A 57671-nucleotide genomic window follows, 5' to 3' on the forward strand; every position below is an offset into this window, starting at 1 on the left:
AGAGAGTCCTGATTTAGAGCAATTGTCGAACAATCTGGAAACGCAGAAAAGCGTACTTGAGGAGAAGTCGAAGCGTTTAAATGAGCATGACTTTAAGTTGCAATTAAATGCGAGTCATTTCACTGAAATCCAGGAACATATAGATGTTTTAGCAAAAGAATTAGCAGAACAACAAGAAATCTTCGATCTGGCTGAAGTACTATCAGGAAAGAATATTCAAAAGCTAACGTTAGAGAATTACGTTTTAGTTTACTATTTAGAAATGATACTGGAGTATGCTAATAAACGTTTTATGAGAATGACCAATAACAGGTATATCTTAAAGCGTAGTGAAGAAGTGACACAAGGTTACAGCGGTTTAGAAATCGTAGTCTTTGATTCACATTCGAATAAAACGCGCCATATCTCTACGCTGTCAGGAGGAGAATCATTCCAAGCTTCTCTAGCATTAGCGCTTGGTTTAAGCGAGGTTGTACAACAGGAATCTGGAGGTATTACTTTAGAATCGATGTTTATAGACGAAGGGTTCGGTACACTAGATCAAGAAACGTTAGAAACAGCCTTAGATACTCTTTTAAATATTAAATCGACAGGAAGAATGGTAGGTATTATTTCACATGTGAGTGAGTTGAAACAACGTATTCCTACAATTCTAGAAGTGAAAACAGACGCTTACCAAAGTACGACACAATTTAAGTTTTAACCTACAAAAAAACGACTTGCCACTATTGCAAGTCGTTTTTGTATTTAAGAAATCTATTAAAATTTCTTACTGTTTGTATCATCGGATTCAGTGATGATTTCAGTCGCTTCATTTTTAACTGTACCATTTTGTTGTTGCAATAAATCTCTGATTTCAGTAAGAAGTACAATATTTTCTTCTGGAGCTTCTTCGACTTCTTCTTTTTTCATTAAAGTATTAGCAAGTTTAACAAAAATGAATAGAGCAAAGGCAACAATTAAAAAGTCAATAATGGATTGGACAAATAAGCCGTATTTAATACCCATAAATGTCCAGTTTTTAGCGAAATCAACAGTTCCAAAAATTAAACCGATAAGGGGCATAATAATGTAAGTTACTAAAGAAGTAACAATTTTGTTGAAAGCAGCTCCCATTACTACAGCTACTGCTAAATCTAATACATTTCCTTTGAAGGCAAATTCTTTGAATTCCTTAAACATGAATACATATCCTCCTAAATTTACTAAAGTGTATTATACAATAATTCTTTTAAGAAAAACATAGGTTTTTGTGTTGTTTTAACACTTTTCACTGAAAATTATTAATTTATAGTAAATTACAGCGTTTTCATCTTTATTCCTTTCTAAAGAGGGTAAAGGAAAATATAATGTCGTCTTATTTAAAACGCATTAAATCAAATCAAGCCAAAATTGATTATTAAGATAGACATTAAAAAGATTATTGTATAATTAATTTTAGAAAGTTTGATAATGTGCTAAGCGTTTGTTATGCTAGTAAATGGTTTTTCGCGAAAATGATTTTTTCTTATAAAATCAGTTTTATATTTTTTGGACAATAAAATAAATAGAAAGGGAGTAATTGATTATGAATTCTTCTCAGCATGGTAATAATGGCAAGAAGTTATCGCCGGTATTTATCTATGGATCGATTCTAGTTTTAATCGTTGTTTTAGCCGGTGCTATCTTTCCAAGCCAGTTTGACAAAATAACGAACAGTGTCAAACTTTGGATTACCAATGATTTGGGTTGGTATTACTTAATTCTAACTACAGTAATCGTATTCTTCTGTGTATTCTTGATTTTCAGCCCGATTGGTAAACTTAAACTAGGTAAACCAAATGATAAACCAGAATTTAACACTATTTCTTGGTTTGCAATGTTATTCAGCGCTGGAATGGGTATCGGATTAGTATTCTATGGCGCAGCGGAACCAATGGGAGATTTTGCTGCACCGCCGAATGCCAAACCGGAAACAGCACAAGCTTATACAGAAGCATTACGTTCTTCTTTCTTCCACTGGGGCTTCCACGCTTGGGCAGTTTACGGTGTTGTTGCTTTAGCACTTGCTTATGCTCAATTTAGAAAAGGGGAAGCTGGTCTACTATCTAAAACTTTACGTCCTATTTTAGGAGACAAAGTAGATGGACCGATTGGAACAATTGTTGACGTCTTAGCAGTATTCGCAACAGTTGTCGGCGTTGCCGTATCACTTGGTATGGGTGCGTTGCAAATTAACGGTGGATTAAATTACTTATTCGGAATCCCGAATAACGTTTGGGTTCAAGGTATCATTATCATTATCGTAACTATTCTCTTTATCGCATCAGCTTGGTCTGGCCTAAGTAAAGGTATTCAATATTTAAGTAACCTTAATATTGGATTAGGGGCTATTTTAATGATTATCGCTTTAATTGTCGGACCAACAGTTCTTATTTTGGATATGATGACAAGTTCAACAGGTAGCTTATTCAATACATTCTTATTCAACAGTTTTGATACTGCTGCTTTAAATCCGCAAAAACGTGAGTGGATGTCATCATGGACATTATACTATTGGGGCTGGTGGTTAAGTTGGAGTCCATTCGTAGGTGTATTTATCGCCCGTGTTTCTAAAGGACGTTCCATCAGAGAATTTATGTCAGGCGTATTGCTAGTGCCAGCAATTGTCAGCTTTATTTGGTTCAGTGTGTTTGGTGTACTAGGTATTGAAACTGGTAAGAAACATCATGAACTATTCAAAATGGCTCCTGAGACACAATTATTTGGTGTATTCCACCACTTGCCTATGGGATTCTTATTATCTATTATCGCATTATTGTTGATTGCATCATTCTTTATTACATCAGCAGACTCAGCAACATTCGTATTAGGTATGCAAACTTCATTTGGTTCTCTAGAGCCTTCATCTTACATTAAAGTATCATGGGGAATTGCACAATCACTTATCGCATTCGTTCTGTTATTCTCAGGTGGAGATACAGGATTGAACTCACTGCAAAGTGCGGCGATTATCAGTGCCTTGCCATTCTCGATTATCGTGATACTCATGATGATCAGCTTCTACAAAGATGCTAACCAAGAACGTAAATTCTTAGGCTTGACTTTAACGCCTAACAAACATCGTTTAGAAGAGTATGTGAAATATTCTCAACAAGATTATGAAGAAGATATTCTGGACAAACGTAAAGCACGTCAACAATAAGAACAAACTAAATCATAATCAGGATTAAATTTAACCTGTCTCGCTATTTTAAGCGGGGCAGGTTTTTTCTTTTTTATGAAAAATCCTTTCTGCGTTTTAATTGAAAATAATTCTCAATCAATAAAAGATACTTATTACACAAACCTAATATGATAACTATTACTTATATATACTGATTAAAAAACAAAAACGAATACAGGTTGTTTTCTACCGTTTAATAGTTGTAATCCCTTACTTATACCTATACAATTTAATTAAAGGCATAATATTGAATCAGGGGGGATTATACATGTCTTCTAACTTAAAAGAGCAGGCAAAGAAAACGTTTTCTCTTAATGGAAAAACGTACACTTATTATGATTTGCAAGCATTAGAAGAACAAGGTTTAACAAACATCAACAAACTGCCATACTCAATTCGAGTATTATTAGAATCAGTTTTACGTCAAGAAGATGGTTTTGTTATAACTGACGAGCATATCGAAGGGTTATCTAAATTTGGTAATGGCGGAGAAGGCGAAGTACCATTCAAACCTTCACGCGTAATTTTACAAGACTTCACTGGTGTTCCAGCTGTTGTAGACTTAGCTTCACTACGTAAAGCAATGAATGATGTTGGTGGGGATATCGACAAAATCAATCCGGAAGTTCCAGTTGATTTAGTAATTGACCACTCTGTACAAGTTGACAGCTATGCTAATCCAGAAGCTTTACAACGTAACATGAAATTAGAATTTCACCGTAACTATGAACGTTATCAATTCTTGAACTGGGCTACTAAAGCATTTGATAACTATAATGCAGTACCACCAGCAACTGGTATCGTTCACCAAGTAAACTTAGAGTATTTAGCAAATGTTGTACACGCTAGAGACGTAGACGGCGAAACAGTAGCTTTCCCTGATACATTAGTAGGTACAGACTCTCATACAACAATGATCAACGGTCTTGGCGTTCTAGGCTGGGGTGTTGGCGGTATCGAAGCTGAAGCAGGAATGCTTGGACAACCTTCATACTTCCCAATTCCAGAAGTTATCGGCGTGCGCTTGACAAATGCATTGCCACAAGGTGCAACAGCAACTGACTTAGCGTTACGTGTAACAGAAGAATTACGTAAAAAAGGCGTTGTAGGTAAATTTGTTGAATTCTTTGGCCCTGGTGTACAACACCTTCCATTAGCAGACCGTGCTACAATTGCTAACATGGCGCCTGAATACGGTGCAACATGTGGTTTCTTCCCAGTAGACGAAGAATCTCTTAAATATTTACGTTTAACTGGCCGTTCTGAAGAACAAATTGAACTTGTTGAAGAATACTTGAAACAAAATCATATGTTCTTTGATGTATCAAAAGAAGATCCATCATACACAGACGTTGTTGAATTAGATTTATCTACAGTTGAACCTTCTTTATCAGGTCCTAAACGTCCACAAGACTTAATTAAATTAGGCGACATGAAAGAATCATTCGAAAAATCTGTAACTGCTCCAGCAGGTAACCAAGGCTTCGGGTTTGATGAATCAGAATTCGATAAAAAAGCGAAAATTGAATTTGAAGACGGCAGAACTGCTGAAATGACTACTGGTGACATTGCAATCGCTGCAATTACATCATGTACTAATACATCTAACCCATACGTTATGTTAGGTGCAGGTTTAGTAGCTAAAAATGCTGTTGAAAAAGGCTTGAAAGTTCCTGAGTTCGTTAAAACTTCATTAGCGCCAGGTTCAAAAGTTGTAACAGGTTACTTAGCTGATTCTGGTTTACAAGAATATCTTGATGAATTAGGATTCAACCTAGTAGGTTATGGTTGTACAACTTGTATCGGTAACTCTGGTCCACTTTTACCAGAAATCGAGAAAGCTATTTCAGGCGAAGATTTATTAGTGACATCTGTATTATCAGGTAACCGTAACTTTGAAGGACGTATCCATCCTTTAGTAAAAGGTAACTACTTAGCATCACCACCATTAGTTGTGGCTTATGCATTAGCAGGTACTGTGGATATCGATCTTCAACATGATTCTTTAGGTAAAGATAAAGATGGTAACGATGTTTACTTAAAAGATATCTGGCCTTCAATTAAAGAAGTTGCGGATGCAGTTGATAGTGCTGTTACACCTGACTTATTCCGTGAAGAATACGCAGATGTATACACTAACAATGAAATGTGGAATGAAATTGATGTTACAGACGAGCCATTATATGACTTTGATCCTAAATCAACTTACATTCAAAACCCAACATTCTTCCAAGGTCTATCTAAAGAACCTGGTACAATTGAACCATTGAAAAACTTACGTGTGATGGGTAAATTCGGTGATTCAGTAACTACTGACCATATCTCACCAGCTGGTGCAATTGGTAAAGATACACCTGCAGGTAAATACTTGCAAGATAACGATGTACCAATCAGAGAGTTCAACTCTTACGGTTCAAGACGTGGTAACCATGAAGTAATGGTTCGTGGTACATTCGCGAATATCCGTATTAAAAACCAATTAGCTCCTGGTACAGAAGGTGGCTTCACGACTTATTGGCCAACTGATGAAGTAATGCCGATATATGACGCTGCAATGAAATACAAAGAAGACGGTACTGGCTTAGTTGTATTAGCAGGCAATGACTACGGTATGGGATCTTCACGTGACTGGGCAGCTAAAGGTACAAACCTTTTAGGTGTTAAAACAGTTATCGCTCAAAGTTACGAACGTATCCACCGTTCAAACTTAGTTATGATGGGTGTACTTCCGTTACAATTCCTAGACGGCGAATCAGCTGACAGCTTAGGATTAGATGGCAGAGAAGAAATTTCTGTTGATATTGATGAAGATGTAAAACCACATGACAAAGTTAAAGTGACAGCGAAAAAAGAATCAGGCGAAGTTGTAGAATTTGAAGCTATTGCTCGTTTCGACTCACTTGTTGAATTAGATTACTATCGCCACGGTGGTATCTTACAATTAGTATTACGTAAAAAATTACAAAATGCTTAAGTTAACAAATATGAGTTTTGAATAAATTGAAGGGGTGGGACATTAAGTTGTTCCATCCCTTTTTCTATTCTAGATAGTTGTGTCGGTGGGATATAATGAAATAACTGCAACTCATGTTATTTCATTCCCGCTCACTCTTTCATTTGTGATATGATATTTTATGCAAAGGAAAAAAGAAAGCGTGGTAAAAATATGATATACAGTATCACTGAAATTGATTCAAGATATCAAGAAACTGATAAGATGGGCTTTATTTATCATGGCAACTATGTGACATGGTTTGAAGTTGCACGTACAGATTATATTTATAAATTAGGCTTTAATTATGCAGGTATGGAAGAACGCGGTATTATTTCTCCTGTAACTGATTTGAATATCAAATATATTAAACCTGTTACTTATCCAGAAAAAGTAAGAGTTAAAACGTGGGTAGAGCGCTATTCACGTATTCGTTCATTATATTGTTATGAGATACTAAATGAACAAGATGAGATTGTAACTAAAGGTTCGACTGAAATTATTTGTATGACTAGAGATACACGTACTCCGATTCGTTTAGATCGCCGCTTCCCAGATTGGCATGAAACTTATCAAGAAGTCGAAAAAAGAAATAGAGCCGGAGAAACATTTGAGGTTACTAACGGCATTTAATAGTATGAAAAAAACGCGCAGCTGAGAAGCAACTGCGCGTTCATGCTGTCTTTATATTAAGATGCTTGAGAAGCATTATTGTGTACAAATTCAATTTCATCATGCTGGCCAACATCAATAACTAAATCTTCACCAGCGAAGTACCATAAGTCTTTTTCGGCAATAATGACATCAACGCCATCGAAGTCTTGTTCAAATCCAATTTCTACGGCTTGATCTGATTTATTATCAATATTAAATGCTGGGCTGAAACCTTGTTTTAATTGGTTTTCTCCACCGTAGCGTACAAAAAATTGGATAGCTTTGTCGGATTGCGGTAATTCAAATTCATCTTTGAACCATTTCACTGCATTGTCTGTAAGTTTGAATTCCATGGTAAAAAACTCCTCTCATTATTACCGGATATTTATAAATCACTTACATCAAGTGATTTATATTATGAGTTATAACCGTTTTAGGGTGTAATTTAACATGAAATCTCGATTTTTTTGAAAAAAATTTACTTAGAACTCAAATTTTCTTCACATTTTGTTAAAGAGAGCGGATTAGCATTATGATTCTGCTGTATCATAAAAAACATACTAAGATTAGCTATGAAGCATTCCATGACGATGGATTTCTTCATAGCTATTTTTTTATAGTTAGAGAGAGAAGTAGACTGTGCAGCCTCTTGGGTTTTAAATCCGTATTAAAAACGAGTCAGCTTTACTCTCACCTTTTGAAATTCGTTTGTAGTATGTTGGGTTCTTGAAACCGTGTATAGGAAAGAGAAATGAAAAAGGTTAAGTAAAGTTTTCAACTTCTCAAAATTAACATAGGAGGTTTTATCTATTAATTATTTAGGCGTTGATATCAGTAAAAACACCAGTGTGGTGGCACATTACCAAAATGACAAATTCCAAAAGGAATTTACCATTCAAAACAATGAAAACGGTTATAATTTTCTTTTAAAGTATCTGAACCAGATGGATAGTCTGCAAATTGTATTCGAATCAACGGGAATTTATTCAAGAAGCATGAAAAAATTTTGTCGTCTGCATCAATTCGACTATTTTGAGTTGAATCCTTTAGAAGCCAAGTTCAAAACCAGTTCTTTAAGATCGTGGAAAACCGATAAATCCGATGCGCATAAACTCGCTCGAATGGTTCATGATTTACCAGCAACTGAGAGTCCGCAGGCATACGAAGAAATATATTTTGAGTTGCGAGAACGTGTACGCTTTCATCTTCAAATCGAAAGCCAGCAAAACAAGCTCAAAACTGGAATTATCGAGCAGCTGCACCAGACATTTCCTGGTTTGGAAAAACTGTTCAGTAACCGTTATTCAATGATTGCACTTAATATCGCTGAATTGTTTACTCACCCGGATATAGTAGTCGAATTAGACAAAGAGCGCCTTGTAGAAGAAATATTTAATTCTACAGACAAAGCCATGTCCAGAGATAAAGCAGAAAAGCATGCGGTTCAATTAATAAATATTGCTCATGAAAGCTTTCCCAATGTCGACAGACATTCTTTTCTAGTTGAAAAAGCCCGTATATTAATAAAGGATTTAAAATCATCCATGCAAAAACTCAAGGAATTGGATAAAGCTATGATCGAATTAGCTAAACAAATGGATTGTTTTGAAAGTATTTATTCAATACCTGGTATCGGTGAACTGACAGCGGCTATGATTGTCGGTGAGTTAGGAGATATTACACGGTTTTACTCGCATAAACAAATCAATGCTTTTGTAGGTATTGATGTCAAAAGATATCAATCAGGCAATACCCATTGCAGAGATACAATAAATAAACGAGGAAATAAAAAAGCAAGACAAATTTTCTATTCTATTATCATGAATATTTTAAAGGGAAAGCGCCATTACGATAATCATGTTGCAGATTATTATTATAAATTAAAAGAGCAGCCTTATGGTAAATCTCACAAGACTGCCGTAGTAGCTTGTATAAACAAGCTGTTAAAAACAATTCACTATTTAGTGAATAATCATAAATTATACGACTATCAAATGGCTCCACATTAGCCACTCGTATAATCATATATAGTTTAACACCTTATTCAAAAAAATAAAATTGAACGGTTTAGTTCAGTAATGCATTCTTTAAATATAAACACTTGACTAATCGTAGGAAAAGGCTGGGACATAATAATAGTCTCAGCTCTTCTCTTTGAAGTGGCAGTAGCTATCTGAATAGAAAATACGCTTGTTCCAAGCTTTTTTCTATTCTAGTTAGCTTTGCCGGGGCGGGAAGACGAAATAATTTTAATCAATGTTATTTCTGTCCCGCTCCCGTTCGTTTTCGTTTACATCCATTTAATTTTAGGTTCCTCACCTTTAAAGATACGTACAATGTTAGTACGATGTCTTAATATCAAGAGAATTGCTACAATGATACTTACACCGAGCAATATATAGTCATGGATAATCAACGAACCAATGACACAACAAATCGCTGCAACAATACTTGATAAAGATACATACTTTGTTAAATAAAGTGTGAGGAAAAAGATAGCTGCTAATATTAATAATAATATTGGGGCAACTCCTAATACGACTCCGGCACTTGTAGCTACCGCTTTACCACCTTGGAATTTCAAGAAAATCGGATAAACATGGCCGATAATCGCAAACACACCGACAATTAAGCCGTGTGTAAAGAATTCACTGATAGGACCTGTCGGATGCACCGGGAACCATAATGGGAAAAACACCACAATAAAACCTTTAAATATATCTAAAAATGTGACGGCAAAACCTGCGGGTCGCCCTAGAACACGAAAACTGTTCGTAGCGCCTGTATTGCCGCTTCCAAATTGTCTGATGTCTTTCTTGAAGAACAATTTTCCGATGATAACTCCGCTCGGAAATGACCCTACAAGGTAGGCGAGCAGAAGCATGAGTACAATCATCATTTTGCATGACACATCCTTTGTTGATGATAACGTTATTTTACCATAGATAAGATAGAGATTGACGTCTTGAGTAAGAATTTTTTCTATACATTTTTACATGTTTAATGAAAGTAAAGACACATGAATAGTAGAGTGATAAATTTAGCGGAGCACGAAAATAATTTTGAAAGTGTTCAAAATGAGAAGTCATGAAAAATAATTTCTGGCTTGCAATTTAGCAGATTTTAAGTAAGAATGTTTATTGTAATGTTTTATAAACGAACGTATGTTTGTAGGAGGCGAAGAATCGATTGGCAACAAATAAACGACAAAACTATTCGGACGATTCAATTCAAGTTCTTGAAGGATTAGAAGCAGTCCGCAAAAGACCAGGAATGTATATAGGGTCAACCGATAAACGCGGTTTGCACCATTTAGTATATGAAATCGTTGATAACTCAGTCGATGAAGTATTAAACGGTTTCGGTAATGAAATTAAAGTCACTATCAATAAAGACGATAGTATCACAATCGAAGATAATGGTCGAGGCATGCCGACAGGTATTCACAAGTCCGGCAAACCGACTGTTGAAGTTATCTTTACTATTTTGCATGCCGGCGGTAAATTCGGCCAAGGCGGCTATAAAACGTCTGGTGGTTTACACGGTGTAGGTGCATCAGTAGTGAATGCGCTCAGCGAATGGCTGGATGTGGAAATCTATCGAGACGGATATATTTATGAACAGAAATTTAATAAAGGCGGATTGCCTGCAACAGGATTAGAGAAAAAAGGCAAAACACGCAAAAAAGGGACCAAAGTCACTTTTAAACCAGATCCTGAAATCTTTAAATCTACAACAGCCTTCAACTTTGATACATTAAGCGAACGCTTGCAAGAGTCTGCATTCCTTTTGAAAGATTTAAAAATCACCTTAACAGATTTACGTCCTGGAAAAGAACGTGAAGAAATCTATCATTATGAAGAAGGAATCAAAGAATTTGTAAGTTATGTCAATGAAGGCAAAGAAGTCTTGCACGACGTTTCTACATTCTCTGGCGAATCGCATGGTATTGAAGTAGATGTAGCCTTCCAATACAATGATCAATACTCTGAAAGTATCTTGAGTTTTGTAAATAACGTACGTACCAAAGACGGCGGAACACACGAAGTCGGATTCAAAACAGCTATGACTCGTGTCTTCAATGATTACGCACGTCGAATTGGTGAACTGAAAGCGAAAGACAAGAATTTGGACGGGAACGATATTCGTGAAGGCTTAACAGCGATTATTTCTGTACGTATTCCTGAAGAATTACTGCAATTCGAAGGACAAACGAAATCTAAGTTAGGGACTGCAGAAGCTAGAAGTGCAGTCGATTCAGTGATTACTGAGAAACTCCCTTACTATTTAGAAGAGAAAGGCCAGCTTTCTAAGTCGTTGGTGAAAAAAGCTGTGAAAGCGCAACAAGCACGTGAAGCTGCTCGCAAAGCGCGTGAAGATGCACGTACAGGCAAGAAGAATAAACGTAAAGATACCTTATTGTCTGGTAAGTTGACACCCGCTCAAAGTAAGAATACTGAGAAGAAAGAATTGTATCTTGTAGAGGGTGACTCTGCCGGCGGTTCCGCTAAGTTAGGCCGTGACCGTAAATATCAAGCGATTTTGCCATTACGTGGTAAAGTAATCAACACTGAAAAAGCACGCTTGGAAGACATTTTCAAAAATGAAGAAATCAATACGATTATTCATACAATTGGTGCGGGTGTCGGAAATGAATTTAAATTAGAAGACAGCAACTATAATCGTGTTATTATTATGACCGATGCCGATACAGACGGTGCACACATTCAAGTCTTGCTGTTAACTTTCTTCTTCAAATATATGAAACCGCTTGTGCAAGCAGGACGTGTATTTATCGCTTTACCTCCATTGTATAAATTGGAAAAAGGTAAAGGTAAGTCCAAAAAAGTCGAATATGCTTGGACAGACGAAGAATTAGAAAAATTACAGAAACAACTGGGTAAAGGATTCAGTTTACAACGTTATAAAGGTTTAGGGGAAATGAACCCAGACCAATTATGGGAAACTACGATGAATCCTGAAACAAGAACGTTAATCAGAGTACAAGTAGAAGACGAAGTACGTTCATCTAAACGTGTTACAACTTTAATGGGTGATAAAGTAGCTCCTAGACGTGAATGGATTGAACGTCATGTTGAATTCGGTCTTCAAGAGGATCAAAGTATTTTGGAAAATGATGAAATCCAATTCTTAGATCAAGAGGAATATGATGAGGAGGAAGCAAATTGAGTGAAATCATCCAAGACCTTTCGTTAGAAGATGTAATTGGTGACCGCTTCGGCAGATACAGTAAATACATCATTCAAGAACGTGCGCTGCCAGATGTACGTGACGGTTTAAAACCCGTACAACGCCGCATTCTTTATGCAATGTACGACAGCGGAAACACTTATGATAAAAACTTCAGAAAAAGTGCTAAAACAGTCGGGGATGTTATCGGTCAATTCCATCCTCATGGTGACACTTCTGTTTATGATGCGATGGTGCGTCTGAGTCAAGAATGGAAATTGCGACATGTCTTAATTGAAATGCATGGGAACAACGGGAGTATTGATAACGATCCGCCAGCCGCAATGCGTTATACAGAGGCTAAATTAAGTCAGTTATCTGAAGAATTATTACGAGATATTAATAAAGATACTGTACCGTTTGTACCGAACTACGATGATACGACAACGGAACCTATGGTATTGCCTGCTAGATTTCCGAACCTATTGATTAACGGGTCAACTGGTATTTCTGCAGGGTATGCGACAGATATTCCACCTCATAATTTAGGTGAAGTGATTCAAGCCACTTTAAAATATATCGATAATCCTGATATTACAGTTAGTCAATTGATGAAATATATTAAAGGACCGGATTTCCCGACTGGCGGTATTATTCAAGGCCGAGATGGAATCAAGAAAGCTTATGAAACAGGTAAAGGGCGTATTGTAGTACGCTCGACAGTAGAAACTGAGACGTTGAGAAGCGGTCGTCAAGAATTGATTGTGAGTGAAATTCCTTATGAAGTGAATAAAAGTTCACTTGTGAAGAAAATCGATGAATTGCGTGCTGATAAACGTGTTGATGGTATTATGGAAGTGCGCGATGAAACAGACAGAACTGGTTTGCGTATTGCTATTGAATTGAAAAAAGATGTCAATAGTGAAGCGATATTGAATTACTTGTACAAAAATACAGACTTGCAGATTTCCTATAACTTTAACATGGTAGCCATCAGTGATGGACGTCCTAAATTAATGGGAATCCGTGAAATTATCGACAGCTATTTGAATCACCAAATTGATGTGGTAACTAAACGTACGCGCTATGACCTATTCCATGCTGAAAAACGTATGCATATTGTGGAAGGGCTAATGAAAGCTTTATCCGTGTTAGATGAAGTCATTGCAATCATCCGTGGTTCTAAAAATAAAAAAGATGCCAAAGATAATTTAGTGGCTGAATTTGACTTTACAGAAGAACAAGCCGAAGCTATCGTGACGTTGCAATTATATCGTTTAACTAATACAGATATTGTGGCTTTAGAAAAAGAACATAGTGAGTTAGAGGATAAAATCAAAGGTTTACGTAATATCTTGGATAATCACGATGCTTTATTAAACGTGATTAAAGATGAATTGAAAGAAATTCGTACACGCTTTAAAACAGAGCGTTTATCACGTATTGAAGCGGAAATTGCGGAAATTAAAATTTCAAAAGAAGTGATTGTGCCAAGTGAAGAAACGATTTTAAGTTTATCACGTGACGGCTATATCAAACGTACTTCTATTCGCAGCTTTAACGCCAATCGGGTAGATGAAGTCGGTTTGAAAGACGGAGATGCGCTGTTGCGTTATATTGAAACAAATACTCAGCATATTGCTTTAGTCTTCACTAATAAGGGACGCTATCTCTATCTTCCAGTGCATAAGTTAGCAGATATTAAATGGAAAGATTTAGGACAGCATGTTTCCCAACTGGTACCAATTGAAAATGATGAATATGTTATCGATGTCTTTACCGAACCTGACTTTAAGCAAAAGGTCGATTATATTATGGCTACTCAAAACGGTATGATTAAGAAAAGTGAGCTAGAACTGTTCAAGACATCACGTTTTAATAAACCATTGATTGCTATGAAATTAAAGGATAACGACAAGATGATTAATGTTATGCGGATCGAGCAAGATCAATTGATAACGATCGTGACACACACAGGTATGTCGCTTACTTATTCTACAGATGAATTATCAAGTACAGGTCTGCGTGCAGCTGGCGTTAAATCTATCAACTTGAAAGATGATGACGTAGTCGAAATGACACAGCTCATCCAACCTGAAGATACTATCCTGATAGCAACACAACGCGGTGCAGTGAAACGTATCGGTTTCAAAGTGTTGGCGGAAGCGAAACGCGCACAACGCGGTATCAAACTGTTGAAAGAATTGAAATCGAAACCGCATCGCATTGTTGGTGCTGAGGTTATCACCAATCCAGACAGTATCTATACGCTTTATTCTAATAAAGACAGCTATGCTGGAAAAGTGAGTGACATTCATCTTACTGAACAATATACAAACGGTTCATTTGTGGTAGATACAGATGAATTCGGAGAAGTGAATGCACTTTCAATCTCTACAGCTGATACTTCTGAAGAAGCATAAATTAAAGGCTATTTGAGTAGATGAACTTCTATTCAAATAGCTTTTTATCATTAGTGAAATTCTCTACTTTTCAAAAAAATATAGTCAGAAATATTGTAAGATGATAGAATGGAAAATAGATTAACCAAATAACAAGCGGTAAACATTCTCTTGCAGAATTGTACCACTTGCTATTTTTTTGATTTAGAAGAAAAATGAAGCGGAAATTTCAGTCTTGCAGACAGACTTGAATTTCAAACTCCATGTGTAACGTTTTACATAAATTTAAAAAGAATATGAGGTTTTAACATTGAAAGACTTTGATAGTTTAATCCCTGGCTGGTTTAAAGCCTTTATCAGTGTTGGAAATGATTTGATTTGGTCACAATACTTGATCGGCTTATTATTAACTGCTGGGATTTTCTTTACAATCAGTTCTAAGTTTATCCAATTTACATCTTTCAGAGAGATGTTGCGTGCCTTAGTTGAAAAGCCTGAAACCTTAGACAATGGCGAAAAAGGTATTTCTCCTTTCCAAGCCTTTGCAATCAGTGCTGGTTCTCGGGTAGGAACAGGTAACATTGCAGGTGTCGCAACCGCAATCGTTCTTGGTGGTCCTGGTGCAGTGTTTTGGATGTGGATTATTGCGTCAATCGGTGCAGCCAGTGCTTTTGTAGAAGCAGTGCTCGCACAAGTTTATAAAGTACCAGATAAAGATGGCGGCTATCGCGGTGGGCCTGCGTATTATATTACAAAAGGTCTTAACCAAAAATGGTTGGGTGTAGTCTTTGCTATATTGATTACTGTAACCTTTGCATTCGTCTTTAACACTGTACAAGCGAATACAATTGCTGAATCTTTAAATACGCAATATCATATCAGCCCTGTTATTACAGGTATTGTATTAGCCATCTTAACAGGTATTATCATTTTTGGCGGTGTCCGTAGTATCGCAACATTGTCATCAATCATCGTACCAATTATGGCAATCATTTATATCGGTGTAGTATTTGTCATTTTAATTATGAATTATGATCAAATTATTCCGATGCTTGCGACTATCTTCAAAAATGCCTTTGGTGTCGAACAAGCTACAGGCGGAGCAGTCGGTGCAGCTGTTTTGCAAGGGATTAAACGTGGTTTATTCTCTAACGAAGCTGGTATGGGGTCTGCGCCTAACGCAGCCGCAACTGCAGCGGTTCCGCATCCAGTAAAACAAGGTTTATTACAATCATTAGGTGTATTCTTCGATACTATCTTAGTGTGTACATCAACAGCGATTGTAATCTTATTATATGGCGGTTTGAAATTTGGAGACAATGCACCACAAGGCGTGGCTGTAACACAATCTGCATTGAATGAACATTTAGGCAGTGCCGGCGGTATCTTCTTAACAGTAGCGATTACATTATTTGCGTTCTCGTCTGTTATCGGTAACTATTATTACGGCCAATCTAATATTGAATTCTTGTCTTACAACAAGACAGTTTTATTTATCTTCAGATGTTTAGTAGTTGTGCTCGTATTCTTCGGGGCAGTTATCAAAACAGAAACGGTATGGAGTACGGCAGACGTGTTTATGGGATTAATGGCGATAGTCAACTTAGTTGCTATTATCGGCTTATCTAATATTGCACTCGCTGTCATGAAAGATTACTTCAAACAACGTAAAGAAGGCAAGAAACCAATCTTCAAGCCAGAAAACTTAGAAATTAATTTATTCGGTATTGAATGTTGGGGAGATCCTGCTAAACAATTAACACGTAAATAATGATTAACTTTTCGAGGGTGGGACATAATAATGTCCTCCCCTCTGTTCTTTGAACTGGCAGTAGCTATCTGAATAGAAAATGCGCTTGTTCCAAGCTTTTTTCTATCCTAGTTAGCTTTGTCGAGGCAGAACGACGAAATAATTTAAAAATGTTATTTCTGTTCTGCTCCCTTTTCATACAGAATTGTGTGAATTGCTATCTCATACCAAGAATAATATATGGTAAAATGGACACTAATATTAACTATATCTGCATAAAGTCATACAAGATATACTCATAGACAGAGTAGGAATTAAGAAAAGGTGGTTAGCATGAGCAACTACGTCATAGAGAAAACACTGAATAACAACGTCATTATCTGCACAGACGAAAATCATCATGAAGTTGTTCTGATTGGCAGAGGTATTGGGTTCAATAAAAAGGGCGGAATGAAGCTTTCAGATTCAGCACTGATAGATAAAGTTTATAAATTAGAACAAAAGAAAGAACAAGATCACTACAAGGCTTTAGTAGAAATCGCTGATGATAAGGTATTACAAACGATTATTGAAGCAATGGACATCATTACGCATGCTGATCATTCTGTAGCAGATGAAGATTTGATGGTTGCTTTAACTGATCATATTATCTTTGCTTATAAACGTATTAAACAACAGCAATTTATTAAGAATCCATTCTTAATCGAGACTAAACAGTTATATTCGGAATCTTATGCAATTGCAGAGAGAGTGATTGAACACTTGAATCGTCTCTTGGATATTGACTTTCCAGAAGATGAAATTGGTTTTATTGCTTTGCACATTGCTAGCAGTAAAGATGATTTGTCATTGCATGAAGTGCGTTTAACTAATGAAATTATTAATAAAAGCGTATTAATTATGGAACATGATTTGAAGTGCCGAATAGATACAGCTTCGATTCAGTACCAACGCTTTATCCGACATATTCAATTTTTAATCAGACGCCTTCAAAAGGGTGAAGTCATTCAAGTAAAAGATGAATTCGGAAACATGTTGAAAGCGCATTATCCACTGTGCTATAATATAGCTGTTAAAATCATTAAAATGATGCAGCAGCATCTGGACGTGGATGTATATGAAGCAGAACTGATTTATTTAACGCTACATATTTATCATTTCACGCAGCAAAATGAAGAGAATATGCACGTGTAACTAATTCGATTAGGCATGAGTGATAAAGTTGGAAGGATACCGACTTTTTTGCTCATGCCTTTTTTTGTGCTGTTGAATCTATTCTTGATATTTACAATTTAATATTTGGGAGGAAACTTTTATGTGGAAAAAGTTTTTCGGTCAGCTGCAACGTATTGGTAAAGCATTAATGCTTCCAGTTGCAATCTTGCCAGCAGCAGGTTTATTGCTTGCTTTAGGAAACGCTTTTCAAGGTGACGCTTTACAACATCTACTGCCATTCATTCAAGCAGATGGTTTTCAAAATGTTGCCAAAATGATGGAAGGGGCCGGCGGAATTATCTTTGATAATTTAGCGATTATCTTTGCACTCGGTGTAGCAATCGGTTTAGCATCCGGTGACGGTGTAGCAGCCATTGCAGCTTTCGTAGGATTTATTGTCTTAAATAAAACAATGGGAATGTTCTTAAATGTAACACCTGAAAAAGCGGCAGATGCGGCCACAGGTTTTGCAAATGTATTAGGCATTCCGACACTGCAAACAGGTGTGTTCGGCGGTATTATTATCGGGGCATTAGCCGCTTGGTGTTATAACAAGTTTTATAATATATCATTGCCGAGTTATTTAGGGTTCTTTGCAGGAAAACGCTTTGTGCCGATTATGATGGCAACTTGTTCATTTATTTTAGCGTTTCCAATGGCATTGATTTGGCCATGGATTCAAGGCGGATTAAATGCCTTCAGTGAAGGATTATTAGCTTCAAATACAGGACTTGCCGTATTCTTATTCGGTTTCATCAAACGTTTATTGATTCCATTCGGCTTGCATCATATTTTCCATGCACCGTTCTGGTTTGAATTCGGATCATATAAAAATGCAGCGGGACAAATTATTCATGGGGACCAACGTATCTTTATCGAACAAATCCGTGATAATGTACCTTTAACATCAGGTAAATTCATGCAAGGTGAATTCCCAGTAATGATGTTCGGTTTACCAGCAGCAGCTTTAGCGATTTACCAAACTGCTAAGAAAGAGAATAAAAAAGTTGTCGCAGGTTTGATGTTATCAGGGGCTTTAACTTCATTCTTAACAGGTATTACTGAACCATTAGAATTCTCATTCTTATTTGTAGCACCTTTATTATTCTTTATCCATGCTGTCTTAGATGGATTATCATTCTTAATTTTATACTTATTAGACCTGCATCTCGGTTACACCTTCTCAGGTGGTTTCATCGACTTCTTCTTACTAGGCATCTTGCCGAATAAGACACACTGGTGGATGGTTATCCCAGTCGGTCTAGTATATGCGGTGATTTACTATGTTATCTTCCGCTTCCTTATCGTTAAATTCAACTTCAAAACACCTGGACGTGAAGATAAAGAAGTTAAATCATCTAACGTTGCAGCCAGCGAATTGCCTTTTAAAGTCTTAGATGCAATGGGCGGTAAAGAAAATATCAAACATTTAGACGCTTGTATTACAAGATTGCGTGTTGAGGTCAACGATAAAACGAAAGTTGACGTTGAAGAATTGAAAGGCTTGGGCGCTTCAGGAGTGCTTGAAGTCGGCAATAACATGCAAGCAATTTTCGGACCGAAATCTGATCAGATTAAACACGATATGCAACAAATTATGGATGGTAAGATTACGTCTCCAGAAGAAACAACAGTCACTGAAGAAGGCGATAAAGAAACTGCAGAAATCGCTGCAGCAGGCGGTGGCGTTGTTTACGCACCGATTAAAGGTGAAGTAGTGGATATCTCAGAAGTGCCTGATAAAGTCTTCTCTGAAAAAATGATGGGCGACGGGATCGCAATCAAACCAGAAACAGGTGAAGTCGTAGCGCCGTTTGACGGAGTAGTTAAAATGGTCTTCCCGACAAAACATGCGATTGGTTTAGAATCTAAAGATGGAATCGAACTACTGATTCACTTTGGTTTAGAAACAGTTAAACTAGAAGGTCAAGGCTTTGACATCCTTGTGAAAGAAAATGAAAACATTGTCTTAGGACAACCATTAATGAAAGTAGATTTAGATTACATCAAAGAACATGCTGATAGTACTATAACACCGATTGTGGTGACAAATTTAAATGGCCGTGCAATGGAAGTATTGCAACATGGTGAAGTGAAACAAGGCGATAAAGTGATTTTAGTAAAATAATTCACTGAAGCTACTGCTCTTGCTTCAAAACTACACATTTCTTTGCTAGTGAAGGTTTACCGACACGAACAGGAATCTAGATTTTCTAGTTTTCTTGTTCGTGTTTTTTAGAATATACATCTTAGGAGGACACAATGAAAAATCTATTAAAATTGTTTTTCGGTCAATTACAACGGATCGGTAAAGCATTAATGCTGCCAGTTGCGATTCTACCGGCTGCCGGTATTTTATTAGCATTTGGTAATGCGATGCATAATGAACAAATCTTACACTTTGCGCCATGGATGGAACACCATGCAATTCAGCTTGTAAGCCAAATTATGGAAGCATCCGGGCAAGTCATTTTTGATAATTTACCTTTACTCTTTGCCATGGGTACAGCTTTAGGATTAGCTGGCGGCGATGGTGTAGCAGGTATTGCGGCTTTGGTCGGTTATTTAATCATGAGTGCAACAATGGGTAAAGTTGCAGGAATTACTATTGATGACATCTTCAGTTATGCTGATGGTGCAAAAACATTAGGACAATCTGCTAAAGATCCAGCGCACGCCTTGATTTTAGGCATACCGACACTTCAAACAGGAGTATTCGGCGGGATTATTATCGGGGGATTAGCCGCTTGGTGCTACAATAAATTTTATAATATCCAACTCCCTCAATTTTTAGGTTTTTTTGCAGGAAAGCGATTCGTGCCGATTATTACTTCGCTTGTCGCTATCTTGACAGGGATTGTATTGAGTTTTGTGTGGCCGCCAGTACAAGAGGGTTTGAATGCTTTATCTAACTTCTTATTAGGTAAAAATTTAGCGTTGACAACTTTCATCTTCGGAGCTATCGAACGTGCGTTGATTCCATTTGGTTTACATCACATTTTCTACGCTCCATTCTGGTTTGAATTTGGACAATATGTCAATGAAGCAGGTAATTTAGTGCGTGGAGACCAACGTATATGGATGGCACAATATCAAGATGGCGTACCGTTTACTTCGGGTGCTTTCACCACAGGTAAATATCCATTTATGATGTTCGGTTTACCGGCAGCCGCTTTTGCGATTTACCGCCAAGCAAAACCTGAACGTCGTAAAGTCGTCGGCGGATTGATGTTATCTGCAGCTTTGACTGCATTTTTAACAGGGATCACTGAGCCTTTAGAATTCTCATTCTTATTTGTAGCGCCGATTCTCTACGTTGCGCATGTAATTTTAGCAGGTACATCATTCTTAATCATGCACTTACTGCACGTTCAAATTGGTATGACTTTCTCAGGAGGCTTTATCGACTATATTCTGTACGGATTATTATCATGGGATCGTTCAAATGCTTTGCTCGTTATTCCGGTAGGTATTGTGTATGCCTTTATTTACTATTTCTTATTTACATTTTTGATTAAAAAGTTAAACTTGAAAACACCTGGCCGTGAAGATAAAGAAGTTGAGAATAAAGATGTTTCTGTCAGTGAATTGCCTTTTGAAGTTTTAGCAGCGATGGGCCATAAAGAGAATATTAAACATTTAGATGCTTGTATTACGCGTTTGCGTGTAGAAGTCAGAGATAAAGAATTGGTGGATGTAGAAAAATTAAAACAACTCGGTGCTTCAGGCGTATTAGAAGTCGGCAATAACATGCAAGCAATTTTCGGACCGAAATCTGATCAGATTAAACACGATATGCAACAAATTATAGATGGCAAGATTACATCACCAGCTGAAACTACGGTTACTGAAGACGGTGATCTTGGAACAGCTGAGATTGTAGCTGAAGGCGGTGCTTTGGTTTATGCGCCGATTACGGGAGAAGCGGTGGCTTTAAGTGAAGTACCGGATAAAGTCTTTTCTGAAAAAATGATGGGTGACGGCATCGCAATTAAACCAGAAACAGGTGAAGTCGTAGCACCATTTGACGGCACAGTTAAAATGGTCTTCCCAACAAAACACGCGCTTGGTTTAGAATCTAAAGATGGAATCGAACTCCTGATTCATTTTGGTTTAGAAACCGTTAAATTAGATGGAGAAGGTTTTAAAATCTTAGTACAAGAAAATGAACCTGTTATTTTAGGTCAACCACTAATGAAAGTAGATTTAGATTATATTAAAGAACATGCTGATAGTACTATAACACCGATTATTATTACAAATTCAGGAAGCGCAAATATTGAAGTCTTGCATTCAGGAAAAGTAGAACAAGGTGAAAAATTGATTGTAGTAAATCAATAGAAGAGATATAGATTGACAAGGGAGGTTGGAATTTCATGAAATTCTCAATCTCTCTTTTTAATTGTCCGGTTTCTTTTTGAACAGTAGTGGTAAAATATATAGGTAAAACAAGTTCATAGCGTTAAAAGTTTCTTTTTTAACAAAGAAACGATAGAATATGTTTAATTAAGCACAAGGAATGGTGAATTATATGGCAAATAACGATAAGCCGCAACGCTTTTCAATTAGTGAAACGCGCTTTATGAAATTTATCGGAGGCAAGAATTTGTTATTTGGCTTAGTCATGTTGATACTTATCGGTATCGCTATTTTTATTTTTGATAAAGTCTCTTACATATTCCAGCCTTTTGTAATTATTTTTAATACGATAGCAGCACCGGTTATTTTAGGGTTAATTCTCTTTTATCTCTTTAATCCGATTATTAACATTATGGAACGTTATCGCATCACGAGATTATGGGGCATTATTATTCTATATTGTGTCGCTGCAGCAGTTATCGCACTGATTATTAATTTATTAATTCCAGTTATCGGCGGCCAAATCAAGAGTTTCGGCCACCATATGCCGCGTTACGTGGATAAATTCAACGGTCTCGTCGATCAAGTGATGAGTATGTCCAAAGGTACTGGTATTTCCAGTTTTTATGGCCAAATTCAAGATCAATTGGATAAACTAGCGAAAAAGGCACCTACGATGATTTCGAATTACTTTGATGGATTCGGAACAAAGGTAATGTCGTTTGCAGAAGCGGTAGTTAACATTGGGGTAGTATTAGTAACCACTCCATTTGTTTTATTCTTCTTCTTGAAAGATGGACATCATTTTAAAGAAACAGCAATCAAAATTGTACCGCCGAAATTCCGTCAAGACTTTCATGAAATTATTGAAAGTATGAGTATGCAAGTAGGTTCTTATATCCAAGGCCAGATGTTTGTATCGCTGTGTATTGGTATCTTGCTCTTCATCGGTTACTCTATTATCGGCTTAGATTATAGTCTGGTACTTGCATGTATTGCTGCTGTAACCAGCGTAGTGCCTTATTTAGGCCCAACTATCGCGATTTCACCAGCAATTATTATTGCATTAATTACTTCACCGATTATGTTATTGAAATTAGTAGTGGTGTGGACTTTGGTACAATTCTTTGAAGGTCACTTCATTTCACCGAACGTAATGGGTAAAACGCTCAAAGTTCATCCGTTAACTATTATTTTCGTATTATTATGTGCCGGAAATTTATTAGGTGTTGTAGGTGTCATCTTAGCGATTCCAGGTTACGCCGTACTTAAAGTATTGGTAATGCACCTCTTTGATATATTCAAACGTCGCTACAACCGCTATTACGGCCATGATTCTGAGCCTTATGAGGTAAGTACTGAAGAATGGGCGAACAATCCGAATAATGAATTGGAAAAATAATTCAGAACAGAAACAGGCATGACACTATTGTTAGGAGGTTATGTCTGTTTTTACGTTTTGAATCACTTAAGGTTGTGGTATATTTTTACTATGTAAGTTGATATTATTTGCTAGTAAACGAGTTAAATAATTAAAGAATAACAAAAAATATCAATTAAGAATTGAGTGAAAAAATGTCAAAAGAATTAAAAGGTCGCTTGTTCACCATAGCGAAAATCGTTTTTGCTACAGTTTTATTTATCGTTGTAGCTACTATTTTGTATAGAGAAATTGCGCACATGGATTTTAAAAAGGCGTTTATTCTCTTTGAAAAATTGAATAGGGTACAGTTAACGGGTGTGTTTGCAATCGGTGCCGCATCTATTTTACTGCTCAGCTTTTATGACTATATCATGGTACGCACATTGAAGTTGTCTATACCTTTAGGAAAAGTCTTTAGAATTAGTTATATTATCAATGCTTTGAATTCCATCATTGGATTTGGTGGATTTATCGGTGCAGGCATGCGTTTGGCAGTTTATAGAAATTATACTAAAGATACCAAGACTTTGATGCATTATATTTCGTTAGTCTTGCTATCGATGTTGACAGGATTGAGCTTCCTATCGATTTTGGTAGTCACACATGTCTTCAATGCATCTCATTTGTTATATCGCTATCCTGCTGTACATATTATGATGTATGTCGTGGCATTATTCTTACCGGCATTTATCATTTTTACCATCAAGAAGCCGGTTCAACAGAATCATCGGTTAACAGGTGTTTATCTTACGATGGTTTCAGCGGTTGAATGGATTGCTGCAAGTACAGTATTGTACTTTTCATTGCGTGTCGTTCATTTAGATGTGCCATATACTTCGGTAATCGGTATCTTTATTATCGCTGCCATAGCAGGTTTGATCAGTTTCATCCCTGGTGGCTTCGGAGCCTTTGATGTCGTGATTTTAGTAGGTTTGAAATACTTAGGCTTGCCAGAAGAAAAAATATTGCTAGGTCTCTTAATGTATCGTTTTGCTTATTACTTTATACCGCTGCTCATTTCAATGATATTATCTATCTTTGAATTCGGTACTTCTGCAAGACGTTATATTGAACAATCCAGATATTATACACCGGCAAAAGAAGTCACTAGTTTCTTATTTTCTTATCAAAAGGCTGTCGTTTCTAAGATTCCTTCGTTATCTTTAGGAATTTTAGTCGCTTTTACTAGCTTGATGTTCTTATTAAACAATGTATCGATTATTTATGATGGATTATACGATCCTAATCACATGTTTTATTATATTATTGTGACGATTCATACGAGTGCTTGTTTGATTTTAATGTTGAATGTACGAGGAATTTTTAAACAAAGCAGACGTGCCATTTTATTTGCTTTATTTGCGATTATTATCATTTTTGCGATTACCTTGTATATGAATACATCGGTATTGCTGATGTTTTGGCTAGTAGTTCTATTCGCATTGTTGGTTTATTCATTCAACAAAACAACGATTTTGAAACGACCACTTCGACTGCGTCATATTGTCGCTATGTTTTTTGTCAGTGCAGGTATGCTGATTTTAAATCATTATATTATTAAATTAGTGTTGAATGCGTTAGATGCATACAAGATGGAATTAGATAATTCGCTCCTACGTTATTATTTATGGTTGACGACACTCGTCATTTTCATCCTTGTGGCATTTATTGTCTGGTTATTTGAACAAGCATATTCTAAAGAGCGCCCGAAACCGGATTTCGAACGTTGTACAGAGATTATCCAGCAATACGGCGGCAACTATTTAAGCCACCTTATCTATAGTGGCGATAAAGAAGTATTTATGGATGAATCTGAAGAAGCATTTGTGATGTACCGCTACAAATCCAATGCTTTAGTTGTACTTGGAGATCCTATCGGTAACCCGGCACGTTTCCACCATTTATTAGAGACAATTTATGATTATGCAGTGAAGATGGGCTATGAAGTGATTTTCTATCAAGCGAGCGATCGTTATATGCCGTTGTATCATGATTTCGGTAATCAGTTCTTTAAATTAGGGGAAGAAGCGGTAATTGATTTAACGACCTTTACGACTTCAGGTAAGAAACGCAGAGGCTTCAGAGCAACATTGAATAAAATTGCTGATCAAGAGATCCAATTTGAAATTATAGAACCACCATTTTCACCGGAATTGATGAAACAATTGAAACAGGTCAGTGATGCATGGCTGGATGGAAAAAATGAAATGCATTTTTCAGTCGGCCAATTTACAGACAACTATGTCTCTAAAGCCCCGGTCGGTATCTTAAAAGAAAAAGACGGTAGAATTATTGCGTTCAGTACTTTAATGCCGACGCATTATAATGATTCATTCTCTGTAGACCTTATCCGTTGGCTCCCTGATGTTGATTTACCATTGATGGATGGTTTATACCTTCATATGTTGTTATGGGGCCAAGAACATGATTATAAAGCGTTCAACATGGGAATGGCGACATTATCTAATGTTGGACAGACGGAGTTCTCTTACTTGAATGAACGTATCGCAGGACGCATATTCGAAAACTTCAACAATTTATATCGCTTCCGCGGATTGAGACAATATAAAGAAAAGTTTAAACCTCACTGGGAACCAAGATACTTAGTATATTCTAGACATAGTTCCTTATGGCAGAATATGTTGAAAGTACTGCGTGTTATTCGTTCTAAACAATAGCATATGGAAAAGGAAACCTGATTGTCTGAAAGCTAGGCAATCGGGTTTTTATTTTTAAAGAGAGTACTGGGACAGTGTTTTTCAGCAAGCAAAGTCTAAATTAATTTCTGAAAAATGAGAATAGTCTGTTGACAAGGAGAAAGAATAGTTTTATACTCTGATTAAATTATATAAAACTTATCCAGAATGGTGGAGGGACTGGCCCGACGATACCAGGCAACCTATTTAAGTTAGGTGCTAATTCCAGCAGGTGAAGACCTGAAAGATAAGAAGTTTTGAGTCTATCTTTTCAGGTAGGCTTATTTTTTATGTTAAATAAGGGGGAAATAGAACATGACAAACGATTTTAAATTTGAAACATTGCAATTACACGCAGGACAGGAGGTAGATCCTACTTCGAATTCGAGAGCAGTACCCATTTATCAAACGACATCTTTCACATTCGATGATACACAACATGCGGCAGATTTATTCGGTTTAAACGCATTAGGCAATATTTATTCTCGCTTGACGAATCCGACCGTGGCTGTCTTTGAAACACGTGTTGCGGAATTGGAAGGCGGTGTTGCAGGGGTAGCAGTGGGTTCTGGTATGGCGGCTATTACGTATGCTGTACAAACAGTAGCTGAAGCAGGAGATCACATTGTAGCAAGCTCTACTTTATATGGTGGTACTTATACTTTATTCAGTCATACTTTGCCTAAGTATGGTATTGATGTTTCTATTGTCGACAGCAAGAACTTTGATGAAGTTAAAAATGCTATTAAAGATAATACTAAAGCGATTTATATTGAAACAATCGGCAATCCTGAAGGTAATGTAGAAGATGTAGAGAAATTAGCAGAAATTGCGCATGAAGCGGGAATTCCATTAATCGTGGATAACACTTTTGCTTCTCCATATTTATTCAGACCATTAGAACATGGCGCGAATATCGTGGTACATTCGGCGACTAAATTTATTGGCGGACATGGGACTTCTATGGGAGGCGTCGTAGTAGATGGCGGCAACTTCGATTGGAAACAAAATGACAAGTTCCCTGGTTTGACTGAACCTGATGCATCTTATCATGATTTAGTATTTGCGGATGCCTTTGGAGAAGCTGCTTTAGCGTTCAAAATCAGAACGACGTTATTACGTGACACAGGTGCTTGTCTGTCTCCTTTAAATGCTTTCTTACTCCTTCAAGGATTAGAAACATTATCTTTAAGAATGGAACGTCATGTTGAGAATGCTGAAAAGGTTGCTAAGTTCTTAGATAATCACGACAAAGTAGAATGGGTGAAATATGCGGGTCTTCCTTCTAGTGAGTACTATGATTTGAAAGAAAAATATCTTCCTAAAGGTGCATGTTCTATTTTCACTTTCGGTGTTAAAGGCGGTTATGAGGCAGGCATTAAATTTATCGAGTCGTTAGAATTATTCTCATTGCTTGCGAATGTAGGCGATGCTAAATCATTAGTGATTCATCCGGCTTCTACGACACATGCTCAATTAACTCCAGAAGAACAATTGACTGCGGGTATTACTCCTGAAACGATTCGTATTTCTGTAGGTCTTGAACATATTGATGATATCATTAATGACTTGGAAAAAGGATTAGACGCGATTTAACATGTTATTTACGAATAAAATTCCTATACTGCCTATACTACAAGAGGAGCACATCGAGTTTGCAAAACAAAGAATCAACGATGGTTTAAATCTCTTGATTGTTAATTTAATGCCGGTAAAAGAAGATGCAGAAAGACAACTGCTGCGATTGCTTGGACAAACGGATCATCCGATTAATATTGATTTTACCTATCCAGTGACTCATCAAAGCCGAACTTCTTCAAATGTGCATGCGGAGCAGTATTATCAGGAATTTGATGATATCAAGGATAAGGATTATGATGGTTTGATTATGACAGGAGCACCTGTTGAACATCTTGATTTTTCTGAAGTAGATTATATCGAGGAATTAAAGACTATCTATGAGTGGTCAGAAACTCATGTGAAACAACGTCTGTTTATTTGCTGGGGTGCACAATTTGCTTTGAATTATCGTTACGGTATTCACAAAAGAATGTTTCCTGAAAAATTAACAGGAATTTACCGCTATCATATTATGCAAGCACACCCTGTTTTATGCGAGATTCCTGAATATATCATTCCTCAATCTCGCGGTTCCTTTATGGATCCTTATGAGGTGATGGAGGAAGCGGATTTAGATGTGATTACTTATAGTCCGTATACTGGAGTAGATTTCATTTCCAATAAAGCACAGACCGATTTATATATCGGCGGTCATTTTGAATATGAACCAGAGACGTTGTTGAATGAGTATCAGAGAGATAGTGAGAAGAATGGGGAAGCGGCTGCTAAACCTAAGAATTATTTCCGAGGAGAATCGCTCACACCACTTCCTGCTTATTGGATTCCTTATGCTCAGCAACTCTTCCAAAACTGGGCAGATATGATGGAAAAGAATAGATGGCATCATAATGAAATTAATATTTTAGATTGATAATAGAATGTTTATAAATGCAAAAATGGCAAGAGGGCCTGTTCATTTAGTCCCTCTTACCATTTTTTTGCTGTTTGATTGCTTCGCGCTGTGCTTCCTCTTCAGCGAAACGCTCTGGATTCTTTTTGTAAAAATCTTGATGATAGTCTTCTGCTTCGTAGAATTCAGATACTGGCAATACTTGTGTTGCAATTGCCTTATGATGATCAATAGTAGATTTTAGTTCCTCAATATACTGTTCTGCTGTTTCTTTTTGATCTTCGTTGGTATAGAAGATAGCAGTACGGTATTGATTACCGCGATCTTGATATTGGCCTTCTGCATCAGTAGGATCGATGACAGAAAAGAAAATTTCTAATAATTTATGATAAGAAAATAGTGCAACGTCATATTCTACTTTCACCGTTTCTAAATGTCCTGTATTTCCTTTTTTAACTTCTTCATAAGTCGGATTTTCTACTGTGCCGCCCATATAACCTGATATTACTTTTTCAATACCGTCATACGAATCAAAAGGCTTAGTCATACACCAGAAACATCCGCCTGCAAAGTATGCAGTGTTGATATTCATGCTATCTATCCTTTCTTTGTCTGAGACCTTAGTACTATTTGTTAATAAAATACTTGATTTTTAAAAGGAAATTATATAACTTTAGTATGTATTAATTATATTACATAGACTGTCAATTTTGAAGATATAAGGTTGGGGAAAAATGACTGAAGAAGATAAAAATAAAGAAAATTATAAAAGAAGTAGTGGTAGTCCGCCTCCTCCACGTAAGAAGAGAATGAAGAAAAAGATACGTAAATTGCCTTTCATCTTGTTAGGCCTGCTGGTTATCTTAATAGCATTTGTTGTGTATGCTGTGTCTGGTTATAAAAGCGGTATCGATTATGCGAAAAAGCATAATTCGAATATGAAAGTTCAAAAATTTAACGGTCCTGTTAAAAATGATGGGAAAATTTCTATTTTACTGCTAGGTGCTGATAAATCTGATGGTGGTAAATCCCGCACAGATTCTATTATGGTCGCTCAATATGATTACATTCATAAGAAAATGAAAATTGTTTCGGTCATGCGTGATACGTACGCTAAGATACCAGGATACAGAAATTATAAAATTAATGCAGCTTATTCACTAGGCGGCCCTGAATTATTACGGAAAGCTTTAGTGGAAAATTATGGTATTAATCCAGAGTATTATGCGGTTGTCGACTTTAAAGGTTTCGAAAAAATGATTGATGAATTAGCGCCGGATGGTGTGCCGATAGATGTCGAGAAGGATATGTCTGAACTCATTGGCGTATCATTGAAAAAAGGTCATCATAATTTAAATGGTAAAGAATTATTGGGTTATGCGCGTTTCCGTCACGATCCAGAAGGTGACTTCGGACGTGTGCGCAGACAGCAGCAAGTAATTCAAGCACTTAAACAAGAAATGACTAAACCTGGAGCGATATTTAAATTGCCGAAGGTAGCAGGTATTTTAAGAGGATATTTAAATACTAATATTCCAGATTCTGCCTTGATTCAAACGGGTGTCAATTTCGGTATCAGAGGAGATAAAGACGTTAAAACATTAACTGTACCGATGAAAGGGACTTACCAAGATATTCAAACAGCGGAAAGCGGCAGTGCTTTAGAAGTAGATAAGCCGAAAAATAAAAAAGCTATTCAGGAATTCTTAAAAAATAATTCTGATTCTAAAAAAGAGGATACTCAAAAGAAATAGTCAAAAAGTAAGCCCGGAAAATTGTTTCTGATTTTCCGGGCTTACTTTTGTTTTGATTATTGATCTGATTTTCTGACGCCGCCAACACCATAATGTGTAGGTTTCATTTCTTCTAATACGACGCTGATAGCATTGCGGTCTGCTTTAGTTGTTCTTTCAACAGCATCTGTGACTTCTTTAACTAAGTCTTTTAATTGTTCATCAGAACGTCCTTCAATTAATTTAATGTTCACTAATGGCATGTGAACCCCTCCTTTTGTTTAATTCATAGTTATTATAGCATTTTTTAAACGGTTGTATTCAAAATTTGTATGCTAAATTTTAGAACGTTTATTCCCCTTTGCGTTGAATAAGAACAAATGTTCGTATGTAATAGAAATATCAAATGGCGGGGGCGATAATATGTATGATTATCATTTGTTAGAAGATAGAGACATCTTATGTATTGACCAAAAAAGTTTTTTTGCAAGCGTATCATGTATATCTAAAGGACTCGATCCTATGACTACAAAATTAGCAGTTGTAGCAGATACAAAGCGGCAAGGGTCTGTAGTATTAGCTGCTACACCACCACTTAAAGCTATCGGTATTAAAACAGGTTCAAGATTATTTGAAATACCACATCGGAATGATATTTATATTATTAATCCAAGTATGCGCAAGTATCTGGACGTATCTATTATGATTTCTAAAATTGCTTTGCAATATGTACCACCAGAGGATTTACATCAATATAGTATTGATGAGTTCTTTATGGATGTAACAGACAGCTATCATCGATTCAGCAGTACTTTGCATTCATTTTGTATTAAGTTGATGAAAGAGATTTATGATAAAACACAAATCTATTGTACTGTAGGCATAGGTTCTAATATGCTATTGAGTAAATTAGCAATGGATATTGAAGCGAAACATCAACCGAACAGGATGGCAGAATGGCGTTACCAAGATGTGCCTGAGAAATTATGGAAGATAAAGCCGCTTAATAAGTTTTGGGGTATCAATAAGCGCACCGAAAAGAAATTAAATAAGCGCGGTATTTTTACTATTGGAGATTTAGCACATTATCCTCATCGCTATCTGAAAAGGGATTTTGGTATTAAAGGAATTGATTTGCATTTACACGCGCATGGTATTGATCAAAGTAAAATTCGAGAGAAATATAAAACGACTAATCCTTCTATCTGTAAAAGTCAAATTCTGATGCGAGATTATCACTATGAAGATGCGAAAGTGGTGATGCAAGAATTAATAGAAGATGTAGCGATGCGTGTGCGTTTACGTAAAATGCGTGCGCGAACGATTCATTTTGCGTTCGGTTATAGAGATGGCGGCGGGGTGCATAAGCAGTTTACTCTGCAAGAACCGACTAATTTAGATAAAGAGATTTGGGGAATGGTCGAAAAATGGGCAGATAAGCTCTGCGATAGAGAATTATTGTATCGTACCTTAAGTATTTCTTTAACTCAATTTGTTCCTGAAGGTATTCAACAATTGAATCTTTTCGTTGATGAATATGAAAGAAAACGCAGTGAGGCTTTAGCGAAGACCATCGATCAATTACAACAAAAATACGGAAAAGGAATTGTATCTAAAGCAGTGTCTTATACAGATGCCGGAACAAAATATGGACGCCTCGGACTGATGGCAGGGCATAAAATGTAAAGGGAGCAGAACAGAAATAATATTAGTTCAAATTATTTCGTCGTTCTGCCCCGACAAAACTAGCTAGAATAGAAAAAAGCTTGGAACAAGCGCATTTTCTATTCAGATAGCTACTGCCAGTTCAAAGAGAAAAGCTGAGACATTATTATGCCCCAACCCCTGACTGGATACTCCTTAAAGACTGTAAGTATCAAATTCATGTAAATATTTAATACCTAATTCACGATCTTCAGGGGATTTGAAGCTGATACGTAAGGCGCCATAAATATCTTCGCGGACTTCTACAACATTTATGTTACTTATAGAAATATTATGTAAACTCAAGATAGAAGTTACTTTGCTGATCATACCAGGTTCGTCAGGTACATCAACATACAATTCATAAGAACTAGACACAGCACCGGGCGTTTTGGAAGGTAATTGATTTCTGTAGTCACGTGCTTGTTCGAAAAATTGGAAAACACCTTCATTATCATCATTTTCAATTTGTTGTGCAACTTTAGTTAATTGTGCTTGCCATTCGTGTATACCATCCAAAATGTAAGATTTATTTTCATGCATAATATCTCTCCACATTTCTGGACTGCTGCTGGCAATTCTCGTAATATCACGGAAACCTCCAGCAGCTAACTGTTGAACTAAAGGAGAGTCTTGCTGATGATCTCGACTTAAGTTAACAAGCAAAGCTGCAGCAATATGCGGAATATGACTGACAATACTCGTAACAAAATCGTGTTCAGAAGGGGAGGTTGCAATTATTTTAGCGCGTGTAGCTTGTAACAGCGCCTCGACTTTTTCAGATGCTTGATCATTTTCTGGTTCTGAATGTACAAGAATATAATAAGCATTTTCAAACAAGTTCTTTTTAGCATTTAAAATACCTGATTTATGACTTCCAGCCATAGGATGACCGCCGATTAAATGAATCTGCTGTTCATTTAATAACTGCTTTTCAAATTGCTGTATTGTTCCTTTGGTGCTTCCAGTGTCTGTAACAATTAATCCTGGTTTAGTATCAATCTCTGATAAGTTTTTTAAATACTGAACAGTTTGTTGGACAGGGGTCGCATAAATAATAATATCTGCTTCAGCCGCCGCTTCTTGATAGTTTTCAATTTTTTGATCAATTAAACCGATAGAAAGGGCTTTGTCTAATTGACTCTCATTTGCATCATAAGCTGAGATTACGATATCATCTTGATAATACTTGAGATTGCTTGCTAAACTGCCGCCAATTAAACCTAAACCTACAAATAATACATTTTGTGTCAAAAGACTCACCTCTGTCAAAATTTTCAGAATAGCGTTATTATAAAGTAAATTATAGGATGAAGCAACCTAGGATAAAGTGAATTCAATTTCTATTTTCAAATTAAATCGTTACAATGAATGTAAGGAGGGGTTTTCATGACAAAGAATATTTTAGAAACAATTAAAGCTTTAACTGAAATACCGAGTCCGTCAGGTGATGCATACAAAGCAATTGATTACGTCAAGGATTATGCGGAATCATTAGGTTATCCAACTTGTATAACTAATAAGGGTGCTTTGATGATTACTGTAAAAGGGGAAAATGATGTCGAACAGCGTTGTATTACAGCTCACGTAGACACATTGGGTGCTATGGTAAAAGAAATTAAAGAAGATGGCCGTTTAGCAATCGACTTAATCGGCGGTTACGCATTTAATGCAATTGAAGGCGAATATTGTACGATTCATACAGATTCCGGCAAAGATTATACTGGTACAATCTGTATGCACGAAACTTCTGTGCATGTTTATAAAGATAATCAAAATATTCCAAGAAACCAAGAACATATGGAAGTACGTATCGATGCTGTCACTCATAATGATGAAGATACACGCAAACTAGGAATCGAAGTCGGAGATTTTATAAGTTTAGATCCTAGAACTGAAATTACCGAAAATGATTTTATTAAATCACGTCATTTAGATGATAAAGCAAGCGTAGCGATGATAATGGATTTCTTGCAAGAAAATAAAGAGAACGGAAAAGAATTACCTTATACAACACATTTCTATATTTCAAATAACGAAGAAATCGGTTATGGAGCGAATGCTTCTATTCCAAGTAAAGTTGTTGAGTATATTGCGTTTGATATGGGCGCTTTAGGTGATGGCCAGACTTCTGATGAATACACGGTTTCCATTTGTGCTAAAGATGCTTCTGGTCCTTATCATAAAAAATTACGTCAACATCTCACACAGCTTTGTGAGACTAACAATATTCCATATAAAGTAGATATCTATCCATATTATGGTTCAGATGCCTCAGCAGCATTACGCGCAGGAGCGGATGTCAAACATGGCTTGTTCGGAGCAGGTATTGAATCTTCGCATGCATTAGAACGTACACACATCACTTCAATTGAAGCGACACAGGCGCTCTTGAAGGCTTATATCTTCTCTGAAATAGTAGAAGACTAGCACCTAAGTGTAAGTTTTTTGTAAAGATGACAGAAAATTTAGAGTTGAGTGTTGACATTCTATAAAACCACGTGTAAGATACTAACTACATTATTAAAAAAATTAAAAGTAAACGTAGCTGATATGTTTTGTAGCACGCAGAAAACTGATGGCAGATGTAAATCAGTACAGCATATTATGTGAATTGGGGCTTTTAAGAGATTTTTCAAACTTTAATATCAGAATGAGAACATTTTAAATGTTGAACTAAGGTGGCACCACGGTAACACGTCCTTATTGGGAATAGTGTTATTGTGGTGTTTTTTAATTTTTACAAAGAAAATACAGTGATGAGATAAAATGAAGTAGATCAGCAGGTAAGAGCTTTCAGAAAGTTAGTGGTTGATGTGAACTAACCTCTCTGTTGAACGAATTGGGTTTTATTGGAAGCTGCAAATTGAATCAGGAAATGAGTGAGCAGTTGTGAAGAACTGCTAACATAGGTGGTACCGCGCAGAAGCGTCCTTGTCGAATACAAGGGCGCTTTTTTGTCGTCGAAAGGAGAGAGTAGTAAATGGAAGTTGTATATGAGAGATTGAATGCAGATATTACGCCAGAAGCATTGGCGCAATTAAGAGATAAAAAAATCATTCTAGAAAGTGCGAGTCAAAATAAAACTAAAGGCAGATACTCAGTCGTCGCATTTGATATTTATGGAGATGTGATACTTACTGAAGATAAATTAACGATACGCACACCTGAAGGAACAATTACCGAAACAGAGGAGCCGTATCAAAAGTTAAAAACATATGTGCAAAAGTATTACGCAGAAGTAGAAGATGAAAATTTAAAAGATTTACCTTTTATTTCAGGATTTATAGGGTCTTGTAGTTTCGATTTAGTCAGACATGAGTTTCCAGTGTTAAAACGCCGTGAAATTCATACAGACCCAGAACAAGCTGATGTAAAATTAAATATGGTTGAAAATGTCTATGTGTTTGATCACTATAAAGAATATTTATACGTCATCTCTACTAACTTATTCTCAAATGAAGAGAGAGGTAAAATCGAACAAAGAGTTCAAAATCAAGTGCAGGCTTTACAAGATATTGTCTTGTACCAACCGGATACTTCTTTTAAAGCCAGTCAGAAAGAAATAATTCCGAATATTCCTGATAATCAGTTTATTCAAACAGTTTCGAAATTCAAACAGCTGATTACAGAAGGCGATATGTTCCAAGTTGTACCTTCAAGAATTTACCGTTATAAGCACGAATTTGGAAGCAAACTGCAGCCGTTGTCTTATCAACTTTACCGAAGATTGAAGCGACAGAATCCGAGCCCTTACATGTACTACTTGAATATTGAAAACCCAATCATTGTCGGCAGCTCACCAGAAAGTTTTGTGAAAGTGAAAAATAATGAAGTTGTTACAAATCCGATTGCAGGTACTATCAAACGCGGTGCCACAGATGAAGAAGACGATGCAAACGCAGCTCAATTGTTGAACGATGAAAAAGAATTAAGTGAACATCGCATGCTGGTTGACCTTGGACGCAATGACATTCATAGAGTCAGCCGAACAGGTTCCTCTAAAATTGAAAGATTAATGGAAATTGAGAAATATGAACACGTCATGCACATTGTCAGTGTAGTAACTGGACAACTCAAAGAAAAGATTTCTCCAATGGACATTATTGCAAGTCTCTTACCGACTGGCACAGTGTCAGGTGCACCGAAGTTGAGAGCGATTGAACGTATTTATGAAGTGCACCCTTATAAACGCGGTGTTTATAGCGGCGGAGTAGGTTACATTAATTGCAATCACGATTTAGATTTTGCCTTAGCCATCCGCACAATGTTGATTGATGACACTTACGTTAATGTCGAAGCAGGCTGTGGCGTTGTTTATGACTCAGTTCCTGAAAAAGAATTGCAAGAAACGTTATTGAAAGCTAAAAGCTTATTGGAGGTTACGCCATGATTTTGATTATTGATAATTATGATTCATTCACCTATAACTTAGTAGATATCGCAGCAGGATTGACGGACGTTACCGTAAAATACCCAGATGACCAATCAGTCTTTAATTTAAATCCAGACGGTATCATTATCTCACCAGGTCCTGGTCATCCAGAAGACACTGATGATTTGAAGAATATTATTGATCACTATCATGACTTGCCAATCCTAGGTATTTGTTTAGGCTCGCAAGCACTGACTTGCTATTACGGTGGAAAAGTCATTCAAGGTGAAACCGTACTGCACGGTAAAATTGACACCATGCATCAAGTTAAACCAACCATCTTATATCAAGATTTGCCAGATGAATTTGATATTATGCGCTATCATAGTTTGATCAGTGATCCGAATAGCTTTCCAAAAGCGTTGAAAATTACAGGGAAAACAGCTGATTGTATTCAATCTTTTGAGCATACCCAATATCAGCATTACGGCATTCAATACCATCCTGAATCCTTTGCAACAGAGCATGGTGCAGATATCATTAAAAATTTCATTCATATTGTAGAGAAAGGGGCACATCGCCATGACACTTATTCAAAAAATTCAACAACAAAAGAACTTAACGCAGCAAGACATTAATGAATTTATTCAAACATTAATTGACCCTGATATCGTTAATGAAGATAAAGCAGCTTTGCTGTCAGAGTATACTAAAAGACCTTTGAATCAAGTAGAAGTGACTTATCTTGTACAAGCTATGATTCAAACGATGTACCCAGTACAACCGGTTTATCCTCAAGCTATGTGTGTATGTGGAACAGGCGGCGATAAATCTAACAGCTTCAATATCTCTACAACCGTTTCCTTTGTAGTTGCTGCAGCAGGCGTTAACGTCTTGAAACATGGTAATAAGAGTATTACTTCCGCTTCAGGCAGTACTGATTTACTTAACAAAATGGGAATCGCGCCTACACTTGTACCTGATGTGGAAGCGACAATGAATAGCAAAGGTTTGGCTTTCTTGAATGCTACTGATACGTATCCTGTGATGAAACATATTCAACCTATCCGCAAAATGATGGATGGCCCGACAATATTCAATATTCTGGGACCGATGATTCATCCGTATCGTTTGGATTATCAAGTTGTAGGGGTCTACAATCCAGACTTCGCGCAAGCTATGGCTGAAACACTTTACGATTTAGGCCGAAAGAAAGCGATTGTGCTGCACGGCGCAAATGGTATGGATGAAGCCACATTATCCGGAGACAATTTGATTTACGAAGTAAACCAAGATACAGGCGTAACATCTTATTATCTCAATGCTGAAGATGTTGGTCTAACACCAGCAGCGAACGATACGTTACGAGGCGGCACACCAGCAGAAAATTTAGAAATCACTTTAGATATCCTGACAGGCAAAGATCATTCCAGCAAACGAGATGTAGTCGTATTGAATGCGGGTATTGCTTTATATGTATCAGAAAAAGCAAATTCGATTAAAGAGGGCGTCCAATTTGCGCAACAATTGATAGATGAGGGCAAAGCCTTTGAACAATACAAAAATACAGGAGGCCAAGTGTATGACCATATTGGATGATATTGTCGCATACAAAAAAGAATTATTAGAAGACGGCTATTATGATGATTTACTAAGAAGTTTGCCATTTACAGATGTCAGATATAAGAAAAAATTAAGTATGCGACTCGCTGAAAGAGACCACTTATCCGTAATCGCGGAAATTAAATCAAAAAGTCCTTCGGTACCTGTGTTACCGAATCGTGATTTATCGAAGCAAGCGAAAGAATACGAAGAATATGGGGCTCAAGCAATTTCAGTACTGACAGACGAATATTATTTCGGAGGCAGTTACGAAAGACTCAATCAACTGACTCAAGAAACATCGTTACCTGTACTATGCAAAGATTTTATGATTGAACCGATTCAAATTGATGTGGCATATAAAGCAGGTGCATCAGTTATCCTGCTTATCGTCAACATTTTAACTGATGAGCAAATGCATGAATTATATCAATACGCTAAATCTTTAGGGTTAGATGTGTTGGTAGAAGTGCACAGCAAACAAGAATTACGTCGAGCTTATGATCTGCATCCAGAAATTATTGGAGTCAACAATCGAGATTTAACGCGGTTTGTAACGAATGTTGAACATACGAATGAAATATTAGAACGTAAGCGTAAAGGTTTCTACTATATCTCCGAAAGCGGCATTCACAATAAAGAAGATGTAGAAAAAATTGTCGGTTCTGGGATAGATGGCATTTTAGTAGGAGAATCACTAATGAAATGCGATAACCTGGCAGAATTTTTACCAAGCTTGCAATTGAAAAAGGAGTGAGGGCATGTTTTTAAAATATTGCGGATTTCAAGCTCAAGATGATATTAAATACGCTGTCGAAGAAGATATAGATGCAATTGGATTTATTCATTATCCAAAAAGCAAACGACATCAATCTCTCGATGAAATTGAAATACTCAGCAATTTAGTGCCAGATTCTATCTATAGTGTGGCAGTCGTGGTCAATCCTACTCCAGATATTATTAATCGCTTGGTAAGCAAAACTAATATTAATGCTGTTCAATTCCATGGGGATGAGGAAAAGGAACTGCTGCGATGGTGTAAAAAAACTTATCCCAGCATCAAAATCATCAAAGCATTACCTGCGAATGCAGAATTATTAACGAAAATACATCAATACAAAGATGACACAGAACTCTTCATTATAGATACACCCTCCATTCATTATGGTGGAACTGGAACATCCTTTGATTGGCGTATTTTAGAGGATATAGAAGATGTTCCGTATTTAGTCGCTGGAGGGATGGATAAAGCAAAGATTCAGCAGTTCGAGTCACTCAATCTAAATGCGTTCGGCTATGATATAGCGAGCGGAATTGAAACTGATGGAAAAAAAGATCCAATAAAAATGCGAGAGATTGCAGAATATGTTAAAGGAGAGAAACAAATATGACTAAAGATACAAAACAACCTATTCAAACACAAGTTGACGAGCTAGGATTTTTCGGAGAATACGGTGGACGCTACGTCCCAGAAACATTAATGCCAGCTGTCCAAGAATTAAGACAAGCTTATGAAGAGGCGAAAGATGATCCAGCTTTTCAAGAAGAATTAGCTAGTTATTTAAAGGATTATGTCGGCCGTGCTACGCCACTTACTTATGCAGATTCATATACTAAAGAACTCGGTGGAGCAAAAATTTATTTAAAACGTGAAGACTTGAACCATACAGGTGCACACAAAATCAATAATGCTTTAGGTCAAGCTTTACTTGCTAAACGTATGGGCAAGAAGAAATTGGTTGCTGAAACTGGAGCAGGACAACATGGTGTAGCAAGTGCCACAGTTACCGCATTATTCGATATGGAACTAGTAGTATTTATGGGTGAAGAAGATATCCAACGTCAAGCCTTGAATGTATTCAGAATGGAATTGTTAGGGGCAAAAGTAGTCTCTGTAACTGACGGACAAGGTACATTATCGGATGCCGTGAACAAGGCGCTGCAATATTGGGTCAGTCATGTTGATGACACACACTATTTATTAGGTTCAGTGCTTGGACCAGACCCGTTCCCGACTATGGTGCGTGATTTCCAAAGTGTCATCGGCAGTGAAATTAAAGAACAATTACAAGAAAAAGAAGGGCGTTTACCAGATGCAGTGGTTGCTTGTGTAGGTGGCGGTTCTAACTCAATCGGTACATTTTATCCATTTGTAGAAGACGAAAGCGTGAAACTATACGGAGTTGAAGCTGCAGGAGACCGTGCAGATACAGATAAACATGCACTTGCTATCAGTAAAGGTTCTGTCGGCGTGCTTCACGGTACAAAAATGTATCTTTTACAAAATGAAGAAGGTCAAATCGGTTTAGCTCACTCTATTTCAGCAGGTCTGGATTATCCAGGTATTGGACCAGAACACAGTTATTATAACGATATCGGTCGCGCTGAATATCCAAGTGCTTCAGATGAAGAAGCAATGGAAGCGTTAGTTCGCTTCACGAAAGCAGAAGGCATTATCCCAGCTATTGAAAGTGCGCATGCATTAAGTTATGTAGAAAAATTAGCACCAACAATGGATAAAGACGAAATTATCGTAGTAACAGTTTCTGGACGTGGAGATAAAGATATGGATACTATCAGAAAATATATGAAAGAAAGAGGTGCTGAGAATGAGTAAGTTATTCATTCCATATATAATGGGAAATAAAGATTTTATTTCTAATTTAAAAGTATTAAGTGATGAAGGTGCAGATATTGTGGAAATCGGATTACCATTCTCTGATCCTGTGGCTGATGGTCCAACTATTATGGAAGCAGGCAACAAAGCGATTGAAGAAGGTATGAACGCGCATAAAATTCTACAAGAATTGAAAGCACATAAAGAAGAATTAGAAGATACAAAATATGTACTAATGACATATTATAATATTATTCTGCATTACGGAGAAGAAAAATTTATCCAAGATTGCGAAGAAGCAGGCGTATATGGATTGATTATTCCTGATTTACCATTTGAATTAGGTGAACAATTGAAAGAGCGTTTTAAAGACAGTAAAGTTAAGATTATTTCTTTAATTGCGATGACCGCTTCAGATGACCGCATTCAAAAGATTGCACAACATGCCGAAGGATTTATCTACACGGTAACAATGAACGCAACAACTGGAGAAAACGGACAGTTCCATCCAGAATTGCGTAATAAAATCGAATACATTCAAGAAAATGCTGAAGTACCAGTAGTAGCTGGCTTCGGCATCAGAAATCCAGAACAAGTAGCTACACTTTCTGAATTTACAGATGGTATTGTCATCGGCAGTGAAATCGTAAAACGTTTTGCTAATGACAGCGAAACATCCATTCGTGAATATTTACAAAGCATTCGTCGTGCCTTAGATGAAACGAAAGCAGCAGCAAATTCATAAATAAAATATTAATCGGGATTAAGAGGATTAGGGCATTCATTTGCTCTGATCCTCTTTCTCATTTTTCAGGTGTTATCTTAAGCAACATCTACTACTGCATGTTATGATAGAGGGACGAGGAAAAATATGAACTTGCTGATAATCGACATTAAAACATATTAAAGAAAAATTAATGTTATAACACTGCACCGAATACATAAAATTCATTCCTTATTTTGAATGGTTACAATTTTAGTTTTTTATACGGGTATTGTATAATGATTAAGATTGAAATCCATAATTGCAAATGATAAATAAGATAGAGAATACGAATTAGGAGTTATTAAAATATGAAGTTTACCAATTTGACTACAGCTGAATTCGGAGCATTTACTGATAAAATGCCATACAGCCATTTTACCCAAATGGTAGGCAACTATGAGTTGAAAGTTGCTGAAGGAACTGAAACACATCTAGTTGGTGTGAAAGATAATGATGACAATGTGATTGCAGCTTGTCTGCTTACAGCTGTACCAGTAATGAAATTTTTTAAATATTTCTATTCAAATAGAGGTCCTGTTATCGATTATGATAACAAAGAACTGGTTCATTATTTCTTCAGAGAATTAAAAGCTTATGTTAAACAATATAACGCATTGTACTTGCGTGTTGATCCATACTTACCATATCAATATCGTAATCACGATGGTGAAATTACGGGTAATGCTGGGAATGACTGGATTTTTGATAAAATGGAAGACTTAGGTTATCATCATCAAGGTTTTACAACAGGCTTTGATCCGATTATTCAAATCCGTTTCCATTCAGTCTTAGACTTAAAAGACAAATCACCGCAAGATGTACTTAAAGGAATGGACAGCTTGCGTAAACGTAATACTAAGAAAGTAAAACGAAATGGTGTTAAAATCCGCTTCTTAGGTGAAGAAGATATGGATATCTTCCGAGGATTTATGGAAGACACGGCTGAAGCAAAGGATTTTGATGATCGCGAAGATGAGTTTTACTACCATCGTTTGAAACATTATAAAGACCGTGTATTAGTGCCAATGGCTTATATTGATTTCGATGAATACTTGAATGAGTTAGGAACTGAACAAAAGAATTTGGAAAAAGAAATCAATAAAGCCGAAAAAGATTTGAATAAAAATCCAGATAATCAAAAAGCTGCGAAAAAGAAAGCAAATCTTGAAAAACAATTAGAAGCACACCACCAAAAAGTAGCAGAAGCAAAAGAATTACAGCAAAAACATGGGAATGAACTGCCGATTTCAGCCGGCTTCTTTATCATCAATCCATTCGAAGTCGTTTATTATGCAGGCGGTACTGCGAATGAGTTCCGTCATTTTGCCGGCAGTTACGCTGTACAATGGGAAATGATTAATTATGCTATCGAGCATGGTATTAATCGTTATAACTTTTACGGAATCAGCGGTCACTTCACAGATGATGCTGAAGACGCTGGTGTTGTGAAATTTAAAAAAGGATTTAATGCAGATGTAATTGAGTATGTTGGAGACTTTATTGCACCTATTAATAAGCCAATGTATAAACTTTATACAACTTTGAAGAAAATCAAAGATAGATAAACATATGGTAGAAGGGAAATAAATCAATGAAATTTACAGAGTTGACAGTTAAAGAATACGACAATTTTGTTCAAAATCCATCACTTGAAAGCCACTATTTTCAAACTAAAGAGAACATAGGGACACGTGAAGCTGACGGTTTTGAAGTAGTGTTATTAGGGATTAAGAATGATGACAACCAAGTAATCGCAGCAAGTTTATTCTCTAAAATACCGACTATGGGAAGTTATGTTTATTATTCAAATCGTGGTCCAGTTATGGATTATAGCGACTTAGGATTAGTTGAATTTTATTTACGGGAGTTAGAAAAATACTTACGCCAACATCAATGTCTTTATGTAAAATTGGATCCATATTGGATTTATCACATTTACGATAAAGATATTAATCCTTTCCCAAGCCGTCAAAAAAATGATGCAATCGTGAATTTATTTAAAGCGCACGGTTATCAACACCATGGCTTTACAACGCAATACGATTCATCAAGTCAAGTGCGTTGGATGGGTGTATTGGATTTAAAAGATGAAACACCTGCCTCTATCAAGAAGAAATTTGATAGCCAACGTAAACGTAATATTAATAAAGCAATTAACCACGGTGTTAAAGTGAAGTTCCTCGGCCCAGACGAATTAGATCGTTTCTTTAAACTTTATCGCGAAACTGAAGAACGTGCAGGATTCGCTTCAAAAACAGATGACTACTTTAAAAACTTTATCGAACACTACGGTGATAAAGTTTTGGTGCCTTTAGCTTATATTGATTTAGATGAATATATTAAATCATTGCAAGAAGGACTTAACGACAAAGAAAGCCGTCGCGATCAAATGATGGCTAAAGAAAATAAATCAGATAAACAACTGAAGAAAATTTCCGAACTAGATAAACAAATCGATCATGATCAAAAAGAATTGCTTAAAGCGAGCGAATTGCGCCAAACAGACGGTTCAATCCTTGACTTAGCTGCAGGCGTTTACTTTACAAACGCTTATGAAGTCAATTATTTCTCAGGAGGTTCTTCTGAAAAATACAACCAATACATGGGCCCTTACATGATGCATTGGTATATGATTAATTACTGCTTTGAACATGGTTATGACAGATATAATTTCTACGGTTTATCAGGTGACTTTACTGAAGATAGTGAAGACTATGGGGTATACCGCTTCAAACGTGGATTTAATGTGCAAATTGAAGAGTTGATCGGTGACTTCTATAAACCTATTCAAAAAGTGAAATATTGGATATTCACTACCTTGGATAAAGTAAGAAAGAAAATTAAAAAGTAATAGAGTAGGGTAGTAAGTAATAAAAAAGAGTGCTTTTAAGGAAAATTCCCTCAAAAGCACTCTTTTTTTAATATTAATGAGCGAATGCATCAAAAATATAATTGATTCCGATGAGTAAGAACATTACGCTGACGAAGAAAGATACAGCAAAAGCGCCTAATAACGGATTGAAGAGTAAGATGATACCTGCAATCACACCAATAATATTAACGAGCACTGAGAAGAAATGATACCATTTGCTCGTACGTTCTTCAGGTGTAACCACGAAAATTCCAAGCACAGAGCTGAAGATAAACCAAAAAGCGAATAAATAGATGATAAATGTTGAACCAGCGCCTGGAAAAATAATAAGTAAAATACCGAAAATGATATTTAAGATACCTAATAGGAGAATCCAACCGCTTGAAATTCCTACGAATGCTTTAGTTAAACGTCTGAAGAATAACTCCATAATGCCATTAGCAATGAAGAAAATACCGATGAGCCAAGTGATAGCATAAATATTTTGAACTGGGAAACTCACAGCTAAAATAGCGATAATCGCAAATAAAATCCCAATAAGCAAACTTGACCATCTGATGTTTTTAGTTGACATAAATATAAACACCTCTTTATAAAAGTATATATACATGAATACCCTAAACCTTAACTTTTATGTAAAAATAACGTAAAAAAAGTTGAAAGTTATGTCCAAAAAGTGACTTTCTGCAGAGGCATAGGTTCAATTTCTAAGCTGGAAAGTATCAAACGTGTTTGCTACATATAAGTTGCAAAAAGCGAAATATAAATAAGGAATAAATATAACTATATCTATGTTATGTAAACTAATGTAGTATATTTTAAATTAAGTTCAGTGGTTTAGGATTATTAATTCAAGGTTATTAGTGTTTAAATCATGATAAAGATATCTATAAATACATATATAAGCTTCAAAGTCCCACAATCAGCCATACTATATATCAGGTAGAACTCTTAAAATAGCAATCTGAGTTCAGCAAACTATAGATCAAATTTTAGAAATTGTTGTTAGTGTTTCGTAATTTATAAGTAGTTTACGTGTGGATTGATGATTCAAAGATGCTGAGAGAACGTCTGAGTTGCATTGAGAAATAACTTTGATGATTCATTTATCCATAGATGCTAAAAATTCAGAGCCAGTATCATAATAAATTAACTCAAACTTGAATAACTAGCTATATAATTACAGACGCTTAACTTATAATATATAAACGAGTGAGCAGCTAATTTAAATTAACGAAGTTGCAAAGCGGATTCAAATACGCGTTTAAATACAGTAAATACAGTAAATAAGTAAGCAGCTGTAATAAGCGAAATAATAGAGGTATGAGTAAGCAGTATTTCGTTTTTGATAATTTAGTTTACATAATATATATTATAGGAAGTTATCCATAGAACGAGAGAGAGTACTATTCATATCCCTATTTTACTTATATACCTTTATAAAGCTGCGGTTACAGATTTGAGTTTTCAATATGTGTAACTAGCTTTGAACTTTGCTTGCTGATGAATGCGTAATTTCTTATGTATGAGTTTTTACGTTTCGACTATATCGGTATAGATATGTATAACGATATAGTAACCATTAACGAGTTATATACTAGATATCATAAAGTAACGATAAAAACAGCTAACTTAGTTACATACATATTTACTATAAATTTAGTCTGTATAAACGAATTTTTAGTTTACATAATCTAAACCTTATACTAAAAAACACACCAGCCTTGTATATCTGGTGTGTTTGCTGCGTTATTCTTGATAGACATCGATTAATGCTTTGGTATAGTCATTGCGTTCATCACTAAACAAATCTTGAATTTTGAAATCATCTACAATAGTTCCGTTATTTAAGACCATCATTCGATCGACTATTTGATTTAATACAGCAATATCGTGTGAAATTATTATCATTGTCGATTGTTGTTCGGCATGTATTTGCTTTAATATATTAATTAATTTACTTTCCGCTATAACGTCTAAACTGGCTGTAATTTCATCACATATTAATACATCCGGTTGCAACATCACAGTTCTAAGTACATTAAAGCGTTGTAATTGGCCACCGCTGACTTGGTCTGGATAACGATTTAACAAAGATTTATCTAAATCCAGCTGTTCCATTAATAGCAATACAATTTGATCAAATGATTTATCAGCATTAGCATAATATTTCAATGGTTCTAGTAAAGCTGTTCTCAGTCGTTGTCTAGGGTTGAAGCTTTGTGAAGCTTGTTGGAAAATTGGCAGAATACGTTGTGTATTGCTATCTATTATCCCTTCATCAGGTTCCAATTCTCCTAGTATCAGTTCCATAAGGGTACTTTTACCGGAACCGCTCTCCCCTATAACTCCTACCAGCTCCCCTGTCGGTATCGTCAAATTGAGGTGCTCTAAGACTGGTTGATCTGCATATGAAAAAGATATATTTTTAAGTTTCAGCATGATGATCTTCCTTCCTAATCAACCGGCTTCTAGCATTGAATAATTGTTGCGTATAAGGTTGCAGTTTTGCTGTTTTAAAATAGTCTGCTGAACCTTGTTCAATCATTTCACCGTTTTTAATGATATTGATATAATCAGCATATTTTAAAACATGTGAGAGATTATGGGTTATTAGCAGCAACGTTGCATGATGTTCTTTAGCGATATGTTGTATTAAATCCATCACACGTTTACCGTTTATAACATCTAAGGCGGCTGTAGGTTCATCCGCAATTATCAGTTCAGGTTCTAGCATTAAAACACTTGCGATATAGACTCTTTCGAGCTGACCTCCTGAAAGCATAAAGCGATATTTCTCTAAAATTTCTGTGCTGTCTAAATTGACCCATCGAAGCGCCCTTTCGATTTGTTGCTGCGCTTCAGCTTTAGATACATTGCGATGCGTACGGTAAATGGCTAAGAGTTGCTTCTTAAGTTTGGTGTGATCATTGAAGCTGTAGGCATAATTTTGCGAGATATAACCAATTTTAGTACCTAATAAATGTTTTACATTATCGATAGGTTTTTGTTGGTAGTGGTAGCTATCGAAGGAAACAATTAAATCAGGCGGATATTGCTGCACCAATACACTTGCCGTCAAACTTTTGCCAGAGCCACTTTGACCAATCAATACATTGACATTATCTTTTAAGATATCTAAATTTAAGTTTCTAATAAGATGATTACCATCGCTATCTATAATATTTAAGTCATGCAGCTGTAAGAGATAATCAGTCATACAAATCCCTCTTTTCAGATAGTCTGTCACGTAAAGTGTCACCCGCAAAGTTAAATAATAAAATTGTCAATGCAATCATAAAGGCAGGCGCAATCAACATTATTGGATGCTGAGTCATGAAATCTCGACCTGCAGAAAGCATTGCTCCCCATTCTGGAGATGGCGGTTGCGCACCTAATCCTAGGAATGATAATGAGGAGATATATAATATGATTTTACCCACATCTACAATCATCAAGACGATTAATGAAGGTATTACTTGTGGTAAGAGATGTTTAAAAATAATAACGCGAGTAGGTGTATGAAAGAGTCGCGCTAACTGGATATAGTGTTTACTCATTTCAGTATTGACTATAGCACGCGTTACGCGGGTATACGTCATCCAGTTCAAGATAGTGATTGCGATGACTAGATTCCAAATACTAGGTTTGAAGAAACTAGCGAAAGCGATCATCAAGACAAATTCTGGAACACCTAAACCAATATCGATAATACGCATAATAACACTGTCAATAATCCCCTTTTTATAACCAGCTATCAAACCTAAAGGTACACCGATCAACACTATCATTACGAGGGTCATGAGGGCAATCGCTAAAGTATAGCGAGCACCAATGACCAAACGTGCATATAAATCTCTTCCGTAATCATCAGTTCCGAGCCAATGATGCAAATTTGGATTTTGAAGCGCTTGGTCCAAATTGACACTTAATGCTTTGTCCGTAGACGTAGTGAACTGCAAAATAACTAAGAGCAATAAGTAAATGAAAAATAAATAAAAAATAAGATTTTTCCATTTGAATTTCATCGCTGTTTCACCTGCCCTTTACGCCGACCGCCCCACCAAGTTTTCTTTTTCATAGGAGTATAACGTTGTTTAGGGTCTAAAAAGAGTACGATAATATCGGTTAAGGCGTTAGCGATTACGACAAAGCAGCCAATCATTAAAACGGCACCTTGCACCACAGGATAGTCTCTTGAACGAATACTTTCTACTAAGAAAGAACCGATGCCTGGTATATCAAACAAGTTTTCAATGACTACCGTACTGCCAATCAAACCGCCGATTGACATGCCTAAAATAGAAATCACAGGAATTAAGGCAGGTTTGAAGATATCGGAAAAGAGAATATATCGTTCTGACATTCCGCGTGCTCTAGAAGCAGCTACTTCTTTACTTTGATATAAATCAATCAATGTGGAGCGCATTAAACGTACATGGTAAGCACATAACCCGATACTCAAAGCTATTACAGGCATAATATAGCCAGTAGCCGAATCAACCCCTGAGGCTGGTAATAACTGTAACTTTTGTAAAAAGAGATAAATTAAAAGTATACCTAAGAAAAAAGATGGAATACTTACAAAAGCTGAAGTCAAAATTCTGATTGTTCGATCAATCCAAGTATGATATTTAAAGGCTGCTAATGTTCCTAAACTGACAGAAACAATAAATGTTACCAGTAAAGTCCAGCCAGCAATCATTAAGGTCGGCGGTGTAAAATAAAGTAATTCAGAGGTAACAGGTTCACCTGTTTGGATACTCTTGCCGAAATCTAAATGTAAGATACGCGTAAACCATTCCCACCACTGAATGAGTATAGGTTGATTCAACCCTAATTTATCTCTGACGGCTTCAATTTTGTCTTGCGATACGTTAGCTACATCAATATGCAATAATTTATTTACAGGATCACCAGGTGATAGTTTCATCAGAATAAACGTAAGCGTAGACAGGACAAACAATACAATCATCATTTGTCCTAATCTAAAAATAATTTTTTTAATCATGCTTTTGTTTATCTACCTTATAATCAATTAAATAAATGCCTTCAGGTGTTACTTTAAAGTTTTGAACGTCTTTGTTGATAGCATCAATTTGATCGTTATATGTGATATAGCTGTTAGGTATATCCTTTTTAGATACCTCTAAAATTTCATTAGTAAGTGCATGACGTTTATTTTTATCCACCGTATGATTTAATTCATCAATTAAGTGATCTACTTTTTGGTTATGATAATCTCCTTTATTCACTGCACCATCATTTTTATAGGCCATATTGAAGAAGTAGCCAGTATCACCGCGTGGGATGGTACCGAAACTATACATTGAAGCGTCCCAATCTTTTTTATTTTTCAAGAAGCCTTCAATATCATCTACATTTTGTATTTTAATATTGATGTGCGCTTTTTTAGCGTCAGATTGAATTACTTGAGCTATTTTAGTTAATTCAGGACGGCCAGAATAAGAAGACACATTAATAGTAAGAGGATGTTTTTTAGAATAACCTGCTTTTTCCATCAATTTCTTAGCTTTTTCTATATTTTGCTTAGCTACTTTTTTATCTTGGATAAAGTCTAATTTAGTATTAAAAGGACCTGTAGCGGGTTTAGCATAATTATCCGCGATTTTAGAAGTGATTTGATCACGATTAATAATATTATCCAGAGCCTCTCTATCCTCTTTGGTCATTTTAGGGCTAGTATGATTATATAGGAGTAAGGAAGTTCTGAAACCTGAAGTCGCTTTCAAATCTGCCTTATCAGAATCTTTTACCGATTTGATTTTGTCGACTGGAACATTGGTAGTGATATCAGTTTTTCCTGATAATACATGATCCGTACGTGAACTGCCATCTTCATTAAAGGTTACGGCGAGATGTTCTAATTTAGGCTTGCCTTGCCAGTAGTCTTTGTTTTGATTCAAGTCAATTTTTTGAGAGCGCTTAAAATCTTTAATCACATAAGGCCCTGTCCCTACAGGTGTTTTTTTAACGTCTGTTTTCGCATGAGTATCATAAATCGCTGTAAATGGACTTGCGAGTTCAGATACTAATTCGGGAAAAGCACCTTTAGTTTTGATAGTGACATCTTGGCCGGATGCTTGTATAGATTGAATGGGCAGTGTGGCTTTAAGCAAATCGCTGTCCTTTAACCCTTTTTCTAAACTATTTTTTACTGCTTCTCCTGTTAAGCGATGACCATTTTGGAATTTGATATTGTCTTTTAATGTAAGTTTTAAAGTATCGTCAGCGGGTTGTTGATAGGATTTAACGAGGTACGGCTGAATTTTACCTTCAGATGAAGTTTTGAAAAGTGTTTCGGCAGCGCCGATTGAAACGGGAACATCTGTGTCATAAGGGGCTAATGTATTCGTTTTTAACGGAAGCTCGATATTTAAATTATCGGCTTGATTATGTTGGTTTCCCCCATTACTGCAACCTGCAAGTAATAACGTTGTTGCAGCGGTAGAGTAGATTATTTTTTTCAATGTAATCATCCTTTCTGCATTACACTCTGCTTTAATATTATAATACTAATCTATATTATATTAAAGAAAATCTTAAATTATAATTTCAAAAGAGTATACTTACACTTTCGAATTAAAAACGGGGATTGAGACAAAATGCTGTCTCAATCCCCTATCCTGCAAGACTTATTTTCGATTATGACGTTGTAAGCGTTCTTGACGATCATCAGCTTGACGCTCTGCTTTTGCTAAACGTTTTTCTAGTCGTCTACGTCTCCAACCTCTAGTGAAATACCATATTAGGAAACTTTCAATTAAGCTGATGATAGCCATAAATGCGGCATATCCTAATAATGGTTGATACGTAATTTTTTCAAAGTTTGGAATAAAGAATGCCAGTACGCCTAGGATAATAAATGTTGCAATTGCAGGCGCAACCCATTTACTTAAAGCTAGACCGCCGAACGCAGTGACCACAAGTACTGCAATTACTGAAATCCATAAATAATTCGGCATATCAAATATCGTCATTATGTTTCTCCTCTCATCAATATGAGCATAATCATTCTTTCTTCTTATTGTACATTAAAGTATATTAAATCAAAACTATATAGGAATGGCGTGAGATGCTTTCAAAGATTGCTTGCTGTATAATTTAGCTATAGTGAAATTAAAATTTGCAGGAGGAATGTTAAATGAGTCAAGGATTACCATTAAGAAAAGATATTCCCGAGCAGGAAAAATGGGATTTATCTGATTTATTCCAGTCAGATGAGGTATTTTATCAAACATTAGAAGAAGTATTTAAAAACACAGAAAACTTTAATCATCAATATGCTGGACAACTGAATACAGTGGAGAAGGTAAAAGCCGCTTTGCCCGAACTCAGTGAAATTTTAATCCAGGTTGATCGTCTCGGCAACTATGCTGAAATGCGTTATAGCGTAGATACAACAGATGAAGCGGGACAAAAACTCAGTGCGAAATTAAGCACCTCTTATGGAAAGATTGCTAGTAATCTGGCCTTTGTTGAATCAGAAATTTTGGCATTATCTGACTCACAATTGGATCAACTTATTGCTGAAACACCGTACCCGCATTATTTGAAAAAATTAAAGCAGCGTAAACCACATCAACTTTCTTACGAGGTCGAAAAAACATTAGCAGCACTTTCCCCTACTTTCAGCGCAGCTTATGATATGTATGGCATTACAAAAATGCTGGATATTCATTTCGAAGCCTTTGAAGTAGATAACCAACAATATCCTTTAGATTATGCGACTTTCGAAAATGAATACGAAGATAATCCGGATACTGAATTCCGTCGTAAAAGTTTCCGCTATTTCAGCGATGCATTGCGCCAATATCAAAATACTACAGCAGCGATTTATAATACGCATGTACAACAAGAGAAGATTGAAGCGGATTTAAGAGGCTATGATTCAGTCATTGATTATTTACTTGAAGAACAAGAAGTAACGAGAGAAATGTATGACCGTCAAATTGACGTGATTATGAGTGAGTTAGCGCCGATTATGCAACGTTATGCTACATTGCTTAAAGAAGTGCATGGATTGGAAAAAATGAAATTCGAAGATTTGAAAATTTCAATTGATCCATCCTATGAACCTGAAATTTCGGTTGAAGATTCTAAAGAATATATCTTTAATGCGTTGAAAATTTTAGGCGATGATTATTTGCAAATGGTCCAAGATGCCTATGAAGACCGTTGGATTGATTTCGCACAAAATAAAGGTAAAGAAACTGGTGCTTATTGTGCGAGTCCTTTCGCTTCTCACAGTTATGTCTTTATTTCATGGACTGGAAAAATGAATGAAACATTTGTATTAGCACATGAATTAGGACATGCGGGACATTTCAACTTAGCACAAAGTCATCAAAACTTCCTAGAGTCTGAAGCTTCCATGTACTTTGTAGAAGCACCTTCTACTATGAATGAGATGTTAATGTCGAATTATCTATTTGAAAGCAGTGATGATCCGAAATTCAAGCGCTGGGTAATCGGATCGATTATTTCACGTACTTATTACCATAATATGGTAACGCATTTGTTAGAAGCGACTTATCAACGTGAAGTGTATCGCTTGGTCGATCAAGGAGAATCCTTAACGGCGGCCAAATTGAATCACATTACGAGAAAGGTCTATCAAGATTTCTTCGGAGATGCAGTTGAGATTACTGAAGGCGCTGAACTTACATGGATGCGCCAACCGCATTACTATATGGGATTATACTCCTATACGTATTCAGCAGGCTTAACAATTGGTACGGTAATGTCCCAACGTATTAAAAATGAAGGACAGCCAGCAGTTGAAGATTGGTTGAATACTTTAAAAGCAGGTGGCAGTCAATCTCCAGTTGAATTAGCTGAAACTGCAGGTATTGATATCACAACAGATGCACCATTAAGAGAAACAATTTCTTATATCGGTTCGTTGGTTGATGAATTAGAAGTATTGACTAAAGAAATTGATAATGAAACAAAATAAGTAAGAGAACATAAAACAAGGAGCCAGTTGTCCTGGCTCCTTGTTTATTTATACGTATGATTCGTATGTTTCTCCTGTAATGTAGTAATAAATGTTTTCGGCAATATTAGCAATATGGTCACCCATTCTTTCTAACTGTCTTGCTGCTAAATGAGCTTGCCCTGCTACAAAAGGATCGTTATCAATAAGATAAGTTGTATTGACGATGTCTTTGTATAAATCATCAATATCTTTATCTCGTTCGATAATTTCTAAAATTAAAGTAACATCTTTATTTCTAAACGCTGTATCGAGATCCTTAAGCATGAGTAACGCTAAGTTCCCCATTGTTTTCAAGCGTGTCAAAATATAATGATCGGTAATTTTAACACGTTTACGTATTTTAGCAATGCTTGCGGCATTATCTCCAATACGTTCAAATTCAGAAGCAATTTTTAAAGCTGCAATCATCATTCTTAAATCAGTTGCAATCGGTTGTTGTTTGGTAATCAGCATAATTACTTTTTCGTTGATTTCATCTTCTAATTGGTTAATATCTAAATCACGTTTAATGACTTGACGCGCATAGTTGCGGTCTTCTTTGCTCAAAGATACTACAGCACATTCAATACTGTAGTAAACTTTGACGCCAAGAGCGCGCAGATCTCTGATTAGATCTTTTAACTGCTCTTCGTAATGTTGACGGATAACTGTCATTAACCGAAACGTCCTGAGATATAGTCTTCTGTTTGTTTGTCAGAAGGATTAGAGAAGAGCTTGTCAGTGTCGTCATATTCATTAACGTAACCATTTAAGAAGAATGCTGTTTTGTCTGATACACGTGCTGCCTGTTGCATGTTATGAGTTACCATGATGATTGAATATTGTTCTTTTAATTCTTGAACGAGTTCTTCAACTTTTAAAGTTGAAATCGGGTCAAGTGCAGATGTTGGTTCATCCATTAAGATAACATCTGGCTCGATAGCTAAACATCTAGCGATACAAACACGTTGTTGCTGACCACCAGATAAGCCATATGCGTTTTCGTTTAATCTGTCTTTTAATTCATCCCAAATTGCTGCACCGCGAAGGGATTTTTCTACGATTTGGTCTAATGTTTTCTTGTCTTTAATACCATGGATTTTTGGTCCATAAGTGATATTGTCATAAATCGATTTAGGGAATGGGTTAGGTTGTTGGAAGACCATTCCTACGTTTGTGCGTAGTTTTTCAACTGATTGTTTAGAGCTGAAAATATCATTGCCACGGTATAAAATTTTGCCTGCTGTTTTAACAGATGGTACAAGTTCTACCATTCTGTTTAAAGTTTTAATGTAAGTGGATTTACCGCAACCTGAAGGTCCGATGATTGCCGTTACATTATTTTCTAAAATATCTAGGTTGATATTTTTAAGTGCGTGATTTTCACCATACCACAAGTCTAAGTTTTGAGTAGAATAAACAACGTCTTTTTTAGCGTCCTCTTGTTTTCTTTCTTGCGGTGTTTTTTCTGTTTGACGTTCAACTTTAATCGGTTGATCGTTTGTTTCTTGTTCTTTTTTATTTTTAACTGTTTCCATTGTTAAAACTCCTTTTATGAAAAAGTAATCGTGAGTCTTACACTGACATGATTAATATTTTTTGCTGAATTTGTTTCTTAAGAAAATTGCTAAACCGTTCATTGCAAGTAAAAGAATTAATAATACGATAATACCTGCTGATGCAACGTGCTGGAATGCTTCTTGCGGCATTTTTGCCCAGTTATAAATTTGAATCGGCATTGCTTGGAATTGGTCGAAGATACTGCTTGGTAAGCGCAGTAGAATCGTTGGAATACCGATTAAGATTAATGGTGCAGTTTCACCTAATGCACGTGATAATGCAAGGATGAAACCAGTTAAGATACCAGGCAAAGCTGCTGGCAATACTATTTTATAAATCGTCTGCCATTTATTGCCGCCTAGTCCGTATGAAGCTTCACGCACTGATTTAGGTACAGCACGGATGGCTTCTTGGCTTGAGACGATAATAACCGGCAAGATCAGTAAGGACATGGTTAAAGCTGCTGCTAAAATTGATTGTCCAAGTGATAAGGCACCAATGCCCATACCACGAACGAAAATTGTAAGGCCTAATAAACCGAATACAACTGAAGGTACACCAGCTAAGTTTGAGATGCTGATTTTAATAAAGTTTGTAAACGCATTAGCTTTTGCATACTCTTCTAAGTAGATTGCTGTTCCGATACCTAAGATAATTGAGATAGGAATAATTGTAATCATTAACCATAACGTTCCGACTAACGCGCCTTTAATACCTGCCATTTGTGGCATAGAAGATGAGAAGTTAGTAAAGAACGATGGTTTTAAATAAGGAACCCCTTTGATTAAGGTATTGATTAATAAGGCTGCTAAAACTAATAAGCCTATCATTGTACAAGCAAAGAAAACCCATTTAAGCACTTTGTTTTTAGTAATTCTACTAGAAATATTTTTTTCAACTTTATTTTGATCCACAAGTGTTTTGTTTTCATTTGGATGAGTAGTTGCTGTAGTTGCCATCTTAATACTCCTCTCTGAAGCGTTTTGAAATCCATTGAGAAATTAAATTCATTACAAGTGTAAAGAGGAAGAGTGTGAATCCTACTGCATAAATACTGTAATAAATATCAGATCCGAATGTCGCATCACCAGTTGCTACTTGTACGATATAACCTGTCATCGTTTGAATAGAACCTGTAAAACTGAATGATGGATCCGGAGTACTACCTGCGGCTAATGATACAATCATTGTTTCACCGATTGCTCTTGAAATCGCTAAGACAATGGATGCGACAATACCAGAAACTGCTGCTGGTAATACAACTTTTAAGGATACTTCGAATTTTGTTGCTCCTAAACCTAGTGCGCCTTCACGGATTTTATTAGGCACAGAAGCCATTGCATCTTCACTTAAACTAGTGATTAATGGGATAATCATAACCCCAACTACCAAACCAGGACTGATAGAGTTAAAGCTTCCTAAGTCTGGGAAAACATGGCGCAACATCGGTGTTACGAAAGTCAATGCGAAGAAACCAAAGACAATTGTCGGAATACCAGCTAAGATTTCTAAGATTGGTTTAATAATACTGCGCATACGCTTTGAAGCATATTCGCTTAAGTAAATAGCTGCTCCTAAGCCAACAGGCACCGCAAAAATTGTTGCAATAAAGGTAACTTTTAATGTTCCTAAAATTAATGCCCAAATTCCATATTTCGGTGTTGATGAGAATGGATTCCAATCTTTAGTGAATAAGAATTCAGTGAGTGGAACGCGAGTGAAAAATGTAATTGTTTCAGTTAAGAGTGTGACCAAAATACCAATTGTTGTTAAGATAGAAATGATTGCGATAATTGCTAGAATAATCGGTACAATTTTATCGCTTAACCCTTTCTTTTTCTTTTGGTTATTTGCGATCATCTCTCTGATAGATCCTTGAGATTTCATAATTCCCTTCTTCCTTCCCTTGGAAAAATTAATAAGTTTATTTATTGAATAAATTGTGTGTGATTTCAATGAAATAAGTACACCCGAGACACAGCTCGGGTGGACAAGTACATTATGTGAGAGGTCTTAACCTCTAGTGTAAATCGATGTTCAACTTGAGTGATGCTGTGATTATTTAGTTAAGTCTTTTAACTTTTTAAGTTGGTCATCATAGTCTTTTTTAGGAAGTGCAACGTATCCAGCTTTTTCAGCTGATTTACCTTTATCTTCAAGTACGAACTTCATGAATGTGCCAAATGCTTTATTGTCTTTCAATTTCTTATCGTTAGTGTAGATGTATAATGGACGACTTAGAGCGTATGAAGAATCTTGGATTGTTTTCTTAGTTGGCTCAATTGCTTTACCGTCTTTACCTTTGATTTTAACTTCTTTCAATTTATCTTTATTTTGTTCGTAGAAGTTGTAACCGAAGTAACCGATACCTTCTTTATTGTTTTTCACTGATTGTACGATTACGTTAGTATCTGCGTTTTTCTCAGCTTTGATATCTTCTTTGTTCATTACTTCTTCTTCAAAGAAATCGTAAGTACCATGAGATTGGTCAGGTGAGAATGCTTTAATTTCTTTAGCTGGGTATTTAGGGTTTACATCTTTCCAAGTTTTAGCTTGTCCAGAGTAGATTTTTTTCAAATCATCGATTGTTAATTCTTTAACGAAATCGTTGTCTTTGTTAACTGCGATTGTTACACCGTCTTGAGCGATCTTGAAGTCGCTGAATTTAACATTTTTATCATCCAATTTCTTTTTCTCTTCAGGTTTGATTGGACGTGATGCGTTTGAGAAGTCTGTTTCACCAGAAATGAATTTTTCAAATCCGCCGCCAGTACCTGATGTTGCAGATGATACAGTAATGTTTGGATATTTTTTATTAAATTTCTCATTTAAAACTTCGACAATTGGTCCTACAGTTGAAGAACCGTCACCTTTCACTTCTCCTTTAGCGTCACTTTCCTTGCTGTCTCCGCCGCCGTTACCGCCGTTGCCACATGCACCTAATAATAATGAAGCACCAATTACTGTAGTTCCTAATACTTGCCACTTTTTCATTGTAAGAAATCCTCCTAAAAATAAACATTTGAGCGTTGTGAATTTTTGTTTGCTCAAGCTGTATGTAATTACTTTCAACTCATATATTACA

The 57671-nt window shown here is 36.3% G+C and carries 46 protein-coding genes and 1 riboswitch (1 of these 47 running past the window's edge); of the genes, 28 read left to right on the forward strand and 18 right to left on the reverse strand.

All coding sequences use genetic code 11. From position 1 onward, the window contains the following. On the forward strand, positions 1-703 hold the final stretch of the coding sequence (gene sbcC, locus CNQ82_RS06775) for an exonuclease subunit SbcC (protein ID WP_123144636.1). It extends 2333 nt beyond the left edge of the window; the window shows 703 of its 3036 coding nt (coding positions 2334-3036); its start codon lies beyond the left edge, outside the window; its stop codon occupies positions 701-703. A 56-nt stretch (positions 704-759) separates the two neighbouring features. Here sbcC and mscL read toward each other — a convergent pair whose 3' ends face one another. Beyond that, on the reverse strand, positions 760-1182 hold the full coding sequence (gene mscL / locus CNQ82_RS06780) for a large conductance mechanosensitive channel protein MscL (RefSeq protein WP_123144637.1): 423 nt from the start codon (positions 1180-1182) through the stop codon (positions 760-762). Positions 1183-1567: 385 nt separating this feature from the next. On the opposite strand from mscL, the gene CNQ82_RS06785 reads away from it, so the two are divergent. The 3 genes from CNQ82_RS06785 (at position 1568) to menI (ending at position 6830) form a co-directional block, all read left to right on the forward strand. After that, on the forward strand, positions 1568-3184 hold the full coding sequence (locus tag CNQ82_RS06785) for a BCCT family transporter (protein ID WP_123144638.1): 1617 nt from the start codon (positions 1568-1570) through the stop codon (positions 3182-3184). 289 nt (positions 3185-3473) lie between these two features. Then, the gene (gene acnA, locus CNQ82_RS06790) at positions 3474-6179 is read left to right on the forward strand and encodes an aconitate hydratase AcnA (RefSeq protein WP_123144639.1); all 2706 of its coding nucleotides are present in this window, start codon (positions 3474-3476) and stop codon (positions 6177-6179) included. A 192-nt stretch (positions 6180-6371) separates the two neighbouring features. Then, a complete protein-coding gene (menI, locus tag CNQ82_RS06795) occupies positions 6372-6830 on the forward strand; it encodes a 1,4-dihydroxy-2-naphthoyl-CoA hydrolase MenI (protein WP_123144640.1) in 459 nt (152 codons plus the stop codon). Between the two features lie 56 nt (positions 6831-6886). On the opposite strand, the gene CNQ82_RS06800 is transcribed toward menI, so the two are convergent. Continuing rightward, positions 6887-7204: a HesB/YadR/YfhF family protein gene (locus CNQ82_RS06800; protein WP_095105439.1), complete on the reverse strand. Its 318-nt coding sequence runs from the start codon at positions 7202-7204 to the stop codon at positions 6887-6889. 456 nt (positions 7205-7660) lie between these two features. Here CNQ82_RS06800 and CNQ82_RS06805 point away from each other — a divergent pair, with 456 nt between their 5' ends. Then, entirely contained in the window at positions 7661-8860 is a 1200-nt protein-coding gene (locus tag CNQ82_RS06805; RefSeq protein WP_123144641.1) for an IS110 family RNA-guided transposase, read from the forward strand. Between the two features lie 281 nt (positions 8861-9141). Here CNQ82_RS06805 and plsY read toward each other — a convergent pair whose 3' ends face one another. Then, complete coding sequence (plsY, locus tag CNQ82_RS06810; protein ID WP_123144642.1) at positions 9142-9750, reverse strand: glycerol-3-phosphate 1-O-acyltransferase PlsY; 609 nt, start codon at positions 9748-9750, stop codon at positions 9142-9144. A 290-nt stretch (positions 9751-10040) separates the two neighbouring features. On the opposite strand from plsY, the gene parE reads away from it, so the two are divergent. The 10 genes from parE to CNQ82_RS06860 all read left to right on the forward strand — a co-directional run bounded on the left by parE (position 10041) and on the right by CNQ82_RS06860 (position 28377). Continuing rightward, on the forward strand, positions 10041-12041 hold the full coding sequence (parE, locus tag CNQ82_RS06815; RefSeq protein ID WP_123144643.1) for a DNA topoisomerase IV subunit B: 2001 nt from the start codon (positions 10041-10043) through the stop codon (positions 12039-12041). Continuing rightward, on the forward strand, positions 12038-14464 hold the full coding sequence (gene parC, locus CNQ82_RS06820; protein ID WP_123144644.1) for a DNA topoisomerase IV subunit A: 2427 nt from the start codon (positions 12038-12040) through the stop codon (positions 14462-14464). Before parE ends, parC begins: the two co-directional genes overlap by 4 nt. A 289-nt stretch (positions 14465-14753) precedes the next feature. Further along, positions 14754-16214 (forward strand): glutamine transporter AlsT, encoded by a 1461-nt coding sequence (alsT, locus tag CNQ82_RS06825; protein ID WP_123144645.1) that lies wholly within the window; start codon positions 14754-14756, stop codon positions 16212-16214. Positions 16215-16526: 312 nt separating this feature from the next. Further along, positions 16527-17387 carry a glucose PTS transporter transcription antiterminator GlcT gene (gene glcT, locus CNQ82_RS06830; RefSeq protein ID WP_123144646.1) on the forward strand — a complete coding sequence of 287 codons (861 nt, stop codon included), beginning with the start codon at positions 16527-16529 and terminating at the stop codon, positions 17385-17387. Positions 17388-17508: 121 nt separating this feature from the next. Continuing rightward, positions 17509-19536 carry a glucose-specific PTS transporter subunit IIBC gene (gene ptsG, locus CNQ82_RS06835; RefSeq protein WP_123144647.1) on the forward strand — a complete coding sequence of 676 codons (2028 nt, stop codon included), beginning with the start codon at positions 17509-17511 and terminating at the stop codon, positions 19534-19536. A gap of 134 nt (positions 19537-19670) precedes the next feature. Next, positions 19671-21749: a glucose-specific PTS transporter subunit IIBC gene (gene ptsG, locus CNQ82_RS06840; RefSeq protein ID WP_123144648.1), complete on the forward strand. Its 2079-nt coding sequence runs from the start codon at positions 19671-19673 to the stop codon at positions 21747-21749. A 190-nt stretch (positions 21750-21939) separates the two neighbouring features. Continuing rightward, entirely contained in the window at positions 21940-23169 is a 1230-nt protein-coding gene (locus tag CNQ82_RS06845; RefSeq protein ID WP_123144649.1) for an AI-2E family transporter, read from the forward strand. Between the two features lie 173 nt (positions 23170-23342). Further along, positions 23343-25868, forward strand: a complete 2526-nt coding sequence (gene mprF / locus CNQ82_RS06850; protein ID WP_123144650.1) for a bifunctional lysylphosphatidylglycerol flippase/synthetase MprF — start codon at positions 23343-23345, stop codon at positions 25866-25868. Between the two features lie 174 nt (positions 25869-26042). Continuing rightward, positions 26043-26140, forward strand: a riboswitch (SAM riboswitch). 61 nt (positions 26141-26201) lie between these two features. Further along, a complete protein-coding gene (locus tag CNQ82_RS06855; protein WP_123144651.1) occupies positions 26202-27482 on the forward strand; it encodes an O-acetylhomoserine aminocarboxypropyltransferase/cysteine synthase family protein in 1281 nt (426 codons plus the stop codon). A gap of 1 nt (position 27483) precedes the next feature. Then, a complete protein-coding gene (locus CNQ82_RS06860; protein ID WP_123144652.1) occupies positions 27484-28377 on the forward strand; it encodes a homoserine O-acetyltransferase/O-succinyltransferase family protein in 894 nt (297 codons plus the stop codon). Between the two features lie 46 nt (positions 28378-28423). On the opposite strand, the gene msrA is transcribed toward CNQ82_RS06860, so the two are convergent. Beyond that, positions 28424-28948 carry a peptide-methionine (S)-S-oxide reductase MsrA gene (msrA, locus tag CNQ82_RS06865; RefSeq protein ID WP_123144653.1) on the reverse strand — a complete coding sequence of 175 codons (525 nt, stop codon included), beginning with the start codon at positions 28946-28948 and terminating at the stop codon, positions 28424-28426. A 142-nt stretch (positions 28949-29090) separates the two neighbouring features. On the opposite strand from msrA, the gene CNQ82_RS06870 reads away from it, so the two are divergent. Then, positions 29091-30110 carry an LCP family protein gene (locus tag CNQ82_RS06870; RefSeq protein WP_123144654.1) on the forward strand — a complete coding sequence of 340 codons (1020 nt, stop codon included), beginning with the start codon at positions 29091-29093 and terminating at the stop codon, positions 30108-30110. A gap of 56 nt (positions 30111-30166) precedes the next feature. Here CNQ82_RS06870 and CNQ82_RS06875 read toward each other — a convergent pair whose 3' ends face one another. Then, complete coding sequence (locus tag CNQ82_RS06875; RefSeq protein WP_047131142.1) at positions 30167-30352, reverse strand: 2-hydroxymuconate tautomerase; 186 nt, start codon at positions 30350-30352, stop codon at positions 30167-30169. Between the two features lie 160 nt (positions 30353-30512). Between CNQ82_RS06875 and CNQ82_RS06880 the strand changes: the two genes are divergently transcribed. Beyond that, the gene (locus CNQ82_RS06880) at positions 30513-31775 is read left to right on the forward strand and encodes a Y-family DNA polymerase (RefSeq protein ID WP_123144655.1); all 1263 of its coding nucleotides are present in this window, start codon (positions 30513-30515) and stop codon (positions 31773-31775) included. Between the two features lie 174 nt (positions 31776-31949). Here CNQ82_RS06880 and CNQ82_RS06885 read toward each other — a convergent pair whose 3' ends face one another. Further along, entirely contained in the window at positions 31950-33047 is a 1098-nt protein-coding gene (locus CNQ82_RS06885; protein ID WP_123144656.1) for a prephenate dehydrogenase, read from the reverse strand. Positions 33048-33182: 135 nt separating this feature from the next. On the opposite strand from CNQ82_RS06885, the gene CNQ82_RS06890 reads away from it, so the two are divergent. The 10 genes from CNQ82_RS06890 (at position 33183) to CNQ82_RS06935 (ending at position 44004) form a co-directional block, all read left to right on the forward strand. Continuing rightward, the gene (locus tag CNQ82_RS06890) at positions 33183-34223 is read left to right on the forward strand and encodes a M42 family metallopeptidase (RefSeq protein ID WP_123144657.1); all 1041 of its coding nucleotides are present in this window, start codon (positions 33183-33185) and stop codon (positions 34221-34223) included. A gap of 553 nt (positions 34224-34776) precedes the next feature. Next, complete coding sequence (locus CNQ82_RS06895) at positions 34777-36186, forward strand: anthranilate synthase component I (protein ID WP_123144658.1); 1410 nt, start codon at positions 34777-34779, stop codon at positions 36184-36186. Further along, positions 36183-36806, forward strand: coding sequence for an anthranilate synthase component II (locus CNQ82_RS06900; RefSeq protein ID WP_123144659.1), 624 nt, complete (start codon positions 36183-36185; stop codon positions 36804-36806). Before CNQ82_RS06895 ends, CNQ82_RS06900 begins: the two co-directional genes overlap by 4 nt. Continuing rightward, positions 36751-37767, forward strand: coding sequence for an anthranilate phosphoribosyltransferase (gene trpD, locus CNQ82_RS06905; RefSeq protein WP_123144660.1), 1017 nt, complete (start codon positions 36751-36753; stop codon positions 37765-37767). Before CNQ82_RS06900 ends, trpD begins: the two co-directional genes overlap by 56 nt. Continuing rightward, positions 37751-38527 (forward strand): indole-3-glycerol phosphate synthase TrpC, encoded by a 777-nt coding sequence (trpC, locus tag CNQ82_RS06910; protein ID WP_123144661.1) that lies wholly within the window; start codon positions 37751-37753, stop codon positions 38525-38527. The genes trpD and trpC overlap by 17 nt, the downstream gene beginning before the upstream one ends. Positions 38528-38531: 4 nt before the next feature. Beyond that, the gene (locus tag CNQ82_RS06915) at positions 38532-39161 is read left to right on the forward strand and encodes a phosphoribosylanthranilate isomerase (RefSeq protein WP_123144662.1); all 630 of its coding nucleotides are present in this window, start codon (positions 38532-38534) and stop codon (positions 39159-39161) included. Then, positions 39158-40387, forward strand: coding sequence for a tryptophan synthase subunit beta (trpB, locus tag CNQ82_RS06920; protein ID WP_123144663.1), 1230 nt, complete (start codon positions 39158-39160; stop codon positions 40385-40387). The genes CNQ82_RS06915 and trpB overlap by 4 nt, the downstream gene beginning before the upstream one ends. Next, the gene (gene trpA / locus CNQ82_RS06925) at positions 40380-41132 is read left to right on the forward strand and encodes a tryptophan synthase subunit alpha (RefSeq protein ID WP_123144664.1); all 753 of its coding nucleotides are present in this window, start codon (positions 40380-40382) and stop codon (positions 41130-41132) included. Before trpB ends, trpA begins: the two co-directional genes overlap by 8 nt. Positions 41133-41461: 329 nt before the next feature. Next, positions 41462-42718 carry an aminoacyltransferase gene (locus CNQ82_RS06930; protein WP_123144665.1) on the forward strand — a complete coding sequence of 419 codons (1257 nt, stop codon included), beginning with the start codon at positions 41462-41464 and terminating at the stop codon, positions 42716-42718. Between the two features lie 26 nt (positions 42719-42744). Then, a complete protein-coding gene (locus CNQ82_RS06935) occupies positions 42745-44004 on the forward strand; it encodes an aminoacyltransferase (RefSeq protein ID WP_123144666.1) in 1260 nt (419 codons plus the stop codon). A gap of 73 nt (positions 44005-44077) precedes the next feature. Here the strand turns inward: CNQ82_RS06935 and CNQ82_RS06940 are convergent, their stop codons facing one another. The 7 genes from CNQ82_RS06940 to CNQ82_RS06970 form a co-directional block, all read right to left on the reverse strand. Next, positions 44078-44599 (reverse strand): HdeD family acid-resistance protein, encoded by a 522-nt coding sequence (locus CNQ82_RS06940; RefSeq protein WP_123144667.1) that lies wholly within the window; start codon positions 44597-44599, stop codon positions 44078-44080. A gap of 1175 nt (positions 44600-45774) precedes the next feature. Continuing rightward, positions 45775-46467 carry an ABC transporter ATP-binding protein gene (locus CNQ82_RS06945; RefSeq protein WP_123144668.1) on the reverse strand — a complete coding sequence of 231 codons (693 nt, stop codon included), beginning with the start codon at positions 46465-46467 and terminating at the stop codon, positions 45775-45777. Further along, positions 46454-47245 (reverse strand): ATP-binding cassette domain-containing protein, encoded by a 792-nt coding sequence (locus tag CNQ82_RS06950; protein WP_123144669.1) that lies wholly within the window; start codon positions 47243-47245, stop codon positions 46454-46456. Before CNQ82_RS06950 ends, CNQ82_RS06945 begins: the two co-directional genes overlap by 14 nt. After that, on the reverse strand, positions 47238-48053 hold the full coding sequence (gene nikC / locus CNQ82_RS06955; protein ID WP_123144670.1) for a nickel transporter permease: 816 nt from the start codon (positions 48051-48053) through the stop codon (positions 47238-47240). The genes CNQ82_RS06950 and nikC overlap by 8 nt, the downstream gene beginning before the upstream one ends. Next, positions 48050-49036: a nickel ABC transporter permease gene (nikB, locus tag CNQ82_RS06960; protein ID WP_164711953.1), complete on the reverse strand. Its 987-nt coding sequence runs from the start codon at positions 49034-49036 to the stop codon at positions 48050-48052. The genes nikC and nikB overlap by 4 nt, the downstream gene beginning before the upstream one ends. Beyond that, on the reverse strand, positions 49029-50525 hold the full coding sequence (gene nikA, locus CNQ82_RS06965; protein WP_206125357.1) for a nickel ABC transporter substrate-binding protein: 1497 nt from the start codon (positions 50523-50525) through the stop codon (positions 49029-49031). Before nikA ends, nikB begins: the two co-directional genes overlap by 8 nt. Before the next feature lie 156 nt (positions 50526-50681). After that, the gene (locus CNQ82_RS06970; protein WP_123144672.1) at positions 50682-51026 is read right to left on the reverse strand and encodes a hypothetical protein; all 345 of its coding nucleotides are present in this window, start codon (positions 51024-51026) and stop codon (positions 50682-50684) included. A gap of 164 nt (positions 51027-51190) precedes the next feature. Here CNQ82_RS06970 and pepF point away from each other — a divergent pair, with 164 nt between their 5' ends. After that, on the forward strand, positions 51191-53005 hold the full coding sequence (pepF, locus tag CNQ82_RS06975; RefSeq protein WP_123144673.1) for an oligoendopeptidase F: 1815 nt from the start codon (positions 51191-51193) through the stop codon (positions 53003-53005). Between the two features lie 48 nt (positions 53006-53053). Here pepF and phoU read toward each other — a convergent pair whose 3' ends face one another. The 5 genes from phoU to CNQ82_RS07000 all read right to left on the reverse strand — a co-directional run bounded on the left by phoU (position 53054) and on the right by CNQ82_RS07000 (position 57580). Continuing rightward, a complete protein-coding gene (phoU, locus tag CNQ82_RS06980) occupies positions 53054-53701 on the reverse strand; it encodes a phosphate signaling complex protein PhoU (RefSeq protein ID WP_095105377.1) in 648 nt (215 codons plus the stop codon). Continuing rightward, positions 53701-54564 carry a phosphate ABC transporter ATP-binding protein PstB gene (gene pstB, locus CNQ82_RS06985; RefSeq protein WP_123144674.1) on the reverse strand — a complete coding sequence of 288 codons (864 nt, stop codon included), beginning with the start codon at positions 54562-54564 and terminating at the stop codon, positions 53701-53703. Before pstB ends, phoU begins: the two co-directional genes overlap by 1 nt. Before the next feature lie 51 nt (positions 54565-54615). Beyond that, positions 54616-55545: a phosphate ABC transporter permease PstA gene (gene pstA / locus CNQ82_RS06990; protein ID WP_123144675.1), complete on the reverse strand. Its 930-nt coding sequence runs from the start codon at positions 55543-55545 to the stop codon at positions 54616-54618. Position 55546: 1 nt separating this feature from the next. Beyond that, positions 55547-56473, reverse strand: a complete 927-nt coding sequence (gene pstC / locus CNQ82_RS06995; protein ID WP_123144676.1) for a phosphate ABC transporter permease subunit PstC — start codon at positions 56471-56473, stop codon at positions 55547-55549. Between the two features lie 171 nt (positions 56474-56644). After that, positions 56645-57580 (reverse strand): PstS family phosphate ABC transporter substrate-binding protein, encoded by a 936-nt coding sequence (locus CNQ82_RS07000; RefSeq protein ID WP_123144677.1) that lies wholly within the window; start codon positions 57578-57580, stop codon positions 56645-56647. Between the last annotated feature and the right edge of the window lie 91 nt (positions 57581-57671).

The organism is Staphylococcus debuckii, from assembly GCF_003718735.1.
Taxonomy (GTDB): domain Bacteria; phylum Bacillota; class Bacilli; order Staphylococcales; family Staphylococcaceae; genus Staphylococcus; species Staphylococcus debuckii.

Coding starts and splice junctions, on each gene's coding strand:
- mscL (WP_123144637.1), bottom strand. CDS start 1,182: ATGTTTAAGGAATTCAAAGAATTTGCCTTCAAAGGAAATGTATTAGAT.
- CNQ82_RS06785 (WP_123144638.1), top strand. CDS start 1,568: ATGAATTCTTCTCAGCATGGTAATAATGGCAAGAAGTTATCGCCGGTA.
- acnA (WP_123144639.1), top strand. CDS start 3,474: ATGTCTTCTAACTTAAAAGAGCAGGCAAAGAAAACGTTTTCTCTTAAT.
- menI (WP_123144640.1), top strand. CDS start 6,372: ATGATATACAGTATCACTGAAATTGATTCAAGATATCAAGAAACTGAT.
- CNQ82_RS06800 (WP_095105439.1), bottom strand. CDS start 7,204: ATGGAATTCAAACTTACAGACAATGCAGTGAAATGGTTCAAAGATGAA.
- plsY (WP_123144642.1), bottom strand. CDS start 9,750: ATGATGATTGTACTCATGCTTCTGCTCGCCTACCTTGTAGGGTCATTT.
- glcT (WP_123144646.1), top strand. CDS start 16,527: ATGAGCAACTACGTCATAGAGAAAACACTGAATAACAACGTCATTATC.
- ptsG (WP_123144647.1), top strand. CDS start 17,509: ATGTGGAAAAAGTTTTTCGGTCAGCTGCAACGTATTGGTAAAGCATTA.
- ptsG (WP_123144648.1), top strand. CDS start 19,671: ATGAAAAATCTATTAAAATTGTTTTTCGGTCAATTACAACGGATCGGT.
- CNQ82_RS06845 (WP_123144649.1), top strand. CDS start 21,940: ATGGCAAATAACGATAAGCCGCAACGCTTTTCAATTAGTGAAACGCGC.
- mprF (WP_123144650.1), top strand. CDS start 23,343: ATGTCAAAAGAATTAAAAGGTCGCTTGTTCACCATAGCGAAAATCGTT.
- CNQ82_RS06855 (WP_123144651.1), top strand. CDS start 26,202: ATGACAAACGATTTTAAATTTGAAACATTGCAATTACACGCAGGACAG.
- CNQ82_RS06860 (WP_123144652.1), top strand. CDS start 27,484: ATGTTATTTACGAATAAAATTCCTATACTGCCTATACTACAAGAGGAG.
- msrA (WP_123144653.1), bottom strand. CDS start 28,948: ATGAATATCAACACTGCATACTTTGCAGGCGGATGTTTCTGGTGTATG.
- CNQ82_RS06870 (WP_123144654.1), top strand. CDS start 29,091: ATGACTGAAGAAGATAAAAATAAAGAAAATTATAAAAGAAGTAGTGGT.
- CNQ82_RS06875 (WP_047131142.1), bottom strand. CDS start 30,352: ATGCCATTAGTGAACATTAAATTAATTGAAGGACGTTCTGATGAACAA.
- CNQ82_RS06880 (WP_123144655.1), top strand. CDS start 30,513: ATGTATGATTATCATTTGTTAGAAGATAGAGACATCTTATGTATTGAC.
- CNQ82_RS06890 (WP_123144657.1), top strand. CDS start 33,183: ATGACAAAGAATATTTTAGAAACAATTAAAGCTTTAACTGAAATACCG.
- CNQ82_RS06895 (WP_123144658.1), top strand. CDS start 34,777: ATGGAAGTTGTATATGAGAGATTGAATGCAGATATTACGCCAGAAGCA.
- CNQ82_RS06900 (WP_123144659.1), top strand. CDS start 36,183: ATGATTTTGATTATTGATAATTATGATTCATTCACCTATAACTTAGTA.
- trpD (WP_123144660.1), top strand. CDS start 36,751: ATGACACTTATTCAAAAAATTCAACAACAAAAGAACTTAACGCAGCAA.
- trpC (WP_123144661.1), top strand. CDS start 37,751: ATGACCATATTGGATGATATTGTCGCATACAAAAAAGAATTATTAGAA.
- CNQ82_RS06915 (WP_123144662.1), top strand. CDS start 38,532: ATGTTTTTAAAATATTGCGGATTTCAAGCTCAAGATGATATTAAATAC.
- trpB (WP_123144663.1), top strand. CDS start 39,158: ATGACTAAAGATACAAAACAACCTATTCAAACACAAGTTGACGAGCTA.
- trpA (WP_123144664.1), top strand. CDS start 40,380: ATGAGTAAGTTATTCATTCCATATATAATGGGAAATAAAGATTTTATT.
- CNQ82_RS06930 (WP_123144665.1), top strand. CDS start 41,462: ATGAAGTTTACCAATTTGACTACAGCTGAATTCGGAGCATTTACTGAT.
- CNQ82_RS06935 (WP_123144666.1), top strand. CDS start 42,745: ATGAAATTTACAGAGTTGACAGTTAAAGAATACGACAATTTTGTTCAA.
- CNQ82_RS06940 (WP_123144667.1), bottom strand. CDS start 44,599: ATGTCAACTAAAAACATCAGATGGTCAAGTTTGCTTATTGGGATTTTA.
- CNQ82_RS06945 (WP_123144668.1), bottom strand. CDS start 46,467: ATGCTGAAACTTAAAAATATATCTTTTTCATATGCAGATCAACCAGTC.
- CNQ82_RS06950 (WP_123144669.1), bottom strand. CDS start 47,245: ATGACTGATTATCTCTTACAGCTGCATGACTTAAATATTATAGATAGC.
- nikC (WP_123144670.1), bottom strand. CDS start 48,053: ATGAAATTCAAATGGAAAAATCTTATTTTTTATTTATTTTTCATTTAC.
- nikB (WP_164711953.1), bottom strand. CDS start 49,036: ATGATTAAAAAAATTATTTTTAGATTAGGACAAATGATGATTGTATTG.
- nikA (WP_206125357.1), bottom strand. CDS start 50,525: ATGATTACATTGAAAAAAATAATCTACTCTACCGCTGCAACAACGTTA.
- CNQ82_RS06970 (WP_123144672.1), bottom strand. CDS start 51,026: ATGACGATATTTGATATGCCGAATTATTTATGGATTTCAGTAATTGCA.
- pepF (WP_123144673.1), top strand. CDS start 51,191: ATGAGTCAAGGATTACCATTAAGAAAAGATATTCCCGAGCAGGAAAAA.
- phoU (WP_095105377.1), bottom strand. CDS start 53,701: ATGACAGTTATCCGTCAACATTACGAAGAGCAGTTAAAAGATCTAATC.
- pstB (WP_123144674.1), bottom strand. CDS start 54,564: ATGGAAACAGTTAAAAATAAAAAAGAACAAGAAACAAACGATCAACCG.
- pstA (WP_123144675.1), bottom strand. CDS start 55,545: ATGGCAACTACAGCAACTACTCATCCAAATGAAAACAAAACACTTGTG.
- pstC (WP_123144676.1), bottom strand. CDS start 56,473: ATGAAATCTCAAGGATCTATCAGAGAGATGATCGCAAATAACCAAAAG.
- CNQ82_RS07000 (WP_123144677.1), bottom strand. CDS start 57,580: ATGAAAAAGTGGCAAGTATTAGGAACTACAGTAATTGGTGCTTCATTA.